Below are 57671 nucleotides of genomic sequence, written 5' to 3'. Positions count from 1 at the left end.
GGCTACTACGGTGGCCTCCAGTTCTCGCAGTCCAGCTGGGCCGCCGCCGGCGGTACGAAGTACGCCCCCCGCGCCGACCTGGCCACCAAGGAGCAGCAGATCGCCACCGCCGAGGTGCTGCTCGACATGCAGGGTCCGAGCGCCTGGTCCTGCGCCGGCGCCGGCGGCCTCACCAACGACGGTGTGGACCCGGGCGTCGACACGGGCTCCTCCTCCGCGAGCACCGACACCTCCGCGAGCACCGGCTCCACCTCGACCGGCGGCAGCGCCTCCACGTCGACGCCGGACCGTTCCACCGACTCGCAGACCGCCTCCCGCAGCGAGGACCGCCCCGCCGCCGAGAAGTCCGAGACCGTCACCACGCCGACCGGCGACAAGGTCGAGAAGGGCGACGGCGAGTACAAGGTCGTCGCCGGCGACACCCTCAGCACCATCGCCGAGAAGCAGGGCGTCAAGGGCGGCTGGCAGAAGCTGTTCAAGCTGAACCACGACATCGTCGACGACGCCGACCTCATCTTCCCGGGTCAGCAGCTCCACCTGAAGTAGTCACGAACCTCTCCTCCCCGGAACGGGGGTGTCCGGCGGCACCCCTTTCCCACTCCCTGGCCCGGCGCGCACTCCCCCCGCACGCCGGGCCAGGGCCTTTTCCCGGAGCGTCCGGCCGTGGGCCGGGTCCGGGGGAGGGGAAGAAGAAGCATCCTTTCCCGGGCGTACGGCAGGCCGCCGTACGCCGTATCGCCACACGTTATGTTCCGTACGGAAACAATGTGTAGGCTCGCCGTGTCACTGGACGGACGGTCGGCTGGCCGATGTCCTGTGTCCGGTTAGGCTCTAGTCGCAAGGCTCAAGAGCCCCGCACAGTCAGCGTCACATCCCAGAAGGAGATGCTCGTGCCGTCCATCGACGTCGTCGTAGCCCGGGAAATCCTCGACTCGAGGGGTAACCCCACGGTCGAGGTCGAAGTTGGTCTCGACGACGGCAGCACGGGCCGTGCTGCCGTTCCGTCCGGCGCATCCACCGGCGCGTTCGAGGCCGTCGAGCTTCGCGACGGTGACCCCAAGCGTTACCTGGGCAAGGGTGTCGAGAAGGCCGTCCTCGCCGTCATCGAGCAGATCGGCCCGGAGCTCGTCGGCTACGACGCCACCGAGCAGCGCCTGATCGACCAGGCGATGTGCGACCTGGACGCCACGGAGAACAAGGGCTCGCTCGGCGCCAACGCCATCCTCGGCGTCTCGCTGGCCGTCGCCCACGCCGCCTCCGAGGCTGCCGACCTCCCGCTCTTCCGCTACCTCGGCGGCCCGAACGCGCACCTGCTGCCCGTTCCGATGATGAACATCCTGAACGGTGGGTCGCACGCCGACTCCAACGTCGACATCCAGGAGTTCATGATCGCCCCGATCGGCGCGGAGTCCTTCTCCGAGGCCCTTCGCTGGGGTGCCGAGACGTACCACACGCTGAAGAAGGTCCTGAAGACCAAGGGCCTCTCCACCGGTCTCGGCGACGAGGGCGGCTTCGCCCCGAACCTCGAGTCCAACCGCGCCGCCCTCGACCTCATCGTCGAGGCCATCAAGGAGGCCGGCTTCGTCCCCGGCCGCGACATCGCGCTCGCGCTCGACGTCGCCGCGTCCGAGTTCTACAAGGACGGCAAGTACGAGTTCGAGGGCAAGTCCCGCTCGGCCGCCGAGATGACCGAGTACTACGAGGAGCTCGTCTCCGCGTACCCGCTGGTCTCCATCGAGGACCCGCTGTACGAGGACGACTGGGCCGGCTGGAAGGTCATCACCGACAAGCTCGGCACCAAGGTGCAGATCGTCGGCGACGACCTCTTCGTGACCAACCCCGAGCGCCTCGCCCGCGGCATCGAGGAGGGCTCGGCCAACGCCCTGCTCGTCAAGGTCAACCAGATCGGTTCGCTGACCGAGACCCTGGACGCCGTCGAGCTCGCCCAGCGCAACGGCTTCAAGTGCATGATGTCCCACCGTTCCGGTGAGACCGAGGACGTCACCATCGCCGACCTCGCCGTCGCCGTGAACTGCGGCCAGATCAAGACCGGCGCCCCGGCCCGCTCGGACCGCGTCGCCAAGTACAACCAGCTGCTGCGCATCGAGGAGATCCTCGACGACGCCGCGGTGTACGCCGGCCGCTCGGCGTTCCCCCGCTTCAAGGGCTGATCCACTGCCCGTGAGGGCACCAGCCTCCGTCCGTCCCCGCACTCGGTCCCGTACCGTGTGCGGGGACGGACGTGCGTGACGGGGAGGCATGAACATGGCCGTGAAGGACCGCGACCGGTTCTCCACCGCGACCAGGCTGCGGCTGCTCGGTGAGCAGACGGCGGCCCGCGTCTACCGCTCCCAGAACCGCCGCCAGGCCCACCGCTCCCGGCTCACCGGCCGCGCCGCGTTCCTGGCGCTCATCGTCTGCACCCTGATCGTGGCGCTGGCGTATCCCATGCGGCAGTACGTCTCCCAGCGCGAGGAGATCGCCGACCAGGAGCGGACGCTCCAGGACGCCGGGAAGCGCGCCGAGGAGCTGCGGGACGAGAAGGCCCGCCTCCAGGACGACGCGTACATCCGCCGCCTCGCCCGCGAACACCTCCACTACGTCCTCCCCGGCGAGACCGGCTACACCGTCGTCGACCCGGACGCGGCGGGCGACGATCGGGGCGAACCCGGCGCCGGCGGCCGGCCCTGGCACTCCAACCTCTGGGACGGCGTGGACAGCGCGGACGGCTCCGGAAGCGACTCCGACGATTCCTCCGACAGCTCCTCCCACGGCGGCTGAGCCACGCCCCGCCCGGCCGGGCACACCGGTCCGCCAGGCACACTGGTCCGAGCAAGAACCGCGCCTTCCGGCGTACCCCGCGGCGCACCGCACCCCACAGCAGCACCTCCGAGCAGAACCAAGGCAGGCATGGACACGCCCCCTCCGCAGACCGAATCCACTCCGCCCACCGACGCGGACATCGCCGCGTTCGAGCAGCAGCTCGGACGGCCGCCGCGCGGGCTGCGCGCCATCGCGCACCGCTGCCCCTGCGGCAACCCGGACGTGGTGGAGACCCAGCCCCGTCTTGAGGACGGCACGCCGTTCCCGACGACGTACTACCTGACGTGCCCGCGCGCCGCCTCCGCGATCGGCACGCTGGAGGCGAACGGCGTCATGAAGGAGATGACCGAGCGCCTGGGCACCGACCCGGAGCTGGCCGCCTCCTACCGTGCCGCGCACGAGGACTACATCGCCCGCCGCGACGCCATCGAGGTCCTGGAGGGCTTCCCCAGCGCCGGCGGCATGCCGGACCGGGTGAAGTGCCTGCACGTCCTCGTCGGCCACTCGCTGGCCGCCGGACCCGGCGTGAACCCGCTCGGCGACGAGGCCATCGCCATGCTCCCCGAGTGGTGGGCCAAGGGCCCCTGTGTGACGCCGTGCACGCCCGACCAGCCGGCCGAGGAGTCCGCGTGACCACCACCCGGGTCGCGGCCGTCGACTGCGGCACCAACTCCATCCGGCTGCTCGTCGCCGACATCGACCCGGCCACCGGCGGCTTCACCGAGCTGGATCGCCGGATGCGGATCGTCCGCCTCGGCCAGGACGTCGACCGCACCGGCCGCCTCGCCCCCGAGGCCCTGGAACGTACGTTCGCCGCCTGCCGCGAGTACGCCGGGGCCATCGAGGAGCTGGGTGCCGAGAAGATCCGCTTCGTCGCCACCTCCGCCTCCCGCGACGCCGAGAACAGCGCCGACTTCGTCCGGGGCGTCCACGAGATCCTCGGCGTCGAGCCCGAGGTGATCACCGGCGACCAGGAGGCCCAGCTCTCCTTCGACGGCGCCACCAAGGAACTCCACGGCAACAGCGGCCACGGCTTCGCCTCCCCGTACCTCGTGGTGGACATCGGCGGCGGCTCCACCGAGTTCGTCCTCGGCGACGACACCGTCCGCGCGGCCCGCTCGGTCGACATCGGCTGCGTCCGGATGACCGAGCGCCACCTCGTCCAGGACGGCGCGAAGATCGACCCGCCGACCGAGGCCCGGATCGCCGCGATCCGCGCCGACATCGACGCGGCCCTCGACCTCGCCGCCGAGACCGTCCCGCTCACCGAGGCCACCACCCTCGTCGGCCTCGCCGGCACGGTCACCACGATCGCCGCCATCGCGCTGGACCTCAAGGAGTACGACTCCGAGGCCATCCACCACTCCCGGATCTCCCTCGCCCGCGTGGAGGAGATCACCACCCGCCTGCTCGCCTCCACCCACGCCGAACGCGCCGCGATCCCCGCGATGCACCCCGGCCGGGTCGACGTCATCGCCTCCGGCGCCCTGATCCTCCAGGCCCTGATGCGCCGCACGGGGGCCCAGGAAATCGTGGTCAGCGAGCACGACATCCTGGACGGTATTGCTCTTGGAGTGGCACTCGACAGTTAGTGCAGGTCGGAGCAGGTAAAACGCGAAAGCGGGCCACCCCGGGAACGTTCCAGGGGTGGCCCGCTCGTGCTGTCGGGCGCTACGTCGGCGGTGTGTGGCACGGGCAGGCGCACCCCAGCCGCTCGCACATGGTGTAAGCCGGCCGCGCCTTCAGCAGGTCCGCGCCGCGACAGAGGGCGCTCGTGGGCGGAGCCGAACGAACTGGGATGAAGCCCGGTACCCCACGGTGACGCTGCATCTGCTGGGGGCCGCAGTACAAGGTGTCCACCTGCAAGATCACGGGCAGGGTGTTGGGGGTGGTGCTGGTCTGTGGTGCCGCTACTCGGTGGGGAGCGGGCGGGCGCGTGCGTAGCCACGAATCCACGCCCCGGCGAGCAGTGACGTACGCGGGTACGGGCAGGCGGTCGGCGGGTCACCGCGGCGCCCGGCCGCGGCTCCCTCGCCAACCGCTCGCGTGATGTCTTCGCGTGTGCCCACTGCCTCACCTCTTGTTCTGGTGCGCGCCCTCATTGATCCGGGCGCCTTCCGCCCACCGTTGCGCGGTGCCGGTCGCCTGCTCGATGAACTCAGCTTGCGTCAACCTGCCGTGCTGCGCCCACCATTCGCGTAGCTCGTCGCTGGCGCGGGCGCGGAGAACAACGTCATGGGGTCGATGCCGTCAATCTGCGCCTTCTTGTTCAGCAGGTACCCGCGGCAGGCGTCCTCGGCGGCGAGGTACTGGCGGTAGACGTACTCGGTGTACATCTCGCGCGCGGCGGCGCGGGTGACCTTCTCGACCGGCGCGGTACCGGCCCGCGCTTCGGCGGCCTTGACGGCTGCGGCCAACTCGTCGGCGAACTTGGCGTCATGGGCGAGGGCTCCCCACTCTTCCACAGGCGGAAGCGGGTCAAGGGCTTCGTCCAGCGCGGCGCGGTCGGCCAACAGGTTGGCCACGGCGTCCCCGGTCGCGGCGACGGCCGGCAGGGGATCGGGGGGATACCGGCGGTCCAGTTCGGCCGCGATCCAGGCGTGGTCAGCGTCATCGAGCGAGGCGGCCCGCATCGCGGTGCCCATCTCGTCCTCGGTCATCTCGCGCATCGTGCCGGCGTCGCCGGACCGGACCCGGGCAGCCTGTACGTACGGACTGCTCGGCGCGGCCTGCTGCGTGGGGAGGTTGGACGCTCCGGGCTGCTCGAGGGCACGGAGCCTGCGGAGATCCGGGTTCGCGGCAAGGTGGTCGCGCATGGCGGTCTGCCACTGCCGGACCTTTGCGTTCGCGGCGGTTCGGGCCTCCGACGTCGTCGCCGCGGCAGCGCGGTTCTTGAACTGCCTGATCTTCCGCTCGATCGCCCGTTGCCGTTGCCCGGCTTCGTAACCCTCGGGGTCGGAGCCGCCATGCGCGGGCGGGCGGGTGATGCCCGGCGTGTAAGCGGCCACGCTGTGCCGGCAGTTGGGGTGCTGGAGTCCCGCGCGGCGCGCCTCGTCCAGCGACCCGGCAACGCGCACGGGGACCTGCTCGCCGTCGCGGGTCGCGTGCTCGACCTCGATGGTTCGCGCTCCATCCGGACCGCTGATCGTCAGAACCTTGGATTCCCACGGCCGGCACTTCGGACACTCGCGCGGCGCGGTACTGACGGTCACCAGCTGCACGCCGGCGGTTTGCAGGGTGCGCATGTGGCCTTCCGCCGCGGCGCGCGCCACGCCCGTACGGACGGCCATCTCTGCGTACGAGGTGAGCTTCCACCGGCGGCCGGCGCGGTCCACGAACGAGGTGATCCCCTCGTCCGCCCATCGCTGCATGGCTGCCTGCGTGGCCTGGCGACGGGTGGCCGTGCCGAGGATCGGAAGCGCGGCCACCTGCGAGACGATCGCCCGGAAGCGGTCCACGATCGTGCGCAGAATGCTGCGGTGGGTGTCGGTGACGCGCTCTACGGTCTGCTCGGCGAGACGGTCAACAGCCTGCGCCTGCGGGGTGATCTCGTCCACGAGCCGCCGCGCATCGTCGTCCAGCGCGCCCAGCTCGGCGACGCCGGCGCGGTGCCCGATGTTGTACGCCTCCGCCGTCACCTCGATCACTTCGAGCGTCACGGCCTGCCCAAGCTGGTCCACCACACCTTGCGCGCCCCGGCGGAGCGCGGAGACGGCGGAGAGTTTCCGCTCGGCCCACTGGGGCGAGTCGTACCCGCCCTCCAGCTGCCGGGCGATGACGCCGAGTAGGCGCTCCTCGGCGGCGGCGTGTAGGTCCCGCGTGCCGGCGGCGAGGTCTTCGACCATGCCGGGATGGATGGCCACCCGTAGACACCCCCTACGTTGCCGATCGCACTGGGAATTCACCCCGCTGGGTGATGACCGGATCGCGCCCACGCGCCTAACCTGAAAAGGCATCAATGTCATTGGTGGCGTCGATCGCTCCTCAGGAGGGGTGGTCGCCGCGCACGAGGGCCATCCAAGAGGTGGTTCTCCTGTGCGGCGTCCGCCGTTCAGTATCTGAGGAGTAGAAATGGGAATTCGAGATACATGGTCGCGGCTAACAGGTCGCCGATGTTGTTCTGAAAGTGATGCGAGTTCGGGAGGTGTGTCTCATGCGCGGGAAGGAACCCTAGCTGGGCATTCCAGTTCCACATTTGGTAGAAGGGCGAGAACGGCAATCGTTGGTGCCACTCTTATTTTTGGCCTCGTAAGAGGTGGTGGCGGTGCTTTGATTGTGCTTCAAGATTTGCACGATCGAGGCGGAATTTGCGCTTTTTCAATCGCCCGTGAATTCAACTACATCGATGAAATTTGTGTAAAGGCCGATAAAAAGATGGACGCCTCGGCCTTGCAATAGGTAAATGGTTCGTGCTCTGGCCTGATCAACCAGGCCACGGACGGCAGGCGGCCCAGTCTGATCAACTGGGCCGCCTTTCCTATGTTGCGAGCGGGTACGTGTCGCCCGGATCGGGCGCGCCCGCGCCGGTCTCCGCAAGGATGGCAGCTACCTCGGCCTGAACGGCGTCGTCGTCCCAGCTGGGGTTGAGAATCTTGACCCTCGTTGCGGTGCTGACGGCCCCGGCGCGCGCGAGGAGTTCGAGCGTCGTTGCTTGCTGCTGCTCGCTCTCTGCGACCCCGGTTCCGAAGTCCACGCGGGGCCGGTCCGGGGTGATCTTCGCCCCGAACAGGTGATGGTCAAGCAGCAGTCCCACGTGCAGCTGCTCGGCCAACGGGTGCTTCCAGTGCCCGGCCTTCTGCTTACGGGTGACGGTCGAGCGCGCGTCCCGGGAGTCGGACTCGGTGGCGGTGATCGGTTGCCCGTTGCCGTCCAGGCCGAAGCTCTGCGCCGAGTATCCCGCGCTCTGTGCGGCCTGCCGGGTGATCGCCTCGGTGGTGCGCTGGTGCTCCTCAACCCTGATCAGAAACTGGTTCAGGGTGATGCCGTTGCCGGTCTCGTTCGGCGGCATGTTGAGCTGGGACCACACCTCGCGGTCGTCGTCGAAGGTGGCGCCGCGCCCGGGGCCGTCGTCGCGGAGGTAGCCGGACGGCACGATGAGCCGCGCGCGGGCAAGGCGGATGTCACGCATCCAACTGGTCCACGTCTCATCGAGTGCGCCGAACATGTCGTAAATGGGGTCCGCAAAGTCGCTTCGGCCGACCGGCGAGGAGCGGTGGAGCCGGTGAGGCAGCAGGTTCGGCACGTACGACGCGGTGAGGCGAGGTATGCCGGTGGTGATGGTCTGACCGTCGCCGTCACGGTCGAGCGAGGCGGCGAGGTCTGCCGTATCAGGGGCTCGGTGAGCGGGACCGGCCGGCCGACGTTCTGCGGGGTGCCCTCGTACAGGGCGTGGCGGATGTAGCCGACCTCGTGGCGCTCGAAGTGCCGGTGAACGATCTGGTCACCGAGACTGGTCAGCTCGCGCCAGAACGTGACCGCGCGCAGGCGGCTGTAGCGTCCTGGAGGCGAGCAGCCCTGGGTGCGGTTCTTCTCTCGGGCACGGCTCGATTCGATGACCGTAGCCACATATGCGCGGCTCAGGCATCCCGACCTTGCCATGGTGAGCGCCGGTGCTCTCGCTGCGCTCACACCGGACGACTTGAAGGTCCGCGCCGTGATTCTGGGCGATGTGGCGACGGCGTACGTCGTGCAGGGAGAATTCGAGCGTGGTGCGGAGGTCGCGAGAGAGGCACTTACGGTGACTCGGCAGGCCGAGGCGACACTGGGGCGTCAGCGACTCCATTCTCTCGTCGCGCAGTTGCCCGCGCACAATGGTGTCGCTGAGCAACTGCGCGGCGAGTTGGCCGTGGCGCTCGCCTGAATTGCCATGTTCGGCGTCGTGTGCCCAACTGCGGGCGGCCTCAGCCGGTCGTTTCCGCGCTCAGCCACGCGAGGTAGGCGTCGCTTCCCGCAGTGATGGGTGTGGCGATGATCTCCGGAGTGTCGTAGTCGTGAACCGCCTTGATCAGCGTGGCGAGTTCGTCGAAACGGGCGGCTGTCGTCTTGTAGAGCACTCGCCACTCGGCATCGATTTCAATCTTTCCCTCCCAGCGGTAGACGCTCTTGATCGGTCCGTCGATCTGGGCGCATGCGGCGAGACGCATCTCCACCGCCTTCGTAGCGAGGTGCTGGGCCTTGTCCTCGGTGTCGGTCGTGGTGAGTACGGCGAGGTAGTCGGCCACGGTTCCCCCTCTGGGCTCGGGTGTGTGGCGACCGTATCGCAAGGAGAAGAGCCCACGACGTGCGATCGGCGCCGGATGTGCGGGACGGCTCGCTCGATGAGTGTTCTTGTGCTCCTAGCTCCGGGTCGGCAGAGGGCTTTCGACCCCGTGCCTTCAGAGGTGGTGTGGACATCCGACCATGCCGTCGGCGGCTTGGGCTCCAGCCGGTGGAGGCTGCCGACTGGGCCTCGAACTCCGTCAGTGCCGCCCGGCCTGTACGCGGCGCGTCATGAGCCCAAGTCGCGGCGCGGGGCATCCGGATTAAATCGGCGACCCCTTGACGTAGATCATCGCGGTTTCCATGCTGGATTCATGCCGTCCGAGGTCGGTCCGCAGGCTCGTCGCGAGCGGGTCGCGGCACGCAGATCGTGCGTGCCGCGCCGTGGCCGGGCCAACTGTCCTGGTTCGCGCTGACATTTCAAAGTCCTTAGCGACAGCGGGCGTTGAGCGCGTGTGCCGACGCTCCGTCAGTCGTGGCTGCCGTGCGCACGTGACGTGCGGAGGCGGTCGTTCCTGCCTCCGTGCCCGACCGGGCGCTGTGCCGCCATGCGGGCCCGCGCTCCCGCGCATGACACTCGTACGCCGAAGGAGAGCTGACCGATGACCAGCCACGAGAACCGACCGCCCGTCGGCCGCCGGGCCCTGCTGGCCGGTGCCGCCGGACTGGGTGCGGCGGTGACCCTGCCCGTACAGGCGGCGCACGCCGCGCCCGCCACGCAAGCCGCGCCCGCTGCCCGTCCCGCCGCGTCCGCGAAGCCCGCGCCGGAGGCGTCCGGTGTCCGGCCGCGCGGGCGGTACCCCGCGAACTGGCCCGACCCCACCGCCTACGGCACCGCCGACACCCGTGAGGACCTCTGGCCGAGGGAGGACAACTCCTTCGTGCTGCCACTGGAGTTGCGCCCGCGCGACGAGGAGCTCGGGCGGGTCTGGATGCGCGACGCGTACGTCAACTGCTTCGAGGTCGACGGCCGCCCGCTCTACGTCGCCACAGGCACCACGCGGGTGCCGGGGCTCGACATCGCCGGGCCGTGGAACGACGGCATCTTCGTGTGGACGGCGCGCGACCTCAAGGGGCCCTGGAAGCTGGCGGACACGACCGGTGTCCGGCCCGGCGCGGAGAAGGGCAAGGTGTGGTCGCCCGAGTTCGTGGACGAGAACCGGCCCGGCCGCACGGTCGTCGCCCCCTGGCAGGAGTACTGGTACGACAGCCAGTTCGGCAAGCGCGGCGAGGCGTGGGCGCCCGAGGTGCACCGCTTCCGGGGCAAGTGGTACATCGTCGCGTGCATGGGCGACCACTCCAAGAAGGTCGGCTCGTTCCTGCTCGTCAGCGAGGGCGGCGTCGAGGGCCCGTACCGGCTGATCGAGGGAAACCTCGACAAGCCGTTCGGGGACTCCTTCATCGGCGGCCCCGCGTTCATCGCGCCCGGCGCGTACCACCACATCGACGGCAGCCTGTACTCCGAGGGCGACGACGCCTGGCTGGTGCTGCACAACAACCTGTACGCCAAGTTCCGCGACGACATGGAGGACATCGTCCCCGCGACGGGCCTCCCGGCGTTCCGCCAGACGCCCTACACGCCCGAGCCGTACCTCGAAGGCGCGTACGTGTTCAAGTACGGCGGGAAGTACTACCTCCTCCAGGCGGCCTGGGACCGGACCTCGGTCAACGCCGACGGCACCACCCGCCAGGGCTACGACACCGCCGCGGCCGGACGGGTCCAGTACCAGTACGACGCCGTCGCCGCCGTCTCCGACACCTTCGAGGGTCCGTACTCGCAGCGCTGGACCGTCGGCGTCGGGGCCGGTCACAACAACTTCTTCGAGGACCACCGCGGGCAGCTGTGGGCGACCTTCTTCCGCAACCCGAACGTCGGCTACTGGTCCAACGCCTCCCGCCTCGCCGACGCCGCCGTACCCGGGGTCGTCCAGGTGGAGTGGACCGGCCCGAAGGGCAACCGGCTGTACGTCCGGCGCCGCGACTGAGGAGGGCGCGGGCGGGGAGGGTGCGGCCGAGGAGGGAGCGCGGTCCGTAAGCCGGAGACACCCCGCCTGCGGACGGAAGACCCGTGAAAGGCACCCGTGGGCCGGAGCCTGCGGGGTCCTCGCGTCGGTGAGCTCCGGCTTGACGGCCTATTCCCGGTAGTCCCAGGGGTTGAGGAGACGCGCGCCTGATCGAGCCGGTCGCTCCGAGGCGGGCATCCGCTCGATGCCTGCCTCGATCTCCGCGATGGTGATGACGCTGAGCTGGAGGGACGGGGAGGGAACCGAGCGGGCCCAGGCGACAACGGCTGGTGCGGGTCTCGGCCGGGTGGTGAGCTCGGCGACGACATTGGTGTCGAGCAGGTGGATCACTCGCTGCCCGCCGCATCGTCGTACGACCGCTGTCCGAACTCCAGGCCTTCGAACGGGGTTGTCGTGAGCCGGTCGAGAAAGCTGTCGCGGCCCAGGGTCGCCCACCGGTGAAGTATGCCGGGCAAGGCATCGATGTCGGTGTCGGCCAGCTCGGCATCGAAATGGACGAGCTGATGTTCGGGCAGAGACTCCCGGATCTCTCGGATCGTCCGCAGAGGATGGGGCTCCTCAGGTCCGCGCGGCGGGAGAGGCAGATTCGGGGCAGTGCTCATGATCGGCTCCTCCACGTTGCGGTTCACGGACGCGTGCCTCGTCACACCCTAGAGGGGACCGCTCAGGCCGTCCGAGAATGATGTGAATCGCACTCTTACGGACCCTCTGTGCGTGAACACGGACTGCCGCACTCAGCGCTTCCCGTCCCCGTCCTTGTCTCCGCCGTCCTCGCCCTCGTCGCCCTCCTCCGCCGCCCCCGAGTGGTCCCCGAGCACGTCCGTCAGCAGCTCGGCCACGGTAGTGGTGGGGTCGACCCCGGACAGCACCGCCTCCATGTCGAGGACATCGGCCGCCTCCTCCAGGGCCTCGAAGTCCGCGATCGGCACCACGGCGGCCACCGGGGTGCCGTCGCGCGTGATCACCGTGGGTTCGCCCTGTTCGGCGTGGTCGATGGGGGCGGCGGGGTCCGCGCAGGCCTCCCGGACCGTCACGGTTCTCCTTCTGGTCATATGTCCAGTGTGTGCGCACCTGGGCCGGGTCCGCGCGTCCGGCTGCCGGCCCGCCTCGCGGCCGGGCCGGTGACCTCGTCCGGGACCCTCCCGGCGCGCAACCTCACCTCCCGGGATTCGTGTGCTCACATGCGGCCCGGCCTGCACTTCTGATGCTTCACTGGGGTGTCCCGGCGGGTGGCGAGGGGGCTCGCGGGGGGTGTTCGGGAGGGCGTCGCGGCCAAGTTCGTGAAGTTCTTCACAAGGAATTCGGTCCGCACGGGCCAAGTTCTTCGCCCGCAGGGGTTCGAATGGGCCTGTGCGTACGTTTTGTGCGCTACGCGCGGGTGTCCCCCGCGTGGCGCGCGCGGGTTGGACGGAGGGGGCGAAAAGGGGCGCCGGGGGCGGTCGTCCCAGGGTCAAGGGCCAGCTCACAGGCGGTGAACAACGTTCGCCGCGAGGCTGTGGTTCCCCTTGTTGACCATGACCTGGGTCACGCGGGCCGCGCAGTGTAGCAGAGGGGGCACCCAACCTTGTGAAGGGGCTCACGAGGTACCCCCCGGGGTGGGGTGGATACTCGATTGCATGAGCACCACGGAGCGTCCCAGGATCCTCGTTGTAGGCGGTGGGTACGTAGGCCTGTACGCAGCTCGACGCATTCTCAAGAAGATGCGCTACGGAGAGGCGACCGTCACGGTCGTCGACCCGCGCTCGTACATGACGTACCAGCCCTTCCTCCCCGAAGCTGCCGCAGGCAGCATCTCGCCTCGGCATGTCGTCGTCCCCTTGCGACGCGTGCTGCCCAAGGCTGAGGTTCTCACCGGTCGTGTGACGACCATCGACCAGGAGCGCAAGGTCGCTACGGTCGCGCCGATCGTCGGCGAGGCCTACGAGCTGCCCTTCGACTACCTCGTCATCGCGATGGGCGCGGTCTCCCGTACCTTCCCGATCCCCGGCCTCGCCGAGCAGGGCATCGGTATGAAGGGCATCGAGGAGGCCATCGGCCTGCGCAACCACGTCCTGGAGCAGCTGGACAAGGCTGACTCCACGACCGACGAGGAGATCCGCCGCAAGGCGCTGACCTTCGTCTTCGTCGGCGGTGGCTTCGCCGGTGCGGAGACCGTCGGTGAGGTCGAGGACATGGCCCGGGACGCGGCCAAGTACTACACGAACGTCAAGCGCGAGGACATGCGCTTCGTTCTCGTCGACGCCGCCGACAAGATCCTTCCCGAGGTGGGCCCGAAGCTGGGCGCCTACGGCAAGGAGCACCTGGAGAGCCGTGGCGTGGAGATCTACCTCTCCACCTCCATGGACAGCTGCGTCGACGGTCACGTCGTGCTGAAGAACGGCCTCGAGGTCGACTCCAGCACCATCGTGTGGACCGCCGGTGTGAAGCCGAACCCGGCGCTCTCCCGCTTCGGTCTGCCGCTCGGCCCGCGTGGCCACGTGGACACCAGCGAGAAGCTCCAGGTCCAGGGCACCGACTACATCTGGGCCGCCGGCGACAACGCCCAGGTCCCGGACATGGTCGGCCGCCGCGCCGGCAACCCGAACGCCTGGTGCCCGCCGAACGCCCAGCACGCGCTGCGCCAGGCCAAGGTCCTCGGCGACAACGTGGTCTCCGGCATGCGGGGCTTCCCGCAGAAGGAGTACAGCCACGCCAACAAGGGTGCGGTCGCCGGTCTCGGCCTGCACAAGGGCGTCGCGATGATCGTCATGGGCAAGGTGAAGATCAAGCTCAAGGGCCGTCTCGCCTGGTACATGCACCGTGGCTACCACGGCATGGCGATGCCGACGTTCAACCGCAAGATCCGCGTCTTCGCCGACTGGACCCTCGCGATGTTCCTCAAGCGTGAGGTCGTCTCCCTGGGTGCCATGGAGACGCCGCGCGAGGAGTTCTACGAGGCGGCCAAGCCGGCTCCGGCTCCCGCCGCCGCGAAGCCCGAGGGCGAGAAGGCCAAGGCCTCCTGACCCCGGCGGCGCTCCCGCGAGGGTGCGCCGGCTCCTTCCGCCGAGGAGCCTCCGGCACGTGCGCGACCCGCACGACCCGCGTGACCCTGTACGACCTGTAGTACCTGTACGACCCGAAGGGGCCGTCCGCCATCCGTGGTGCGGACGGTCCCTTCGGCGTACCCGGGCGGGCGTCCGGTCGCGTACGGCCCTGAGGGGGGAAGGGTGTCGCCCCGACAGATACTTGGTGGCTACATGCATTTTGCCCAAGCATTGCCCAGTAGCGGGATGACGGGTGCTGCGGCCAGAGTTGACGCATGTGTTACCTCGGCGTGGCGCTGGAGCGCACGGGCGAGGCGATGATGCATGTGTACGCATATGGGCATTTTGGGAAACACCACCACGGAGGTGTGCGCCATGGCAGACGCCGCGTCGCGGCTGACCGCTCTTCTCACGGATCTGCTCGGAGAACGTCTTCCGGTCCGTATCCGGGCCTGGGACGGCAGTGAGGCCGGACCGCCGGGTGCCCCCACTCTCGTCATCCGTCACCGCCGCGCACTGCGCCGACTGCTGTGGAAGCCGGGCGAGCTGGGGCTGGCCCGCGGCTGGGTGGCGGGCGAGATCGACGTCGAGGGCAATCTGTACGAGGCGCTCGACAGCATCGCCGGCCTGCTCTGGGACCGGGGCATCGACGCCAAGGAAGCCGTCCACCCGCTGCGCGACCCGAAGGTCCGGGCCTTCGCGAAGGGCCTCGCCCAGCTCGCGGGCCCCTACCCGCCGCCCGCCCCGCCCGCCGAGGAGATGCACCGCCGCCGCACCGGCCCGCTGCACACCCGGCGCAGGGACAAGGAGGCCATCAGCCACCACTACGACGTGGGCAACGACTTCTACGAGATGGTCCTCGGCCCGTCCATGGTCTACTCCTGCGCCTACTGGGAGGACGGCGGGACCCTGGAGGACGCCCAGCGCGACAAGCTCGACCTGGTCTGCCGCAAGCTCGCCCTCAAGGAGGGCGACCGGCTGCTGGACGTCGGGTGCGGCTGGGGCTCCATGGCCATCCACGCGGCCCGCGAGTACGGCGCCGTCGTCACCGGCGTGACCCTCTCCGTCGAACAGGCCGCCTACGCCCGCAAGCGGGTCGCCGAGGAGGGGCTGACGGACCGCGTCGAGATCCGGGTGCAGGACTACCGGGACGTGCGTGACGGGCCCTACGACGCGATCTCCTCCATCGGCATGGCCGAACACGTCGGCTCGGTCCGCTACCGCGAATACGCCGACGATCTCTTCGCCCTCCTCAAGACCGGCGGCCGGCTGCTCAACCACCAGATCGCCCGGCGTCCCGAGAAGGACGAAGAGGCTTACCGCATCGACGAGTTCATCGACGCCTATGTCTTCCCCGACGGCGAACTCGCCCCCGTGGGGCGGACGCTCGCAATTCTGGAGGAGGCCGGGTTCGAGGCCCGGGACGTCGAAGCGCTGCGCGAGCACTACGCGTTGACGCTGCGTCAGTGGGTCGCGAACCTGGAGGACAACTGGAGCGCCGCGGTCGCGGCCACCTCGCCCGGGCGGGCCCGGGTCTGGCGGCTGTACATGGCGGCGTCCGCCCTCTCCTTCGAGCACAACAAGATCGGCGTCAACCAGATCCTCGCCGTCAGGCCCACGGACGCCGGACACTCCCGCATGCCCGCCCGTTCCCGCCGGTGGACGGCCTCCGCCACCGACTGACCGGCCCCGCGACACGCACCAGGGGCCGGAGACCGCTCGCAGAACGGCGGTCTCCGGCCCCTGGTCCGTAACGACGGCCCCGTCACTCCGTCTTGATCGCCGTCAGCATGTTCAGCCGCGCGGCACTGCGGGCCGGCCAGAGCGAGGCGAGGACGCCGACCAGCGCGGCCAGCAGCAGGAAGATCCCGATGCGGCCCCACGGAACGACGAGCTCGTAACCGGGCAGCGCGGCGGCGATCGTACGGCCGATCGCCCACCCCAGGAACGTCCCGAGCAGGATGCCGACCACCGCGCCGAAGAGCGAGATCACCACGGCCTCCAGCCGGATCATCCGCTTGACGCGGGCCCGGTCCAGACCGATCGCCCGCAGCATCCCGATCTCCTGCTTACGCTCGAACACCGACATCGCCAGGGTGTTGACCACCCCGAGCACCGCGATGAGCAGCGCCATCGCCAGCAGGCCGTACATGATGTTCAGCGCCAGGTTCACGAAGCCGCCGAACATGTCGCGCATGTCCTGCCGGTCCATCACGTTCATCGCCGGGTTGTCGCCCAGCGCGTCCACGACGGCCTGCTCGTTCGCGGCCGAGGCGCCGCCGTCCATCTTCAGCCAGATCTGCTGGATCTCGGCGGTCCGGGTGTGGGCGTTCGCGAGGTCCTCCGAGAGCAGGACGGGGGAGAGGAACTGGTTGGCCTCGTAGACCGCGCCGATCGTCACCTCACCCTTCTTCTCGTCCTCGAAGGTCACCGGCAGGGTGTCACCGGTCTTCCAGTGGTTGTTCCGGGCGGTGTCGTCGTCGACCGCGATCCGGCCCTCGGCGAGCGAGTCCAGCGAACCGGTGACCGTCTTGAGCGGGAAGAGCTTCCGCACGTCGCCCGGGGCGACACCGGACGCCGCGTGGTGCTTGCCGCCGACCGTCAGCCAGTTCGCCTGCTGCGGGGAGACGGCGGTGACGCCGTCGGCCTTCCGCAGCGCGGCGAGGGCGGACGAATCCAACGAGTCGCCGCTCGCCATCGAGACCAGGTAGTCGGCCTTGATGTTGTCCGTCGTCATCCGGTCGACCGCCTGGCCGAGGGTGACGCCCAGCACCGAGATACCAGTGACCAGGGTCAGCCCGATCGCCAGGGCCGAGGCGGTGGCGCCGGTGCGGCGCGGGTTGCGCACCGCGTTCTGCGCGGCCAGCTTCCCGGACACCCCGAACACCCGGGTCAGCAGCGGGCGTACGAGCGCGATCGCCGGCCGCGACAGCAGCGGGATCAGCACGATGATCCCGATCAGCGCCAGGAAGGCGCCGGCCGCGATCAGCTTCCGGCCGTTGGTGTCCGCCGCGGCGGCGCCGCCGACGATGCCGGCCGCGCCCAGCAGGGTGATGGCGCCGCCGATCGAGTTCCGCACGACCAGCGAACGGGTGCTCGCCACCGCGTGCACACTGCTCATCGCGGCCACCGGGGCGATCTTCGCAGCCCGGCGGGCGGGCAGCCAGGCGGCGAACACCGTGATCAGGACGCCCACCGCGAACGCGGCGAGCACCGTGCCCGGGGCGATCACCAGCGGACCGGCCGGGATCTTCCCGCCGATCAGGCCCATCGCCGACCGCAGCGCGGCGGCCAGACCGGTCCCCACCGCGAAGCCCACCGCCGAGGCGGCGAGGCCCACCACGGCCGCCTCCATCAGCACCGACCACTTCACCTGCCGGCGGGAGGCGCCGACGGCACGCATCAGCGCCAGCTCCCGGGTGCGCTGGGCGATCAGCATGCTGAAGGTGTTGGCGATCAGGAAGACACCGACGAAGAGCGCGATACCGGCGAAGACCAGCAGGATCGTGTCGAGATTGCCCAGCCCGTCCTCGATCTGCTTCGCCTGCTCGTCGGCGAGCGCCTGCCCGGTACGGGCTTCGGCGCCGCGGGGCAGCAGGGACTTCACCTCGGCCAGCAGCGCGGTGTCGGAGGCGCCGGGGGCCGCGGCGACCGTGGCCTCCTGGAACTCACCGGCCCGCAGGAACAGCTTCTGCGCGGTCGTCTCCTGGAAGAGGACCAGGCTGCCGCCCGCGTTGACCGCGCCGTCCTCGGTGGTGAAGACACCGGCGAGGACGTACTCCTTCACCGGCCCGTTGGTCGCCACGCGGACCGTGTCGCCGACGTGGTAGCCGCCCTTGTCGGCGGAGGCCCGGTCCAGGGCGATCTGGCCGTCCTTCACCGGTCCGTCGCCGGAGGTGAAGGTGTACGCGGGGTCCTTGCCGTCCTTGCCGGGGGCGAAGTTGCCGCCGCTGGTGGACCAGCCGCTGCCGATGAGCTTGCCGTCGCGGTCGGCGGCCCCGGCGAAGCCGGAGACCCGCCCGGTGACCCGGGCGACGCCGTCCAGCGCCCGGATCTTGTCCAGGGTCGCTTCGTCGACTCCGGTGGTGGTGGCGCTGTCGCGGTGGCCCTTCGAGGTCGAGATGGCGACGGCCACGTCGTCGTAACTCTTGGCGGACTGGTTGCGGAAGGCGTTGCCGAGGGTGTCGGTGAAGATCAGCGTGCCGGAGACGAAGGCGACGCCGAGCATGACCGCGAGCACGGTCATCAACAGCCTGGCCTTGTGCGCGAGCACATTGCGCAGGGCGGTACGGAACATGTGTGTGTCCTGGGATGAGGTCCGGGAAGGACCGGGGGAGGGCGCGGCACGCCCGGGGGACGGGGGCGGTACGGAGACGCGGCGGTACGGAGACGGGGCGGGGCCGGGGCCGGTACGGCTCAAGGGCCGGTACGGCGTGAGCGCCGGCGGCCCGCCCGGGGTCAGCTGGTGCGGCCCTTGGCGTCGAACGCCTTCATCCGGTCCAGCACGCCGTCCGCCGTGGGCCGCGCCATCTCGTCGACGACCGCGCCGTCCGCGAGGAAGATCACCCGGTCCGCGTAGGAAGCGGCGACGGCGTCGTGGGTCACCATCACGACGGTCTGGCCCAGCTCGCGCACGGAGTTGCGCAGGAAGCCCAGGACCTCCGCGCCGGACCGGGAGTCGAGGTTTCCGGTCGGCTCGTCGCCGAAGATGATCTCGGGCTGCGAGGCCAGCGCGCGGGCCACCGCGACACGCTGCTGCTGGCCGCCGGAGAGCTGGGTCGGCCGGTGCTTCAGCCGGTCCGAGAGACCGACCATGTCGATGACCTGCTGGAGCCACGCGGCGTCGGGCTTGCGGCCCGCGATGTCCATCGGGAGCGTGATGTTCTCCAGCGCGGTCAGCGTCGGCAGCAGGTTGAACGCCTGGAAGATGAACCCGATCTTGTCCCGGCGGAGCTGGGTGAGCTGCTTGTCCTTGAGCGAACCCAGCTCGGTGTCGCCGATGCGCACCGACCCGGAGCTGAACGTGTCGAGCCCGGCCACGCAGTGCATCAGCGTGGACTTGCCGGAGCCGGACGGACCCATGATCGCGGTGAACTCGCCCTGCGGGAAGTCCACCGAGACCCGGTCCAGTGCGACCACCTGGGTCTCGCCCTGGCCGTAGACCTTCGACAGCTCCGTGGCGCGCGCGGCGACGCCGGTGGCACGGGGGACGGGGGGTGCGGTGGTCACAGGGACGCTCCTGAGGGGACGGGGGTGGAGTGCGACGGCCCCGGGACGGGTCCGGGACAGGACCGGCGGTACCTTCGGGGCCCTCCCATCCTCCCCGTACCCGCCGCCCCGGTCGTCAGCCCCCGTACCCGTTCCGGAGGCACTCTCTGGTCGCACCGCAGGCGGGTGCGCCTCCTCCTCCGGTATGACACAGGGGCCGACGGCGGAGTACCCGCAGGTCAGCGCGGCGCCCCGGCGGCACACCCGCAGGTCGGTACGGCGGACCGGCGGCGCACCCGCAGGTCAGCGCGGCGGGGCCGTCGAGCCGCGCGGGACGAGGCGGGCGGCGGCGTCCTCGCTCCCCCCGGCCGCGCCCTCGGCGACCAGGGTCAGCAGGGTGCGCGCCGCCAGCGCACCGTACGCCGGGATGTCGCGGCTCAGCGCGGTCAGCGGCGGCCGGACCACCTGCGAGAGCTGCGAGTCGTCCCAGGCGACCAGCGAGAGGTCGGCGGGCACGTCGAGACCCATCTCCTGGGCGACCGAGAGCCCCGCGACGGCCATGATGTCGTTGTCGTAGATGATCGCGGTCGGCCGGTCCGGTGCGCTGACGAGCCGGCGGGTCGCGTGCGCGCCCTCGTCCCCGGAGTAGTCGGTGTGCACCACCACCGGCGCTCCCAGGCCGAGTTCGGCGCACGTCCGGTGCTGCTCCCGGTCGCGGAGCCGGGTGTGCGTCAGCTCCGCGAGCCCGGCGACACGGGCCACCCGGCGGTGGCCGAGCGCGTGGAGGTACGCCAGGGTGTCGCGGAGCGCCGCCGCGTCGTCGGACCAGACCGGCACCAGCGGACCGGCCGCCGACGGGTGGCCGATCGCGACGGCCGGCAGGCCGAGCGCGGCGACGCCCGTGACGCGCGGGTCCGGTTCGCCCGGTCGCGGCTCGCGCAGATCGGCGAGGAACACCCCGTCCACCCGCCCCTCGCCCCACCAGCGCCGGTACACCTCCAGCTCCTGCGTCGGACCGCTCACCATCTGGAGCAGCAACGCGCAGCCCCCGGCGGAGAGTTCGCTCTCGATACCGCTGATCAGCTCCATGAAGAACGGCTCCACCCCGAGCATCCGGGCGGGGCGGGAGAGGGCCAGGCCGACCGTGTCCGCGCGGGCGCGGGTGAGCGCGCGGGCCGCGCTGTTGGGCCGCCAGCCGATCTCCTCGGCGATGGCCTTGATGGCGGCGCGCGTGGCGGGGGAGACTCCCGGACGGTCGTTGAGCGCGTAGGACACCGCGACCTTGGAGACCCCGGCGCGCAGCGCGATGTCGGCGATCGTCGGGCGGTTCTTGGGCAATGGGACCTCGCTTAACCGGTTCATGTCCACCGGCATCGTAACCCCTGGCCACCCCCCGTGTGGTGTGCTCCCGACCGTCTCGCGACGTCCTCGAATTCTCCTCCGCTCGGCTCGAACGTACCGTCAAATGCCGTACCTGGAAAGGGTGGGAGCGCTCCCGCAAACCCTTGACATGCCCTCGGAGCCCCCATACCTTCACGGCACTTACCCGGTTCAGTGACTCCGCTCGCAGGGACGGCGGGGAGAGGAAGGGCTATGGGTACGGGTATCCGGGTGCGGATCGCCTCGGCACTCGCCGTGATCGCGCTCACCGCCACCGCGTGCACCGGAGGGAGCCCGGCGACGGGCAAGGGGCCGGGCGGCGCGCAGGGCGGGTCGTTACCGCGCGACGAGACGCTCTACACCACCGGTACGCAGTGGGGGCCGCCGGCCAACTACAACCCGCTGCGCGACTGGGACCACGCCACCGGCACCAAGGGGCTGGTCTACGAGACGCTGTTCCACTTCGACCCGAACGCCGGGAAGCTGACCCCCTGGCTCGCCGAGTCCGGTGCCTGGAAGGACGCGAAGACGTACGAGGTGAAGCTGCGGCCCGGGATCACCTGGTCCGACGGCGAGCCGCTCACCGCCAAGGACGTCGCGTACTCCTACGGCCTCGGCAAGATCGAGGCGTCCTCCTTCCACTCCCTGTGGAGCTGGCTCTCCGCCGCCGAGGCGGTCGACGACACGACCGTCCGCTTCACCTTCACGTCCGCCCACTACCAGGAGTGGGACTTCACCCTCTACGGCCGGCCGATCGTCCCCGAACACGTGTGGAGCGGCCGCTCCGAGGAGGAGATCCTCAACGGGGTCAACGACAAGCCGGTCGGCACCGGGGCCTACACCCTCAAGAGCAAGTCCCAGGACCGGGTGGTCTGGCAGCGCCGCGACACCTGGTGGGGCACGAAGGCGCTCGGCATGACGCCCGCGCCGCGCTACATCGTGGACGTCTCCAACCCGAGCAACGAGGTCGTCATCGGCCAGCTCGGCCAGGGCCAGCTCGACCTGAGCAACAACTTCCTGCCCGGCGCCTCCTCGCTGGTCAAGGCCAAGAAGGTCGTCTCCTACTACGACCAGCCGCCCTACATGCTCTCCGCCAACACCGCCTGGCTGGTGCCCAACACCACCCGCAAGCCGCTGGACGACGCCGCCTTCCGCAAGGCGCTCGCCGCCTCCGTGGACATCGACAAGATCGTGAAGGGCGTCTACGGCGACCTGGTCAAGAAGGCCGACCCGACCGGGCTGCTCCCGCAGTGGGACCAGTACATCGACAAGGGCGTGGTGGCCTCGGACGGGTTCTCGTACGACACCGCGGGCGCGAAGAAGATCCTCGCGGACGCCGGATACCGGGACACCAACGGCGACGGACTCGTGGAGAACAAGGACGGGTCGGAGATCTCCCTCAAGCTGGCCGTGCCCACCGGCTGGACCGACTGGATGGAGGCCGCCAAGGTCATCGCCGCCGGGGCCAAGGCCGCGGGCATCTCCGTGACGACGGAGTTCCCCGACCAGAACGCGCTCAACGAGCAGCGCGCCAAGGGGGACTTCGACCTCGTCCTCAACAACGACCGCCAGCTGTCCAACACTCCGTGGACGTACTACGAGTACATGTTCCAACTCCCCGTCCAGAAGCAGCAGAACACGGTGAACTTCGGACGGTACGAGAACCAGGAGGCGTGGAAGCTGGTCCAGCAGCTCGGCCAGGTGCCGACCGACGACGCCGCCGGGATGAAGGCGGTGACGAGCAAGCTCCAGAAGATCCAGCTGGACGAGATGCCGCTCATCCCCCTCTGGTACAACGGCCTCTGGTCGCAGTCCACCACCGGCACCTGGACCAACTGGCCCTCGGACAAGGCGGGAGCGCCCACCTACGCCCCGGCGCTCTGGCGCAACTGGCTGGAGATGGGCGGCTTCGAGATGCTCACCCAGCTCAAGCCGGCGAAGTAGCCGCAGGCCGGGCCGGTACGGGCGGACCCACCGCCGCCCGTACCGGCCCGGTGGCCCGCCCCCATCCGCGTACCCCCTCCGTGCCGCGCCGGCCGGTGGCCCGCCCCCATCCTCGCGCCCCCTGCCGCCCCGGCCCTCTGAACGCCCCGCCCCGCCGCGCGCCGCCCCACGGCGCACGCGCCCCGGCGGGGCACCTCGACGGGAGCTCCCTTGCGCCGCTACTTCGCCCGAAAACTCCTGGTCTACGCGCTGACCTTCGTCGTCGCCGTCACCGTCAACTGGATGATCCCGCGCTTCATGCCGGGCGACCCGGTGGCCGCCATGGTCTCCCGCGCCCGCGTCTCCCAGCCGGAGGCGGCCGAGGCGATGCGCGCCTACTACAACAACCTCTTCGGCTTCGACCAGCCCGTCTGGCAGCAGTACCTGCACTTCTGGGGCGCCCTGTTCCAGGGCGACTTCGGGATCTCCGTCTGGGTGTTCCCGACCCCCGTCTCCGACGTGCTGCTCGACGCCCTCCCGTACACCCTGGGCCTGATGATCCCGGCGGTGCTGCTCAGCTGGATCGTCGGCAACTGGGCCGGTGCGCTCGCCGCCCGCCGCAAGGTGCTCGACAACACCGTGCTCCCGGCGGGCTACCTGCTCACCGCGATGCCGTACATGTGGATCGCCGTCATCCTCGCCTGGGCCCTCGGCTCGAAGGCCGGATGGTTCCCGATCTCCGGCGGCTACAGCCTGGACATCCAGCCCAGCTGGACCCTCGACTTCGTCCTGGACCTGGCGCACCACTGGGTGCTGCCGTTCCTCTCGCTCTTCCTCGTCGCGCTCGGCGGCTGGGCCATCGGCATGCGCAACATGATCATCTACGAGCTGGAGTCCGACTACTCCTCGTACCTCTCCGCCCTCGGCGCACCCCAGCGGCTCATCCGGCGCTACGCCTTCCGCAACGCCGTGCTGCCCCAAGTCACCGGACTCGCGCTGCAATTGGGCGTACTGGTCGCCGGGGCGCTGGTCACCGAGATCGTCTTCGCCTACCCGGGCCTCGGCTCGCTCATCCTCGCCGCCATCCAGAACCAGGACTTCTTCCTGCTCCAGGGGGCGTTCCTCTTCATCGTCATCGGCGTACTGATCGCCAACTTCGTCATCGACGTCGTGTACGTCCTCGTGGATCCCCGGACCCGTACCGGCATGGCAGGAGGCCAGTCATGAGCGCACCGCCCGGACCGGCCGGGTCCACCCCGGATGCCGTCGGGTCCACCCCCGGGGCCATCGGGTCCACCCCGGGACCCGTCGGGACCGCCCCGGAGGCGAAGGCCGTCGGACCCGCCCGGGAGACCCTCCACTACGCCGTCCGCAACCCGAAGCTGCTCATCGGCTTCACCGTCGTCCTGGTCCTGCTCGCCCTCGGGCTGTTCGGCCCGCCCCTGCTCGACACCACCGACCCGAACGCCTACGGCGGCCCGCAGGCCGCGCCGCCCGACTCCACGTACTGGATGGGCACCACCACCTTCGGCCAAGACGTGTACGCCCAGTTCGTGCACGGGCTGCGCGCCACCTTCCTGGTCGGCGCGGTCGGCGGGGCCATCGCCGCCGTCGTCGCGATGCTCGTCGGCTTCTTCGCCGGCTACCGGGGCGGGGTCCTCGACGAACTCCTCACCATGGTCACCAACGTGGTGCTGGTCATCCCGGCGCTCGCCGTGCTGCTCATCATCAACGCGTACCTGGGCGTGCGCTCCGTACCCGTGCAGGGGGTGTTCATCGGCCTCACCTCCTGGCCCTGGGCGGCCCGCGCCATCCGCGCGCAGACGTTCACCCTGCGCACCCGGGAGTTCGTGGACCTGGCCAGGCTCAGCGGCAACGGCACCTGGCGGATCGTGTTCCGCGAGATCGCGCCCAACATGAGCTCCTACCTCTTCATGATGTTCATCCTGCTCTTCGGCGGGTCCGTCCTCATCGCCTCCTCGCTCGACTTCATCGGCCTCGGGCCGACCGGCGGCGTCTCGCTCGGCCTGATGCTCCAGAGCGCCCAGCAGTGGAGCGCGCTCCAACTCGGCATGTGGTGGTGGTTCGTGCCCCCGGGTGCCGGGATCACCGCCATCGTCGGCGCGCTGTACGTCGCCAACGTCGGCCTCGACGAGGTCTTCAACCCGAAGCTGAGGGAGTCCTGAGCACATGACGCTGACCGTCACCGACCTGCGGGTCCACTACCGCACCCTGCGCGGCGAGGTCCGGGCGCTGGACGGCGTCGGCTTCGACGTGGCCGACGGCGAGATCCTGGGCCTCGCGGGCGAGTCCGGCTGCGGCAAGACCACCCTCGGCAAGTCCCTGATCCGGCTGGACGGCCGGATGCGGCACGCCGGAGGCACCGTCACCCTCGACGGCGAGGACGTCCCCATCGCCGACGACCGGGCGATGAACGCCTTCCGCTTCCACCGGATCTCGCTCGTACCGCAGTACTCGATGAGCGCCCTCAACCCGACCCGGCGCATCGGCCGCATGATCCGCGAACTCCTCGCCTCGCGCGGGGTGAGCGTGGACACCGCCGAACTCCACCGGCGGCTCGACCTGGTGGGACTCGACCGGGACGTCCTCGACCGCTACCCGATCGAGCTGTCCGGCGGCATGAAGCAGCGCACCGTCATGGTGATCTCCACCCTGCTCGACCCCGCCGTCCTCATCGCCGACGAGGTCACCTCCGCCCTCGACGTCTCCACCCAGAAGGCGGTCGTCACCGCGCTCACCGGACTGCGCGACGCGGGCCTCGTCACCAGCATGCTCTTCATCACCCACGACCTGGCGCTGACCTCGCACATCGCCGACTCGATCATGGTGATGTACGCGGGGAAGCTCGCCGAGAAGGCGCCGACCCGGGTCCTCACCGCCGAACCCCGTCACCCGTACACCCGGATGCTCCTCGGCTCGCTCCCCGAGGTCGGCGTCCGCCACCGCGACCGGCCGCTCAGCGGCATCGCCGGCTCCCCTCCCTCGCTCCTCGACCCGCCGGCCGGCTGCCGCTTCCGCGACCGCTGCCCGCTCGCCGACGCCGGATGCGCCGAGGAACCGCCGGTCGTGGAGATCGCCCCCCGTCACTCCGTCGCGTGCTGGAAGGCATGATGCTGACCCTGGACCGAGTCACCAAGACCTACCGCGCGGGCGCCTTCGGCGGCGGCTCCGTCACCGCCGTCGACCGGGTCTCCTTCGACGCGGCGCCCGGCGAAGTCGTCTCCCTCATCGGTGAGAGCGGCAGCGGCAAGTCCACCATCGGCCGCATGATCCTCGGCCTCACCCAGATCTCCGGCGGCAGCCTCACCCTGGACGGCGCCCCCGTCCGCCCGGGCAAGGACTTCTACCGCCGCGTCCAGGGCGTCTTCCAGGACCCGTTCTCCTGCTACAACCCCGTCTTCAAGGCCGACCGCGTCTTCGCCATGATCCGCCGCGCCTACCACCCCGGCGTCGGCGACCGGGAGTGGGCGGAGCGCGTCGAGAAGGCGGTACGCGACGTACGCCTCGACCCCGGCCAAGTACTCGGCCGCTACCCGCACCAGCTCAGCGGCGGCCAGCTGCAGCGCCTCCTCATCGCCCGCGCCCTCCTGCTCGACCTGAGCTTCCTGGTCGCCGACGAGATCACCAGCATGCTCGACGCCTCCACCCGCATCGACGTGCTCAACCTGCTCGCCGGGCTGAAGGAACGCGGCCTCGGCGTCCTCTACATCACCCACGACCTCTCCCTCGGCACCTACCTCGCCGAACGGACCGTGGTACTCCGCCGGGGCCGGGTCGTCGAACGCGGCGACACCCAGAAGGTGTTCGGCAACCCCCTGCACCCGTACACCCGGACCCTGCTGGCCGCCGTGCCCCGGCTCAACACCCCCTGGGACCCGCCGGAACCGGTGGAGCGGTGCGCGTACCACGCGGGGGCGGCGGAACCGGACGGCTCCGGCGGGCTGTACCAGGCGGAACCCGATCACTACGTGGCCTGTGCCGCGCTCCCCGACTGCGGAAGGATCACCGCGTGACTCTCCACCGACTGCCCCTCGCCGACGGCTGGACGCTGCACCCGGACGGGCCGGTCCCGGTGACCCTCCCGGCCGGCGGCGTACCCGCCACCGTCCCCGGCTGCGTCCACACCGACCTCCTCGCGGCGGGGCTCATCGACGACCCGTACCTGGACGACAACGAGAACCGGCTCGGCTGGATCGGCCGCACCGACTGGACGTACCGCACCACGTTCCACCGCTCCGCCGCGGAAGCCTCCTCCGCGGACCTCCGCGCGGACCTCTGTTTCGACGGCCTCGACACCGTCGCCACCGTCACCCTGAACGGCACCGAGCTCGGCCGCACCGCCAACCAGCACCGCTCCTACCGCTTCCCGGCCGAGCACCTGCTGCGCGAGGGCGCCAACACCCTGGAGATCCGCTTCACCGCCCCGTACGCCTACGCGGAAGCACTCCGCGAACGCCTCGGCGACCGCCCCGGCGCCTACGCGGAGCCGTATGCCTTCATCCGCAAGATGGCCTGCAACTTCGGCTGGGACTGGGGCCCGACCCTCGTCACCTCCGGCATCTGGCGCCCCGCCGCGCTGGAGACCTGGACCGGCCCCCGGATCGCCGGGGTGAAGCTCCTCGGCGACGTGGACCCGGAGGGCGTGCCGCGCCTGACCGCCACGCTGACGGTGGACCGCCGGGGCGAGCGCGGCGACCGCGCGAAGGCGCTTACCGCGTACGTCGAAGTCGCGGGCGAGCAGCGTTCGTTGACCGTCCCCGCCGACGGGACGACCGCGACCCTCGTGGTGCCCGTACCGGGGGCCGAACGCTGGTGGCCGCACAGCCACGGCGAGCAGCCGCTCTACGCCGTCGAGGTCCGGCTCGGCGACCACGTCTGGCAGGGCAGGACCGGCTTCCGCACGGTCGCCCTGGAGCGCGAGGCGTTCCGCATCGCCGTCAACGACGAACCGGTGTTCGTCCGGGGCGTGAACTGGATCCCCGACGACTGCTTCCCGTCCCGGATCACCCGGCAGCACCTCTCCGACCGGCTCGACGAAGCCGTCGCCGCCGGGGTCAACCTCGTACGCGTCTGGGGCGGCGGCCTCTACGAGAGCGACGACTTCTACCAACTCGCCGACGAAAAGGGCCTGTTGGTCTGGCAGGACTTCCCCTTCGCCTGCGCCGCCTACCCGGAGGAGCAGCCGCTGTGGGACGAGGTCGCGGCCGAGGCCCGGGAGAACGTCGCCCGCCTCGCCCCGCACCCCTCCCTCGTCCTGTGGTGCGGCAACAACGAGAACCTGGAGGGCCACGCCGACTGGGGCTGGGTCAAGGAGCTGGGTGACCGCACCTGGGGGTACGGCTACTACCACGAGCTGCTCCCCGCGATCTGTGCCGAACTCGACCCCACCCGCCCGTACTGGCCCGGCTCGCCCTACTCCGGCTCGCCCGAACTCCCGCCCAACGCACCGGAGTCGGGAACGGTCCACCTCTGGGACGTGTGGAACCGGGTGGACTACCACCACTACGCCGACCACGCGCACCGCTTCGTCGCCGAGTTCGGCTTCCAGGGCCCGCCCGCGTACGCCACCCTCCGGCGCGCGGTCAGCGGCCCGCTCGCGCCCGACGCCCCGTACGTACGCCACCACCAGAAGGCCGAGGACGGCGACGCCAAGCTGCTCCGGGGCCTCGGCGACCACCTCCCGCGGCCCGGCGGCACCGGCGCCGCCTCCTTCGACGACTGGCACTGGCTCACCCAGCTCAACCAGGCCCGCGCCGTCGCCTTCGGCATCCGCCACTTCCGCAGCCACACCCCGTACTGCATGGGTTCCGTCGTCTGGCAGCTCAACGACTGCTGGCCGGTCGTCTCCTGGTCCGCCCTCGACGGCGACGGCCGCCGCAAACCCCTCTGGTACGCCCTGCGTTCGGTGTACGCCGACCGCCTCGCCGTCCTCCGCGACGCCACCCTCCACCTGGTCAACGACTCCGCCGAACCCTGGGACGGCACCCTCCACCTGACCCGGCACGCGCTCGACGGCACCGTGCTCGCCGAGGAGCGGCTGCCCGTCACCACGGGCGCCCGGGACGTCACCCGCGTACCCCTCCCGCCGTCCGTCGCCACCCCGGCCGACCCGGCGCGCGAACTGCTGACGGTACGGCTCGGGGAACTGCGGACCGTGGAGTTCTACGCGGAGGACCCCGCCGTGGACCTCCCCCCGGCCCGCTGGACGGCGACCGTCACCCCCGACGGTCCCGCCGCCTACGAGGTACGGGTGACCGCCCACACCCTCCTGCGCGACCTCGCGCTCTTCCCCGACCGCCTGGACCCGGCGGCCCGGGTGGACGACATGCTCGCGACCCTGCTGCCCGGCGAAACCGCCCTCTTCCGCGTCACCGGAGCCCCCCTCGCCGACCCGGACGCCCTCACCCGGAAGCCGGTGCTGCGGTGCGTGAACGACACCTCCGCGGACGCGGCCGACTGACCGGGGAAGGGGCCGGGCGAGGACAGGGGTGGCGAGGCCCTGGCGAGGGGTGGTGGAGGTCCGGCGGATTCGTCCGTAAGAGTGCGGCGACTTTCCGTCAATCCCGTGCGCCGGGGAGAGGGACCATGATCGGGTCCGGGCCGTGGTCATGACCTCCGAGCATGGGCTGACGCACCATCAAGCGATCAATAAAATAAGACAACATCGCGCTACTGCTCCGCTGGTGGGGGACACCCCCGGATAGGGTCAAGTCCCGACGCGGAGCCGCGCGCCAGCCCGGGTGGTGGAACGCAGACACGGCGAGCTTAAACCTCGCTGCCCCTCGGGGGCGTGCCGGTTCGAGTCCGGCTCCGGGCACCCATTCTCATCGCGGCTCCGCCCCCCCCACGGGGGAGGCGGCGTGACGAGAAGACTGGACCAGCGGTGGCATCCGGATGTCATGGCCACGCGCGGCATGTTCTCCACCGCCGATCCGCCGCCACTGCCGGCTGAACGCGGCATCGATCCGACGGCCGGGCAGGTGTGCCCGCGGGGGGGCGAGCGGCCGGAACGGCTGAGCCGCGCCCCGCCGATGGCGGCTGAGCCGCGCCCCCGCCGATGGTGCTGTTCGGCATCCTCCAGGGCCGGATCGAGGCGTGATCGAGTCGGTGGCAGCCGGCCCTCGGGGAGGCGGGTGGCCCGGCTGCCGACGCACGCGACGCCCGGGCGGGCGGCCATGGATGCCGGCGGCCGTGCGCGTGCGGATCCGGGTGCGTGCGGATCCGGGTGTCCGGGGGTGCCCGGAACTCTCTGGAGAAGATTTCGAACACGTGGTAAGTATGTGCCGCCGGTAGTCCCGTGCGGCCGCGTCTCCGGTCCGGCCCAGGGGGCGCCGCGCTCGCAGCGGGCGCCACCCGGGCGCCGTCGACGAAGGGACCTGGTGTGGAGAGCATCACGAAGAACAGGCAGCCCGCCGAGGTGCTGCGCGCCATGATCGAGCGCGCCTACGGGGCCGATCGGGTCCCGGTCGGAGACGGCTGGGCGAGCGAGCTGGGGCACGGCTGGTTCAACGTCGCCTACCGCATCCGGCTGCGTGACGGTGCCGAGGTCGTACTGAAGATCGCCCCGCCCCCCGCGGTGGAGGTGATGACCTATGAGCGCGGCGCCATGTCCATCGAACTGCACACGCTGGAGCTTCTGCGCACCCGGACCACCGTGCCGGTCCCGGCGGTCGATTTCGCGGATCAGAGCCGGGACCTGTGCGACGCCGACTACTTCTTCATGCCGTACATCGACGCGGACAACCTGGGCATCGTCGGCGAGACGCTTCCGGCCGCCGAACGCGACGCCCTCATGGGGCAGCTCGGCTCCGTCAACCGGGAGATCAACTCCGTCCGCGGCGGACACTTCGGGCCGCTGGCCGGGCCCGGCCATGCCGACTGGCGGCAGGCGTTCACCGCCCTGATCGAGGACGTCCTCGCCGACGGAGAGCGTCGCGGAGTCGACATCGGCTGGGACTACGACAGTGTCCGGGCGGTCGTGGCGGAGCACGCCGACAGCCTCGACGAGGTCACCGAACCCCGCCTGGTCGAGTGGGACCTGTGGGACAGCAACACCATGGTCCGCGACGGCAGGATCGCCTGCATCATCGACCACGAACGAGCCTTCTACGGCGACCCGTTGATCGAGGCCGGTTTCGCCGGAATCGGCATATCCGCCTTCGGCGACCCGGCACCCTTCATGCGCGGCTACGGGCACGGCGAGCTGACCGACACCGAACGGACGCGCCGCCACCTGTACTGCCTGCACCTGATGCTGGTCATGGTCATCGAGACCGTGTACCGCGGCCACGCCGACACCAAGCAGTACGACTGGGCGCGCCCCCACCTCGACGAGGTCATGGCCCTGCTCGGCCGCACCCGACGGTGACTTCCGCACGAACGACCGACGCCACGGACCACACCACCAGACTCGGCACCGACCCGGTCGGAGGGCTGCTGTGGCGCACCTGCACCCAGACCACCGCGGCCGTCGGCGTGTACGGCGTCTACGCCCTGACCAACGCCTGGTTCGTCGGCCGCGGTGTGGGCGACACCGCGATGGCCGCGGTCAACCTGGTCGCCCCGCTGCTGCTGTTGCTGGGCGCGGCGTCCACCACCGTCGGGGCGGGCGGCGCCTCCCTGGTCTCCCGTGCCCTGGGCGCGGGAGACCAGCGGGCCGCCGCCCGCGCGGCGGGCAACTCCTTCGTCCTGTTCTGGGCCTGCGCCACCGCCACCACCGTGCTCGGCCTGGCCTTCCTCGACCCGCTGCTCACCCTGCTCGGCGCCACCGGCGAACTGGGCACGACCGCCCGTCCCTACGCCGTGGTGCTGCTGGGCGGGGCCCTGGTGTCCACCGGCTTCTCCAGCCTGGTGCGAGCCGAAGGCCGCATGGGATTCTCAACCCTGCTGTGGCTCCTGCCCGTCGCCGTACAGATCACCCTCGACCCACTGCTGATCCTCGGATGCGACATGGGAGTACGGGGTGCCGCGCTCGGCACCGTCGGCGGCCAGGCCGTCTCCGCGGCGATGAGCCTGTGGTTCTTCTTCGCGCAGAGGCGGCGCCCCTACCGCATCGGTCCCCGGGACCTGCTGCCCCACGGTCCGACCCTGCGAGAGCTGCTGGGCGTCGGCCTGCCCTCGTTCCTGGCCGGAGCCGGCGTCACGCTCCTGGCCGTCCTCGTCAATGCCACTCTCGCGGCCACCGGCTCGGCCACCGCACTCGCCGCCTACGCCGTCTGCGCCCGCCTGCAGACCTTCGTGCTGATGCCGCACACCGGCATCAGCCAAGGACTGCAGCCCATAGTCGGCTACAACGCGGGCCGCGGCCTGACCGGCCGGGCGCACAAAGCCCGTGACTACGCGCTGTCCGCCTCCCTCCTGTACGGGCTGCTCACCGCCGCGGCCCTCGCGGTGCTCGCCGGGCCCCTGGCCGGTCTCTTCCTGAACGACGCCGACACCGTCACCGCCGCCGGACAGGCGCTGACGGTCATCGCGATCGGGATGACCGTCGCCGGGATCGGCCCGCTCGTCGCGGCCTACGCCCAGTCACTGGGCCGCCCCGCACCCGCGTACCTCCTCTCCCTCGGCACCCTGCTCCTGATCAAGGTCCCGCTGGTCGCCGTCCTGGGCCGGCTGGGCACGACCGGCGTGTGGACCGCGCTGGCCGCGGGCGAAGTGGCCACCGCGGCCGTCGCGCTCCTGCTGCTGCGACGCCTGCACATCACTGCGCCGAAGACTCCCTGAGGAGCTGCTCCACGTAGGAACTCAGCACCCCGGGCATGTCCACCGAACTCGGATTCGTCAGCCACTGCACCTGCAACCCGTCCATCAACGCCACGAACCCGGCCGCGGCCACCTGCGGATCCACCCCGTCCCGCAGCGCCCCCTGCTCCGCCAGCTCCCGCAGCGCCCGGCACACGTACTCCCGCGTCGCCCCGTAGTGCTCCCTGAAGTACTGGTGGGCGGGATGATCTTCGGTGATCGCCTCCGCCGCGAGACGCACGTACAGCTCCACCATGCCCGGATGCCGGGCATTGTGATCGGCCAGATCGAGCAGATGCCGCACCACCGCCCTGGGGGTGAACACCTTCGGCGCGAGCCGCGCGGAGTCCTCCTCGTCCCGGCGCTCCAGTACGGCCGCCAACAGCGCCTCACGGCTGGGGAAGTAGTAGTGGAGACCCACGTGGCTGATCCCTGCCCGCTTCGCGATCTCCCGCAACGAGGCGCCGTGAAACCCCTTGTCCGCGTACACCTCGACAGCCGTCGTCACGATCTGCTCGCGGCGCGCCCGCCCCTTCGCATACCCGTCCGAGGAGGTGGGCACCTTGGCTTCATCCGACATGCCTCCATCCTCGCAGCGGCGAGGACGCGGGTGCGCAGCGCCCGCCGTGCCGCCGTCGCCCGAGCGAGGTCCTCCGGAACTCCGTCCCAGCGCCCCGACCGGCAACCGTCGGACGGTTTCGGCCATCTCGTCCCGACCCTCATCCGGGCGCCCTCCGCCACCCGAATCCCTACGTGACGACACAACGAGAGGGACCTCGCGCGGCGGAGCCCGATGCCGCATACCGTGCGTATCTGAGGCATACCATCCAGTGCCCGACCTGCCGTGCGGGTGAACGCTGCGCGTCCGCGTCGCGTCTGGCCGAGGAATGGCGGAGGTTCCGTTGATCTGTGTGGACTGCGATCAGGCCATTCTCGGACCGGCCGTGCTGGTGTCGGAGGCGGACAGCATGTCCGGGGCGCGGGCCGATGCCTACGCCCACCCGCCCAACTCCCCGGAGTGCGTGCCCCGTACGCCCGGCAAGGCGAAGCTGCGACGCCTCATCGACGGCGGGGTGGGACCGGGGCGCGCGGGGGCGGGGTGACCGGCGTTCCCGGCAGCGCCTTCCACGGCCGTCCCGCCGGCTCCTCCGTGCCGCCCAAATTCCGGTGCGCGAAGGCGCGTTGACCGGGAGGATGGGGCGATGCGGAAGATTCCCACGCTGTTCCTGCGCGACTTCACGACCCGCCCGGCGGGCGTACTCCCCGAGGTGACGCCCGGTTGCGACTGGGTGCTCGCCGGAGAGGGCGTGGCCACCCGCAAGTACGACGGCACATGCGTACGGGTGGACGGGGCGGGGGACTGGTGGGCGCGGCGCGAGGTGCGGGCCGGGCGGGCGGCGCCCCCGGGGTTCGTGCCGCTGTCCACGGACCCGGCCACGGGGAAGACGGTCGGCTGGGAGCCGGTCGCGCTGTCGTCCTTCGCGAAGTTCCACGCGGAGGCCCTGGCCGCCGGCGGTGTACGGGAGTGGCCCCCGGGGACGTACGAGCTGATCGGGCCGAGGATCAACGGGAACCCCGAGCGCAGTGGTGAGCATCGGCTCGTCGAGCACGCCACCGCCGAGCGGCTCGACGTGGCGGTCCTGACGTTCGAGGGAGTCCGCGCACGCGTGCTCGCGCTGGCGTCGGCCGACGGGTGCGAGGGCATCGTCTGGCACCACCCCGACGGCCGGATGGCGAAGATCAAGGCCAGGGACTTCCCGGACGCCGGTGGGCGGACGGCCCGAGGCGGCGGGTGAGCCATCGCGCCGGTCCCGGTCCCGGTCCCGGTCCCGAGGTGACCGCCGAGTCGCGCCGCCGGGTTCGGGGCGGGGGAGGGGTGGTGGGCCGCCCCGCACGGCTCAGGGCCGGGGCCACGGCCGTCCGCCGAGGCGTTCGAGGTCCGAGTTGAACCGGCGGAGGTAGCCGGCGAAGGCGGCGACGTCCTCGCGCGGCCAGTCGACCATGACCCGGCCCAGGGACTCGACCGTCCCCTCGCGTTCCTCGTCGAGGATCCGGCTGCCCTCGGCGGTGATGCGGAACTTGCGGGCCATCCCGCCCGCCGGGTCGGGGATGCGCTGGACGAGTCCGGCGCGCATCGCCGCCGTGGTCTGACGGTTGAGCGTCGAGGTGTCGAGGTCGAACGCCTCGCTCAACTCCCCGATGGACATCGGGCCTTGAATGCGGATGCGGCTGAGCAGGATGTACGCGCTGCGCTCCAGGACGCCGTCCTCACGGCGGCCCTTGCGGTGGTTCAGGAGCCCGTGGCGGCTGAGCAGCATCTGCTCGTACTCGACGTCCTTGACGGCCCTGTCCATGGGTGGGATGCCTCCAGCTTCCTGCCGGGCCGGTGCGTCGGGGTCCCGGGTGGCCCGGCTCCATCCTGGCACAGGATGTGCATCGAGCACACGACATGCATAATGCAATGGGAGTGCACGATGCCCGCCCGTGTTCCGCCCTGCTCCAGCCCGCCCGATTTTCGTCCCGGACCTCCCGTCCCGACCCACATCGAGGAATCGCGTTATGGACGCCCCCCAGCCCACGGCCCGCACAGGTGGCGTGATCACCACGCTGGCCCTCGCCGGCACCGCCGCCGCGATCATGCAGACCCTGGTCACCCCGCTGATCGCCGAGCTCCCGCAGATCCTGCACACCTCCTCCTCGAACACGGCCTGGGTGATCACGGTCACGCTGCTCGTCGCGGGCGTCTGCGTGCCGGTCACCGGCCGCCTCGGCGACCTCCTCGGCAAGCGCCGGATGCTCCTGGCCTGCGCCGTCCCGCTGATCGTCGGCTCCGTGGTCTGCGCGCTGTCCTCCTCCATCGTGCCGATGATCATCGGCCGGGGTCTCCAGGGCATGGGCATGGGCATGGTGCCGCTCGGCATCGCGCTCCTCCGTGACGTGGTCCCCGCCGAGAAGCTCAGCAGCTCGATCGCCCTGGTCAGCGCCTCCATGGGCATCGGTGGCGCGCTCGGCCTGCCGATCTCCGCCGCCGTCGCCGAGTACACCAGCTGGCGGGTCCTGTTCTGGGGCTCCGCGGTGCTCGCGCTGATCGTCGCCGTACTGATCCACACCTTCGTCCCCGACGTCCCCGCCGGGGCCAAGGGCCAGCGCTTCGACGCACCCGGAGCGGTCGGGCTCGCCATCGGCCTGGTCTCCCTGCTGCTCGCCATCTCCAAGGGCGCCGACTGGGGCTGGGCCTCCGGCACCACGCTCGGCCTGTTCGCCGTGGCCGTCGTCGCCCTGGGCGTCTGGGGCTTCTACGAGCTCCGCACCCGCGACCCGCTGGTCGACCTGCGGACCACCGCCCGCCCCCGCGTCCTCATGACCAACATCTCCTCGATCCTGGTCGGCGTCGGCATGTACTCCTTCATGCTGATCGCCCCGCAGCTCCTCCAGTTCCCCGAGGCCACCGGCTACGGCCTGGGCCAGTCGATGCTCGCGTGCGGCCTCTGGATGGCCCCCGGCGGCGTGATGATGATGATCGTCTCCCCGCTCGGCGGGAAGCTGATCAACGCCCGCGGCCCGAAGATCGCCCTCGTCCTCGGCGCGCTCGTCATCTCCGCCGGCTACGGCCTCTCCCTCGTCCTCATGGGCTCCGCCTGGGGCCTGATGATCGTCGGAATCGTCATCAACAGCGGCGTCGGCCTCGCCTACGGCGCGATGCCCGCCCTGATCATGAGCTCGGTCCCGATCTCCGAGACCGCCGCCGCCAACGGGTTCAACACCCTGATGCGCTCGCTCGGTACGACCATCGGCTCGGCCGTCATCGGTGTGGTCCTCGCCCAGATGACCATCAACCTCGGCGGCCACACCCTCGCCTCCGAGGACGGCTTCCGCGTCGGCCTGACGGTCGGCTGCGGCGTCGCCCTGGTCGCCGCCGCCGTCGCCGCGTTCATCCCGGGCCTCGTCCGCCCGGCCGCCGACAAGGACGAGGCCGGCGAGGCCCCGGCCGCGAAGGCCGCCGTCGAAGCCGCCTGACGCGTCGTCCGAAGCGCTACGAGGAGGAGGGCCCCGCACACCTCGGTGTGCGGGGCCCTCCTCCTCGTGCGGGAGCCGGCGGTGTCACCGCCTGCGGTCGGGGCTCCATACGTAGGCTCCCGGGGACGTCTCGACGACCTCCCGGGGCCAGGCCCGCCGGACCTGCTCCAGACGCTCCCGGTGCTCAGCGATCCAGCCCCTGTCCGGCCGGGTCCCCCAGAGCGCCGTCAGGCGGTCCGGGTCGTCGACCTCGATCGACAGCCAACCGCAGTCCTCGTGCAGGTGGATGTCGAGACTCAGGGCGTCCTCATCGCCGAGGCGCGCCGTACCGCCCGGCGCCAGACCGGCGAGCTCCCGCTCCCAGGAGTCCAGGTCCTCCGGCATGAGGTGGAAGTCGAGCCGGGCGTCGACGAAGCCCGTGGAGGCGAGCACCTCGGCGCACAGAATGTCGTGGCCGGTCAGCACCCCCGGCTGGGACCGCCCCGTGACGCGTACGACGCAGCGGTTCCCGTCCGGATCGGCGAGGTGGACCAGGTCCACCGGAGCGGGTTCGGTCATGGGCGTGCTCGTCTCTCCCTCGGGGCGCTTCCTCTCTCGTGACGCGCTTCAGACCCCCTGCTTCGCCACGTACTCCCGCGCCGCCGCCAGCAGCTCCGTGTGCAGCGCCTCGCCCGCCGGGAGCACGCTCGGCAGCAGCGTGCGGTCGGTGAACGAGCGGAACGCGAGGGACGCGGTCACCGCGTGGTCCGGGCGGTGGACGATCTCGATCGGGTCCCCGGCGCTGATGGAGCCGGGGGTGATGACCCGCAGGTACGCACCGGTCACCGCCTCCTGGCTGAAGCGCTTCACCCAGCGCTCCTCCTGTACGTGGCCCGCGAACGTACGGCACGGGATGCGGCCGTCGGTCACCTCCAGGACCAGCTCCTCACCGATCCGCCACCGCTCGCCGACCAGCGCCTCGCTGACCTCCAGGCCCAGGGTCGTGAGGTTCTCGCCGAAGATCCCGTTCGCCAGCGGCCTGCCCAGCTTCCGCTCCCAGGCGTCGAGCTCCTCGCGGGCGTACGCGTACACCGCCTGGTCGCTCCCGCCGTGGTGGCGCAGGTCGCAGACGGTGTCCCCGGCCAGACCGCTGCCGCCGACGCCCTTCGGCCCCGGGTCGGTCACCCGCACCGGGCCCTCCACCGGGCGCTTGTCGATGCCGGTGAGGCCGTCGCGGGCGCTGGTGTGCTCGGAGTGACGGGCGATCCCGACGTTCACGGTCAGCAGATGCATGGAGCAAGGTTAGAACGCCGGACATCAAAGCCGCACGGCAATTTTTCGCGATCATCAGAAGTGACGCTTATGGTGGAGAAGTGATCGAAGCCCGTCATCTCCGCGTCCTGCGCGCCGTCGCCACCACCGGCTCGTTCTCCGCCGCCGCCCGCGAGCTGGGCTTCACCCAGCCGGCCATCAGCCAGCAGATGAAGGCACTGGAATCGTCGGTCGGGACACCGCTCCTGATCCGTACGGGCCGGGAGATGCGGCTCACCCAGGCCGGCGAGGCCCTGGTCCGGCACGCCTCCGGCATCCTCGCCGGGCTCACCGCCGCCGAGGAGGAGGTCGCCGCCATCGCGGGGCTGCGGGCGGGCCGGGTCCGGCTCGTCTCCTTCCCCAGCGGCAGCTCCACCCTGGTCCCCGGCGCCCTCGCCGCGCTGCGCGCCGAGCACCCCGGCACCCAGGTCTCGCTGGTGGAGGCCGAACCGCCCCGGTCCGTGGAGATGCTCCGCGACGGGGACTGCGACATCGCGCTGGCCTTCCGGTACGGGAACTCCGGCGGCGGTGACGGCGCGGAGAGCGGCGACGGCGACTGGAACGACCTGGTGGTACGGCCGCTGCTCGCGGACCGACTGATCGGGCTGCTGCCCGAGGACCACCGGCTGGCCGGGACGGACGCCATCGACATCGGCGAACTCGCCGGGGACCCGTGGATCGCCGGCTGCCCGCGCTGCCGCCGGCAGCTCGTGGAGGTCTGCGAGGAGTCCGGCTTCACCCCCCGTATCGACTTCGCCACCGACGACTACCCCGCCGTGATCGGACTGGTCGGCGCCGGGCTCGGAGTGGCGGTACTGCCCGCGCTGGCGATCGAGTCGGTACGGCCCAAGGGGGCCTTGACCGTGACGGTGGAGCCCGCCGTGGTGCGCGAGATCGTGGCGCTGACCCTGCCCGACCTGGCGCGGGTCCCCGCCGTTGCGGCCACCCTGGACCAGCTGTCGCTGGCGGCGGCGCGCTGATCACCCGGTTCCCCCGGTTCCGCCGGTTCCGCCGGTCCTGCCGGTCCTGCCGGTCCTGCCGACCCGGTCGGCCGGGCCGGTCCCGCTGATCGCGCGGTGACTGCGGAAGCGGTTGCGGAAACGAGTGCAGAAACGTTCCTGCGGTACGGGACGGCGCGCGCCCCTCAGTCGTGCTGCGCGCTGTCGCCCGTACCGGAGTGGGCCGCCGTGATCAGGCGGTTGCGGGCGCGGCCCATCAGTTCCTCGCGTTCGTCCTCGGTCAGGCCGCCCCACACCCCGTAGGGCTCGCGGACCGCCAGCGCGTGGGCGGCGCACTCGGCGCGTACCGGGCAGCGCATGCACACCTCTTTCGCCGAGGTCTCGCGGGCGCTGCGGGCGGCTCCGCGTTCGCCCTCGGGATGGAAGAACAGTGAACTGTCGACCCCTCGGCAGGCCGCGAGCAGCTGCCAGTCCCACAGGTCCGCGTTGGGTCCGGGAAGGCGGGAGAAATCTGCCATTGCTTGTCCCCTCGAAACCATGCTCTGCCGGAGACGTCGTCCCGGCAGTCGCAGTCCGTCGTCGTCCGTCGGTGGGCCGATCCTCAGTTCCCCGGTCCCTCGGTGCCTCGGGTTCTCGGGGGCTGAGGCGTGACCGTACATCTATGGTCGTAGTAGATGTAAATATGACTGATTGCGAATCTAGTCACAGACACCAGCAAAAGGGAAGAAAACCCGCCAAATAGGGCACGTCAACCGGTGAAGTTTCGGTTGAAGGGTGAAGCGCCCGCGTCGATCCGCTCCGTGTGTGCGACCTCACGTAGAGTGCCGAACCCTACGGTCCGACCCGTAACTCTTTCGAGTGACCATCGTTGAGAGTGCGGAGGCGGTTGGCGACTAACCGGCTCGGGCACATGTCCGAGGGGGTCAACCGCACAGGTGACGACTTGTATCAGCCTGGAGGCTCAAGGTGACGCGCATCAGCTGCGGAGGACGGTCATGACATCCGTCCTCGTCTGCGACGACTCCCCGCTCGCCCGAGAGGCGCTCCGTCGCGCGGTTGCGACCGTGCCCGGCGTCGAGCGTGTGACGACGGCGGCCAACGGCGAGGAAGTACTCCGCCGCTGGGGAGCCGACCGTTCGGATTTGATTCTGATGGACGTCCGCATGCCCGGCCTGGGAGGTGTGGAGACCGTCCGACGGCTGCTCTCAGCCGACCCCGGCGCCCGGATCATCATGCTGACGGTCGCCGAGGACCTGGACGGTGTCGCGCTCGCGGTCGCCGCCGGTGCCCGCGGCTATCTGCACAAGGACGCCTCGCGCGCCGAGCTGCGGGCCACCGTGACCCAGGCGCTGGCCGACCCGACGTGGCGGCTCGCCCCGCGCCGGCTGCGGTCCGCGGAGATGGGCGCGGCCCCCACGCTCACCGCACGTGAGATCCAGGTGCTCGAAGGCATGAGCCACGGCCGGTCCAACGCGGAGATCGGGCGCGAGCTCTTCCTCTCCGAGGACACGGTCAAGACCCACGCCCGCAGGCTCTTCAAGAAGCTCGGCGCCTCGGACCGTGCCCACGCCGTGGCGCTCGGATTCCGCTGGGGCCTGGTGCGCTGAGCCGTGCCGTCCCCGACGTGCCGGAATCGTCCCCGTCCGCGGACCCGCGGACGGGGCGACGGAGATCACCGGCGGGGCGGCCCGCCCACGGCGAGCCGGGTCGCGGCGGCGGTGGGTGACGCTTCCCGGCCGATGACGCATCCTTGAGCTGTGGAGTTCCTCAGGAACGACGATTCGGACCAGCGGATCCAGCGGAAGGGGAGGGCGCAGGACATGACATCCGGCGCACCCGCTCGTAACGCTTCGGTGCACAACTCGGAACGCGATGGCGCGGACCGGTCGGCACCGAGGCACCATGGTCCGATGCGTGACGACGAGACGACGGTGATCGCTGCCCTGGTGCATCGGGCCGCGGACGGCGACGCGCAGGCGACCCACGACCTGCTGGCCCACGTACACCCCCTCGCCCTGCGGTACTGCCGGTCCCGGCTGAACCGGCTGCCCGGCGACGCTCGTCACTTCGTCGAGGACCTGGCGCAGGAAGTCTGCGTCGCCGTACTGATGGCGCTGCCCCGCTACCGCGACACCGGCCGCCCCTTCGAGGCGTTCGTCTTCGCCATCGCCGGACACAAGGTCGCCGACCTCCAGCGCGCCGCGATGCGCCACCCCGGATCCACGGCCGTCCCGTCCGACGAGATGCCCGAGCGCCCCGACGACTCCCTCGGCCCGGAGGAACGCGCCCTGCTCAGCAGTGACGCGGCCTGGGCCAAGAAGCTCCTCGCCAACCTCCCGGAGAACCAGCGCGAGCTGCTCGTCCTGCGGGTCGCGGTCGGCCTGACCGCCGAGGAGACCGGACAGATGCTCGGTATGTCCCCGGGTGCCGTACGCGTCGCCCAGCACCGGGCGCTCAGCCGGCTGCGGGCCCTGGCCGAGCAGTGACTTCGGACGCACCCGCGTCGGCGTCTCCCGCCCGGACCCCCCGGTTTCCCGGGCGTCCCGGGCTTCTGTAGGAATCTACGGAGGCGCTCGACGATCTTGGTCGTGGAATGAGACACCCCCGAAGGCCGTTAGCATGGACATCCGCACCGATCAAGACCATTTGGGGAAGGTGTCATGACTGCAAACGTCGACGGAGTGCCTGAGAAGTTCGCGACGCTCGGGCTGACATACGACGACGTGCTGTTGCTGCCGGGCGCGTCGGAGGTCCTGCCCAACGCGGTCGACACCTCGACCCTCATCTCCCGCAACGTACGCGTGAACATCCCCCTGCTCTCGGCCGCCATGGACAAGGTGACCGAGTCGCGGATGGCGATCGCGATGGCCCGTCAGGGCGGCGTCGGTGTGCTGCACCGCAACCTCTCGATCGAGGACCAGGTGAACCAGGTCGACCTGGTCAAGCGGTCCGAGTCCGGGATGGTCACCGACCCGATCACCGTGCACCCCGACGCCACCCTCGGCGAGGCGGACGCGCTCTGCGCGAAGTTCCGCATCAGCGGCGTGCCGGTCACCGACCCCGCGGGCAAGCTCCTGGGCATCGTGACCAACCGTGACATGGCCTTCGAGTCCGACCGTTCGCGCCAGGTGCGCGAGGTCATGACGCCGATGCCGCTCGTCACCGGAAAGGTCGGCATCTCCGGCGTGGAGGCGATGGAGCTGCTCCGCCGCCACAAGATCGAGAAGCTGCCGCTGGTCGACGAGGCGGGCACCCTCAAGGGGCTCATCACGGTCAAGGACTTCAAGAAGGCCGAGCAGTACCCCAACGCCGCCAAGGACGCCGAAGGCCGTCTGCTGGTCGGCGCGGCCGTCGGCGCCAGCCCCGAGGCGCTGGACCGCGCCCAGGCGCTCGCCTCCGCCGGGGTCGACTTCCTCATCGTCGACACCTCGCACGGCCACAACAGCAACGCCCTCAACTGGATGGCGAAGATCAAGTCGAGCGTCGGCATAGACGTCATCGGCGGCAACGTCGCCACCCGCGACGGCGCCCAGGCGCTGATCGACGCCGGCGTCGACGGCGTGAAGGTCGGCGTCGGACCCGGCTCGATCTGCACCACCCGTGTGGTCGCCGGCATCGGCGTCCCGCAGGTCACCGCGATCTACGAAGCCGCTCTCGCCGCCCGCGCGGCGGGTGTGCCGGTCATCGGCGACGGTGGCCTGCAGTACTCCGGCGACATCGGCAAGGCGCTCGCCGCGGGCGCGGACAGCGTGATGCTGGGCAGCCTCCTCGCGGGCTGCGAGGAGTCGCCGGGTGAGCTGATGTTCATCAACGGCAAGCAGTTCAAGTCGTACCGGGGCATGGGTTCGCTGGGCGCCATGCAGTCCCGCGGCCAGGGCCGTTCGTACTCCAAGGACCGGTACTTCCAGGCCGAGGTGTCCTCGGACGACAAGCTCGTGCCCGAGGGCATCGAGGGCCAGGTGCCCTACCGCGGCCCGCTGGCGAACGTCCTCCACCAGCTCGTCGGCGGCCTGCGTCAGACCATGGGTTACGTGGGCGCCGAGACCATCGACCAGATGGAGAGCAAGGGCCGCTTCGTACGCATCACGTCGGCGGGTCTCAAGGAGAGCCACCCGCACGACATCCAGATGACGGTCGAGGCACCGAACTACAGCAGGAAGTAGCACCGGGCACGGTGCGGGAGGGGCGGACCGGGGTTCCCCGGGCCGCCCCTCCCGCGTGTGTCGGGGATACTGGTCAGCGCAGACGTAGAGGGAAAGGCCACACATCGTGACTGAGATCGAGATCGGGCGCGGCAAGCGCGGCCGCCGGGCATACGCATTCGACGACATCGCTGTCGTACCGAGCCGCAGGACCCGGGACCCGAAGGAGGTCTCGATCGCCTGGCAGATCGACGCCTACCGCTTCGAGCTGCCGTTCCTGGCCGCTCCCATGGACTCCGTGGTCTCCCCGCAGCACGCCATCCGCATCGGCGAGCTCGGCGGACTCGGCGTGCTCAACCTGGAGGGTCTGTGGACCCGCCACGAGGACCCGCAGCCGCTGCTCGACGAGATCGCCGAGATGCCGGTCGAGACCGCGACCCGGCGCCTCCAGGAGATCTACTCCGCGCCGATCCAGGAGGAGCTGATCGGGCAGCGCATCAAGGAGGTGCGCGACTCCGGTGTCGTCACCGCCGCCGCGCTCTCCCCGCAGCGCACCGCCCAGTTCTCCAAGGCCGTCGTCGACGCCGGGGTGGACATCTTCGTCATCCGCGGTACGACCGTCTCGGCCGAGCACGTCTCCGGTGCCGCCGAGCCGCTCAACCTCAAGCAGTTCATCTACGAGCTGGACGTCCCGGTGATCGTCGGCGGCTGCGCCACGTACACCGCGGCCCTGCACCTGATGCGCACCGGCGCGGCGGGTGTCCTGGTCGGCTTCGGCGGCGGCGCCGCGCACACCACCCGCAACGTCTTCGGCATCCAGGTGCCGATGGCGACCGCCGTGGCGGACGTGGCGGGTGCCCGCCGCGACTACATGGACGAGTCCGGCGGCCGGTACGTGCACGTCATCGCGGACGGCGGCGTCGGCTGGTCCGGCGACCTGCCGAAGGCCATCGCCTGCGGCGCGGACGCCGTGATGATGGGCTCCCCGCTGGCCCGCGCCACCGACGCCCCGGGCCGTGGCCGCCACTGGGGCATGGAGGCCGTCCACGAGGACGTGCCGCGCGGCAAGCTGGTGGACCTCGGCTCGGTCGGTACGACCGAGGAGGTGCTGACCGGCCCGTCGCACACCCCGGACGGCTCGATGAACATCTTCGGCGCCCTGCGCCGCGCGATGGCCACGACCGGCTACAGCGACCTCAAGGAGTTCCAGCGCGTCGAGGTGACGGTGGCGGACTCGCAGCACCGCCGCTGACCGCGTTCCGCGCGGTTCCGCGCGGTTCCGCGCATACGGAGAGGGCCCCGACCACATGGGTGGTCGGGGCCCTCTCCGCATGCCGGGCGGTCGGCCGGTCAGTCGGAGATCTTCTTGGCGGCGGAGAACGACGCGAACGCGGCGATCGCGAAGAAGACGACGCTGAGGAAGTCGGCGTCCGCCTTCCACGCCTCCTGGAGCACGCCGAAGTGCTCGAAGAACATCTGCGAGACGGAGACCGGGAGGTGCTTGGAGGCGATGATCGCCTCGCCGAGCAGCTGGCCGAAGTAGACCGAGGCGAGGGAGAACAGGGCGGCGGCGAACGGCAGCACGGGGTTGCGGCCGCCGGCCTTGCCGGCCGCCCAGCCGGTGACGAGGCCGACGACGACCGCCGCGTAACCGAACTCGCGCTCGGTGGCCCCGATGATGGCGCCGTAGATCGCCCCGATCACGGCGGCGGTGCCGAGCGACGCGAGCAGGCCGAGGGCCAGGTTGTTGCGGACCGGACCGGCGATCGGCGCGAACGGCACCCCGGGGTACTGGCCGGGCTGCCCCGGCTGCGCGGGCCAGGGGGTGCCGGGCTGACCGGGCTGCGCGCCCGCGAAGGGGTTGCCGGTGGGCGCGCCCGGCGCGGGGACGACCGGCGCTCCCACCGGCGGACCGGCCTGTGCCACGGGTGCCCCGACGGGCGGTGCCACGGGGGCCCCGGTGGGCGGGGGCACGGGCGCTCCGGCCGGGGGCGCGACGGGCGGGGCCGCCGGAGCCGGTGCCTTGGGCGCCTCGGCCGCGTACGGGTTGTCCGCGACGGGCCGGCCGTCCTCGGGCTGCTGGGGCCGGCTGGGCGGCGGCACGGACTGGCTCATGGTGGAAATCCCCCTGGGACGGATGCGCGCACGACGGTGCGACGGATACGCACGGTTGTGCGAAGGTGACGCCAGAGGCTAGCAGCCGCCTGTGACAGCGCCCACCGGGATTCCGGGACCGCCCCGCGCCCGGGCACGGTCCCGCCCGTCACAGCCGGTGCGCGGCCCCCGCCGGAGTGGCCCCCCGGGTGTCGAGCAGCAGCTGCGCCTTCACCGCGAGGCCCTGGAGGTCGTACGTGCGGTGGTGCTGGAGGAGCAGCGTCAGGTCGGCGGCGGCCGCCGCCTCGTACAGCGAGTCGGCGCGGGGCACCGGGACGTCGCGGACACGCCAGTCCAGGACGTGCGGGTCGTGGTAGCCGATCTGGGCGCCCAGGTCCATCAGCCGGCTCGCGATGTCCCGGGCCGGGGCCGCCTCCTGGTCGGCGCTGTCCGGCTTGTAGGTGACGCCGAGGAGGAGGATGCGGGCGCCGCGCACCGACTTTCCGTGCTCGTTCAGCAGGGTGGCGCTGCGCCGGATCACATAGCTCGGCATGCGGTCGTTGATCTCCTGCGCCATGGAGACCAGGCGCAGCGGCGGGCCGGGAGCGTGGCCGGCGTACGGGGCGCTGCCCGGGTCCAGGGCGACGCCGTGGCCGCCGACCCCGGGGCCGGGGCGGAACGGCTGGAAGCCGAAGGGCTTGGTCTCCGCGCACCGGATGACGTCCCAGAGGTCCACGCCGAGCTCGTGGCAGAGCACCGCCATCTCGTTGACGAGGGCGATGTTCACGTGCCGGAAGTTGGTCTCCAGCACCTTCGTCATCTCGGCCTCGCGCGGGCCCCTGGCGCGTACCACCTTGTCCGTGAGCCGGCCGTAGAACGCGGCGGCGGACTCGGTGCAGGCGGGGGTGAGGCCGCCGATGACCTTCGGGGTGTTGGCGTAGGTGTGGGTGCGGTTGCCCGGGTCCAGGCGGCCGGGGGAGCAGGCGAGGTGGAAGTCGCGGCCCGCGCGCAGCCCGGACCCCTCTTCGAGCAGCCCGCGCAGGAAGTTCTCGGTGGTGCCCGGGGGTACGGGCGATTCCAGCAGCACCGTGGTGTGCGGGCGGAGCCGGGCGGCCAGGGCCCGGGCGGCGTCGCCGAGGGCGGTGAGGTCGACGGTGCGGTCGGGCCCGAGGGGGGTGGGGGAGCAGATCACCGCGGTGCGCACCCGGCCGAGTTCGGTGGCGTTGGTGGTGGGGCGGAAGCCGCGGGAGAGCATCCTGCGGACCTCGGACGCGGTGAGCGAGCCCTCGACCGGGGTGCGCCCCGCGCCGAGATCCGCGTACGGGCGCGGATCGGTGTCGTAGCCGATGGTGTCGATACCGGCGGCGACCGCTGCCTGCGCGAGGGGCAGGCCGAGGTGACCGAGGCCGATGACCGCGAGGTCTGCGGGCATGCGAGGGCCGTCCTTCCCATAGGACCATGAGGACCGAAAGCGCAACTGCTGTGGACCGCGCGATGTCAGACTAGGCGTAAATATGACCTGTATGTCGCATTTATGTCGCACAGAATGATGGCTGTCATCCGTGGCGACCGGGAGCGTTGTCCACAGGCGGTGGCTGAAGTCGCCGTGCGCGGACAGAATCGGGAACGTGGGCACGGCCGCTCCGGCCGGACGGAACCCGGACACGTCGTCCGGGCGCCCGCCCACCCCGATCCACCGGGAGGCAGAGTTGAGGACATCGACACTGGGACCCGCCGAGCGCTCCGAGGCGCTCGCCGCGATGGCCGAACGCGAACTGGACGTACTGGTCGTCGGCGCGGGCGTGGTCGGCGCGGGGACGGCGCTGGACGCCGCCACCAGAGGGCTCTCCACCGGACTCGTGGAGGCGCGCGACTGGGCCTCCGGCACCTCCAGCCGGTCCAGCAAGCTCATCCACGGCGGCCTGCGCTATCTGGAGATGCTCGACTTCGCCCTGGTCCGCGAGGCGCTCAAGGAACGCGGCCTGCTGCTGGAACGCCTCGCCCCCCACCTGGTGAAGCCGGTGCCGTTCCTCTACCCCTTGCAGCACAAGGGCTGGGAGCGGCTGTACGCGGGCTCCGGCGTCGCCCTCTACGACGCGATGTCCCTCTCCTCCGGACACGGCCGGGGACTCCCCGTCCACCGCCACCTCTCCCGCCGCCGCGCCCTGCGCGTGGCCCCCGCGCTCCGCAAGGACGCCCTGGTCGGAGCCCTCCAGTACTACGACGCCCAGATGGACGACGCCCGCTACACCGCCACCCTGGTGCGTACCGCCGTGAGCTACGGCGCGCACGCGGCGAACCGCGCGCGGGTCTCCGGATTCCTCCGGGAGGGCGAACGCGTCGTCGGCGCCCTGGTCGAGGACGTCGAGACCGGCGGCCGGTACGAGGTCAGGGCCAAGCAGGTCGTCAACGCGACCGGCGTGTGGACCGACGACACCCAGGCGCTGATCGCCGAACGCGGACAGTTCCACGTCCGCGCCTCCAAGGGCATCCACCTCGTCGTGCCCAAGGACCGCATCCACTCCTCGACCGGGCTGATCCTGCGGACCGAGAAATCCGTCCTCTTCGTCATCCCGTGGGGCCGCCACTGGATCGTCGGCACCACCGACACCGACTGGAGCCTCGACAAGGCCCACCCGGCCGCCTCCAGCGCTGACATCGACTACCTCCTCGAACACGTCAACACCGTGCTCGCCACCCCACTGACCAGGGACGACGTCGAAGGCGTCTACGCCGGGCTGCGCCCGCTGCTGGCCGGCGAGTCGGACGCGACCAGCAAGCTCTCCCGCGAGCACACCGTCGCGCACCCGGTGCCCGGCCTCGTGGTGGTCGCGGGCGGCAAGTACACGACGTACCGCGTGATGGCGAAGGACGCCGTGGACGAGGCCGCGCACGGCCTCGACCAGCGGGTCGCCGAGTGCGTCACGGAGGACGTACCGCTGCTCGGCGCCGAGGGGTACCGCGCCCTGTGGAACGCCCGCGCCCGGATCGCCGCCGCCACCGGCCTGCACGTCGTCCGGGTGGAGCACCTACTCAACCGGTACGGCTCCCTCGCCGAGGAGCTCCTCGCGCTGATCGCGGAGAACCCCGCGCTGGGCGAGCCGCTGCCCGCCGCCGACGACTACCTCGCCGCCGAGATCGTCTACGCCGCCTCGCACGAGGGCGCCCGCCACCTCGACGACGTCCTCACCCGGCGGACCCGGATCTCCATCGAGACCTTCGACCGGGGCACCCTCAGCGCCCGCGTCTGCGCGGAGCTGATGGCCCCGGTGCTGGACTGGGACGCGGACCGGGTCGACCGCGAGGTGGAGCACTACGAGAAGCGGGTCCAGGCCGAACGGGAGTCGCAGCGCCAGCCCGACGACCTCACGGCCGACGCGGCCCGGCTCGGCGCACCGGACATCGTGCCGATCTGACGGCCAGGGCCGGCGGTCCGGTTCGGTCCGGGCCGGTCGTGCCGATCCGGCTGTCCGGACCGTGCGGACCGGCCGTCCGGTCCGGCCGTACCGAACTGACGGGGTGTCGCGAGGCCCCGGCGGCCGGGGCATGGGAGGGCGAGGAGGGGGCACCCGACCGTAGGCGGCGGGGGTGCCCGGCGCCGGGGCGGGGGAGCCGCGCCCCACGCCCGGTAAGCCCTTTCCCCGGCCCCGTCGAGGCCGACCGCGGACCCGGAACCAGAACCGGTCCCGGGGTGAGGGACAATGGACGCTCTGCCAGGGCGGGTTGATCGCAGAGGGGACGCATGTCGGAGGCGGAGCAGGCAAACGGGCCCCAACGGGACACCGAGGGACGTCTTCTCGCGGGACGGTACCGGCTGGGGAAGGTGCTCGGCCGGGGCGGTATGGGTACCGTCTGGCGCGCCGAGGACGAGACCCTGGGCCGTACGGTCGCGGTGAAGGAACTCCGGTTCCCCTCGGCCATCGACGACGACGAGAAGCGCCGGCTGATCACGCGCACCCTGCGTGAGGCCAAGGCGATCGCGCGCATCCGCAACACCAGCGCCGTCACCGTGTTCGACGTCGTCGACGAGGACGACCGGCCGTGGATCGTCATGGAGCTCGTCGAGGGCAAGTCCCTCGCCGAAGTGATCCGCGAGGACGGCACACTGACGCCCCGACGGGCGGCCGAGGTCGGCCTCGCCATCCTCGACGTGCTGCGCTCCGCGCACCGCGAGGGCATCCTGCACCGGGACGTGAAGCCGTCCAACGTGCTGATATCCCAGGAAGGCCGGGTCGTCCTCACTGACTTCGGCATCGCCCAGGTCGAGGGCGACCCGTCGGTGACCTCCACCGGCATGCTGGTCGGCGCCCCCTCGTACATCTCGCCGGAGCGCGCCCGCGGCCACAAGCCCGGACCGCCCGCCGACCTCTGGTCGCTCGGCGGCCTGCTCTACGCGAGCGTGGAAGGCAGCCCGCCCTACGACAAGGGCTCGGCCATCGCGACGCTGACGGCCGTGATGACCGAACCGCTCGACCCGCCGAAGAACGCGGGCCCGCTGACCGACGTCATCTACGGCCTCCTCACCCGCGACCCCGAGCAGCGGCTCGACGACGCCGGTGCGCGCGCCCTGCTCACCGCGATCGTCAACGCCCCGGAGAAGCCGCCCGCCGACGCCACCCAGGTGATGGCCGTACCCACCGGGGTGGGCCCGGCCCCCTCGGACGGCAGGACCGGACCCGGTCCCGACGCGCGGACCCCCGTCTCCTCGCCGACCGGCGAGGGAACCAGGGACCGGCTGCGCGGCGCCCTGCGCTCCGTACGGAACTCGAAGGCCGCCGGTGTGGCCGGAGCGGCTGGTGCGGCCGGGGCGGCCGGTGCTCCGAGCGCCTCCGCCGCGACCCCGGCGGGCGCGTCCACCGGTGGTGCTGCCGCCGGCGGTTCCGCCGGTGGTTCCGCCGCCACCCGCCCCGCCGCTGCCGCCGGTACGGCCGGAAAGGCCGGAAAGGCCGGCGCCCCGGGCGCCGTCACGGCCTCGGCCTCCGGCGGAGTGCCGCCGCGCACCCCCGGCGCGTCCACCCGCGCCTCGCTCACCGACGTGGTGCCGCGCCGGACCCTCGCGATCATCGCGGGAGTCGTGGTGCTCGCCGTCGTCGGTACCGTGCTCGCGCTCAGCCTCGGCGGCGGGGACGACCAGGACGGCAAGGGCACGGCCACCCAGGGCACCGCGGCGGGGTCCACCGGCGGGGCCGACGCCTCCGGCAAGGGCGACGACCGTACGGACGGGCAGGGCGGGTCCGGCGACTCCGCGGCTCCGTCCACGGCCGGCACCGCCTCGGCCTCCGCCTCCTCGTCCGGCAAGGACGGCGGGGACGGCAAGGACGGCGACGGTGGCAAGGACGGCAAGGACGACAAGGGCGGCAAGGACGACGACGCGCTGCCGGCCGGGTACAAGACGGTCAGCGACAGCCGTTTCCACTTCACCATGGCGATGCCCGCCGCCTACCGGCTCACCGCCATCGCGGGGTCCAACTCGGGCGGCATCTACAACGCGTCGAAGGGCAGCTTCCCGCGCGTCCAGGTCGACTACAACAGCTCGCCCGGCAAGGACGCCGCCGCGGCCTGGTCGGCGGCGGTCGCGGGGGTGAGCGCCGCGAGCAACAACTACAAGCACATCGGCATCAAGAGGGTCGAGTACAACGGCTACCCGACCGTCGCGGACTGGGAGTTCGAGCGCACCCAGAACGGCGAGCGGGTGCACGTCCTCAACCGCGGCTTCCGCGCCGACTCGACGCACGGCTACTCGATCATGGTGAGCTGCCCGGCCGCGAAGTGGAGCGAGGACGAGTGCCGCACCCTGCGGGAGACGGCGTTCGCCACCTTCGCGCCGAAGGACTGACGCAGGGACCGACGAAGGACCGACGCCGGACCGACGAAGTACCGAGGCTGTCCGGTGACCGCCCTCCGGGGCGGTCACCCCACTGCTCCCGGCGGTCCGGTCCACCCGGGTTGGGGCGACCCGGACACGCCGCCGCGTCCCGCCACGTATCGTAAGAGTCCGAGAACCGTTCGCAGCTGTGATGGCGTGTCATATGTACGGCAAAGTCCGTGATGTGACGGCTCGTCCGGATCTCGTGACCGGGGATCGTGCGCTCTGGGGAGGCGTCGTGGACGACTATGCGGGTCGGGTGCTCGCCGACCGCTACCGCCTTCCGCTGCCGCCGTCCGACGCCTACGAACTGGTCGAGACGCGCGCCTTCGACACCTACAGCGGCCAGGAGGTCCTGGTCCGGCAGGTGCCGCTCCCCGAGGTCGTCGACGCCGAGGTGCTCGACGGCGACGGCCGGCCGTCGCCCGTGCGCCGGACCACCGGCCGGGCGGTCCGCCGCTCCTCGGACCCGGCGGTGCGCCGGGCGATAGAGGCCGCGCAGGCCGCCGCCCAGGTCCCGGACCATCCGCGTCTCGACCAGGTCTTCGACGTGTTCGCCGAGGCGGGCTCGCTCTGGATCGTCAGCGAACTGGTCCCCGCCCGCCCGCTCGCCGCACTGCTGGCCGAGCGCCCCCTCAACCCCTACCGTGCCGCCGAGATCGGCTCCGACGTGCTCACCGCCCTGCGGGTGCTGCACGCGCACGGCTGGACCCACCGCAACATCACCGTGCGGACGGTACTGGTCTGCGACGACGGCCGGGTCATGCTGACCGGCCTCGCGGCGGGCGCCGCCGAGGAGGCGCTCTGCGGGTACGTCACCGTGCCCCGCCCCGACCTGGACGAACCCGACGCCCCGCCCCGGCTCCACGACGAGCCGGAGAGCGACCCCGCGCAGGAGCACGCGTACGAGCACGGGGACGGCCCCGACGGCGGCCACGGCGACGGTGGCGGCTACGACGAGCGGCACACCGGGTACGCCCCCGAGCTGCCCGCCGCGCTCCCCCCGGCGCTGCCCCCCGTCCCCGCCCCGCCGCACACCCCGTGGGGCGAGCCCCGCGACCCGTACGCGGACCGGGAGCCGTACCCGGGCCACTCCGACCGGGACGCCGCCGCGGTGCCGCTCCCGGCCGTTCCCGCCGCACCCCCGGTCCCGGCCGTTCCCGCCGTCCCGCAGCACCGGCCGCCGGTCCCGGACGTTCCCGCCGTCCCGCAGCACCGGCCGCCGGTCCCGGAGGCGCCCCCGGGCGCGGCCCTGCCGCCCGCCGATCCCGGCGCGGCGACCGCCGCCCAGCTGCGGGCCGCCCGTGCCGGAGCGATAGCCGCCTACCGTGCGGGTGCCCTCGCGGCCTCGGCCCGCGTCACCGAAGAGCAGCAGCGCGCCGAGGAACAGCGCCTCGCCGAGGAGCAGCGCCGGGCCGAGGAGCGGCAGCGCGCGGACGAACAGCACCGCGCGGACGAACAGCGCCGGGCGGACGAACAGCGCCGCGCCGAGGAGCAGCAGCGTGCCGAGGCCGCCGACGGGCCGGGGCTGCTGCCGCCGCCGCGCCCCGCGGCGGGGGCGCTGCCGCCGCTGCCCAGCGGCTGGGGCCGTTCCTCCGCCGATCTCTACCCCGACCTCTACGACGAGGAGGACGACGAGGAGGACGACGACCCGGAGGACCCGGGTCCGGCCGCTCCCGGCCGCCGCGTCCACCTCGCCGGCTCCTGGGAGGACGGCCACTCCGGGCGTCCCGTGCCCGCCGGGGGCTCCGGCGCCGACGCCCTGCGGGCCGACTCCCGCCGCGAGATGCTGCCCGCCGCCCGTTCCGGTGCGGCCGTCGAACGCGTGCCCGCCGGCAGCTGGGACGCCGTCGTGGCCGCCGGCGACCAGGGCCCGGCCTACCGGGGGCCCGCCACCCCCCTCGCCGCCGAACGTGCCCGGCAGGCCCGTATCGCCGTCGTCGGGGCCGTCACCGAGCGGTGGGCGCCCGAACAGGCCGGTCCGGTCCACGAGAACTGGCAGCTCGCCCCGCCCATCGGCCCCGCCACCGACCTCTGGGCGCTGGGCGCGCTGCTCTACCGCGCGGTCCAGGGGCACGCCCCCTACCCGGAGGAGAACGCCGCAGAGCTCGTCCAGATGGTGTGCGGGGAGCCGCCCGCCTTCGCCGAGGAGTGCGGTCCGCTGCGGCCCGTCGTGGAGTCACTGCTGCGCCAGGACCCCGCCGAGCGGCCCGACTTCGAGGAGCTGCGCGGCTGGCTGCGCTCCCTGATCCGGTCCGCGCCGGAGCCGGAGGCGGGTACGGACGTCGTGCCGCTCCCCGCCGACGACGCCGCCAAGCTGCCCATCGTCCGTCGCAAGGGCGAACTCGTCCGCAGGCGACGCCGGTTCCGTTCCGCCTCGCAGGGCCGGCACCGCCAGGGCACCGGCGGCGGCCAGGTGGGCCGGGACGGTCAGGAGACGGCGGGCCTTGAGGCCCTGGGGCTGAGCGGCTACCCGGAGGCCGACGAGCGGGAGTACCAGGAGCCCGCGCAGTCGTACGCGTACGAGCCCCGGGCCACGCAGGAGCGCAGGCCGCCCCGCGGTCCGCGCGAGCCCAAGGTGCTGCGGGACAACGGCAGTCGGCCGCCGCGCCGCCTCGGCCGGCTGCTCCTGCTGCTCGTCCTGCTGGTGCTGGCCGGTGCGGTGGTCTACGCCCTGGTGTTCATGCCGAAGAACGACGCCGGTACGCGTACGGGCGCGGCCGCCACCCCGGCGGCCACCGACTCCGCCGCACCCGCCGGCTCCGAGCCGCCCGCCGAGAAGCCCTCCCCGTCCGCCTCCGGCAAGCCCTCGTCGGCGCCCGGGACCCAGGACCCGCAGACGAGCCGGTCCGCCGTGGCGCTCCCGCCGGGGTACACGCTCCGCAAGGACCCGGAGGGTTTCGAGGTGGGCGTGTTGAAGGACTGGCAGCGCAGCCCCGCCAACGCGGACCGCCAGATCCGTTACGGCAGCGACGGGTTCAGCCTGCTGATCGTGCCGGGCCGGGACACCGTGCAGTCCAACGGGTCCGATCCGATGGCCTATCAGCGCGACAAGGAACCCGAGTTGCAGCCGTTCCGCGACTCCTCCTGGTCCACGGCGACCGAGCTCCGCCGGGTCGACGTCGGCCGGCAGGCCATGGCCGAGGGGCAGTACACCTGGCAGGACGTCAACGGCCGTGAGGTGTACGTCCGCAACCTCGCGATGATCGTCGACGGCCGTTACCACATCATCCAGGTCAGCGGCCCGGTCAACGAGCGCGATCAGGTCTCCAGCATCTACCAGCAGGTCATCTCCTCGTACAAGGTGACGTCCTGACGGTCCGGAATGTTCGGGTACGTCTCCGCCCCCGGTCATCACAGTGCGGTCTCATGGGCGGTGCGAGGTTCCCCGCCTCCGAGCCCCTCCGTAATCTGGCACCCGAGCAACGGGGCGGGGACGACACGTGGATCACTCATCGAACAGCGGCAGGCGCACCGACAAGGCCGCCGGTACGGCGCCGGGACTGGTACTCGCGGGCCGGTACCGGCTGGTGGACGTGCTGGGCCGGGGCGGCATGGGCAAGGTGTGGCGGGCCGAGGACGAGGTGCTCCACCGTACGGTCGCCGTCAAGGAGCTGACCGCCGGCCTGTACGTCGCCGAGGCCGACCGGGTCGTGCTGCACGCCCGTACCCGCAAGGAGGCGCGGGCCGCCGCCCGGATCAGCCACCCCGGTGTCGTCACGGTCCACGACGTGCTCGACCACGACGACCGCCCGTGGATCGTCATGCAGTACGTCGACGGGCCGTCGCTCGCCGACTCCGCCAAGGAGAACGGCGAGGTCACCCCGCACGAGGCGGCCCGCATCGGGCTCGGGGTCCTCGGCGCGCTGCGCGCGGCGCACGCGGCGGGGGTGCTGCACCGGGACGTCAAGCCGGGCAACGTCCTGCTCGCCCGCGACGGGCAGATCCTCCTCACCGACTTCGGCATCGCCGCCATCGAGGGCGACTCGACCATCACCCGGACCGGCGAACTCATCGGCTCCATCGACTACTTGGCGCCCGAGCGGGTGCAGGGCCAGGATCCCGGACCGGCCTCCGACCTCTGGTCGCTCGGCGCCACGCTCTACGCGGCGATCGACGGCCGGTCGCCGTTCCGGCGTTCCTCGCCCATCGCGACCATGCAGGCGGTCGTCACGGAAGAACCGACGATCCCGCCGGGTGCCGGCACCCTCGGCCCGGTGATCGCCGCCCTGCTCTGCAAGGACCCGGCGGGCCGGCCCTCGACCGCCGAGACCGAGCGGATGCTGCGGTCCGTGCTGACCGGCCGCGAACCGCGCACCGCGCAGGTGTACGTGGACACGCGCCACTACGCGGGCGAGACCCGGAACGAGACGGCCGCACCGCCGTACGGGCAGGAGGCGCAGGCGTACGGGCAGGCGGCACCGGCGGACCGGGCGGGAGCGACCGGCCCCACCGTCGCCCGGCCGACGGCCCCGGCGCCCGGACCGGCTTCAGCCCCGCCGGGGTACGGCACCCAGGGCGGGCAGGGCTCCGCCCCGTCGGGGTACGGCACCCAGGGCGGGCAGGGCTCTCCCGCGTCCGGGTTCGGCGCCCCCACGCCTCCGGTCGGGTTCCCGTACGGAACCCCGCCCGGACCGTCCGGCCACACCACCGCCGCGACCTCCGCCACCCCCGCGACCTCCGCGTCCCCCGCGAGCCCGGGGGCGAAGTCCGGGTCGCGGCGGCGCAACACCGTGGTGGCCGTGGTGGTCGCGGCGGTGCTGGGCACCGGGGCCGGACTGGGCGCGATGCACTACGCGGGCAGCGGGTCGGACGACGCGAACGGGCGCCCCTCGCCCACGGACACCGCGCAGCGGCCCACCGGCACCTCGGAGCCCTCGCCCGGTGCCGCGGGCGGCACCTCGGACACCGGCGCCACCGCCGGACCCTCGGACGCCGCCGCCTCCCCGTCCGCCGGTTCGATCGACTCCTCGATACCGGCCGGCTGGAAGCGGGTGGAGGACCCGGCGGGCTTCAGCCTCGCCGTACCGGAGGGATGGGAGCGCCGGACGGAGGGCACCCAGATCGACTACACGCCGGACGATGGCGGGCACCGCCTCCGCATCAGTGTCGACGACGCGCCCGACTTCGACACCGCGTACGCCCACATGCAGTCCATGGAGGAGAACCTCATGGACCGGCTTCCGGGCTACTCGCGCATCTCGCTGGAGGAGAACACCTTCCGCGACCACTCCGGCTCGCTCTGGGAGTTCACCTGGACGGAGACCCAGGACCATCCGGGGGAGCGGCGCGGCATCGACCAGATGTACTTCGGCGGCACCGGCGGGCCGGAGTACGCGCTCTATCTGACCGCCCCGGTGGACGACTGGGAGAACACCCGGGAGCTGTTCGACACGATGCTCAGGAGCTGGCGCCCGCCCGCCCGTACGGAGTGAGCCCGGCACGGGGGCGGAGCCCGGGGCCACCGCCCCGAATTCCCGCTGCCGCACCGGGAACCGCCCTGATCAGCGGTTATTCCGCCAGTGATCACTGGCTGGGTGTGGGGAGTGTGAAAAGGGTGTTACCCGCGGGTACCCAAAGTCGGCCGGTGGACTTACCCTCGCCCTCATGACGGACTCGCAGGCAGCGGACTCGACGGCAGCGGACTCGACGGCATCGACCCCCGGGGTGGCGGGCGCCGTGGCATCGGCCCCCGAGGCGGCGGACCCGCAGGCCCCCGGCGCGCGGGCGGCGACGGCCGGCCCGGGCACCAACCCGGTGGCGGCGGCCCCCGCGGGCGTACGCACGGCGGCCGACGTGGTCACCCCCGACCTGGTCGCCCGGCTGGTCCGCGGAGTCGTCGGCTCCGGGCGTACCGCCAACCACACCCCGATCACCGGCGAGAAACTGGCCGACCTGCCGGAGTCCACCCCCGAGGACGTGGCCACCGCCTTCGAACGGGCCCGCGCCGCCCAGCCCGCCTGGGCCGCCACCCCCGTACGCACCCGGGCCGCCGTACTGCTCCGCTTCCACGACCTCGTCCTCCAGCGCCAGGCCGAGGTCCTCGACCTCATCCAGCTGGAGACCGGCAAGGCCCGGCTGCACGCCCACGAGGAGGTGCAGGCGGTCGCCGTCGCCTCCCGCCACTACGGCCGCAAGGCCCCCGCCTACCTGCGCCCGAAGCGGCACACCGGAGTCGTACCGACCCTCACCAAGGTCACCGAGCTGCGCCAGCCGCGCGGGGTCGTCGGCCAGATCGCCCCCTGGAACTACCCGCTGGAACTCTCCGTCGGCGACGCGCTGCCCGCCTTCGTCTCCGGCAACGCCGTCGTGATGAAGCCCGACACCGAGACCGCGCTGACCGCGCTCTGGGCCCGCGACCTGCTGATCGAGGCCGGACTGCCCGCCGAGGTCTTCCAGGTGGTGCTCGGCGAGGGCCCGGTCGTCGGCCCCGAGGTCGTCCAGCGCGCGGACTACGTCTCCTTCACCGGCTCCACCCGCACCGGCCGCGAGGTCGCCCAGGGCGCGGCGGCCCGGCTCGTCGGCGTCTCGCTGGAGCTCGGCGGCAAGAACGCCATGCTGGTGCTCGCCGACGCCGACGTGGAGAAGGCCGCCGCCGGAGCCGTCCGCGCCTGCTTCTCCTCCGCCGGCCAGCTCTGCATCTCCATCGAGCGGCTGTACGTCCACGAGTCCGTCGCCGACGACTTCGTGGCCCGCTTCGCCGCCCGCACCAGGGCGATGCGGCTCGGCGGCTCCCTCGCGTACGGCGCCGACATGGGCTCGCTCGCCGGGGAACGCCAGCTGGAGGCCGTCGTCCGGCACGTGGACGAGGCCGTCGCGAAGGGCGCCACCCTCGTCGCGGGCGGCACCGCGCGCCCCGACATCGGCCCGCTCTTCTACGAGCCGACCATCCTCGAAGGCGT

Annotated in this window: 47 protein-coding genes and 1 tRNA gene (2 of these 48 cut by a window edge); 31 read left to right on the top strand and 17 right to left on the bottom strand. The window is 71.6% G+C overall.

Annotated elements, in window-relative coordinates; all coding sequences use genetic code 11:
- From ACWCWD_RS17825 to ACWCWD_RS17805, 5 genes are all read left to right on the top strand, one after another.
- Nucleotides 1-546, top strand: the 3' portion of a protein-coding gene (locus ACWCWD_RS17825; protein WP_450773747.1) for a transglycosylase family protein. 195 nt of this gene lie to the left of the window's left edge; only the last 546 of its 741 coding nucleotides appear in the window; the start codon falls outside the window, past its left edge; the stop codon is at nt 544-546.
- 338 nt (nt 547-884) lie between these two features.
- Nucleotides 885-2171 (top strand): phosphopyruvate hydratase, encoded by a 1287-nt coding sequence (gene eno / locus ACWCWD_RS17820; protein ID WP_266708104.1) that lies wholly within the window; start codon nt 885-887, stop codon nt 2169-2171.
- Between the two features lie 94 nt (nt 2172-2265).
- The gene (locus ACWCWD_RS17815; RefSeq protein ID WP_450773831.1) at nt 2266-2781 is read left to right on the top strand and encodes an FtsB family cell division protein; all 516 of its coding nucleotides are present in this window, start codon (nt 2266-2268) and stop codon (nt 2779-2781) included.
- 129 nt (nt 2782-2910) lie between these two features.
- Complete coding sequence (locus ACWCWD_RS17810; protein WP_450773746.1) at nt 2911-3456, top strand: DUF501 domain-containing protein; 546 nt, start codon at nt 2911-2913, stop codon at nt 3454-3456.
- Nucleotides 3453-4415 (top strand): Ppx/GppA phosphatase family protein, encoded by a 963-nt coding sequence (locus ACWCWD_RS17805; protein ID WP_450773745.1) that lies wholly within the window; start codon nt 3453-3455, stop codon nt 4413-4415. Before ACWCWD_RS17810 ends, ACWCWD_RS17805 begins: the two co-directional genes overlap by 4 nt.
- 318 nt (nt 4416-4733) lie before the next feature.
- On the opposite strand, the gene ACWCWD_RS17800 is transcribed toward ACWCWD_RS17805, so the two are convergent.
- From ACWCWD_RS17800 to ACWCWD_RS17790, 3 genes are all read right to left on the bottom strand, one after another.
- On the bottom strand, nt 4734-4925 hold the full coding sequence (locus ACWCWD_RS17800; RefSeq protein ID WP_450773744.1) for an Rmf/CrpP fold protein: 192 nt from the start codon (nt 4923-4925) through the stop codon (nt 4734-4736).
- A 66-nt stretch (nt 4926-4991) separates the two neighbouring features.
- The gene (locus ACWCWD_RS17795) at nt 4992-6758 is read right to left on the bottom strand and encodes a phage minor capsid protein (RefSeq protein ID WP_450773743.1); all 1767 of its coding nucleotides are present in this window, start codon (nt 6756-6758) and stop codon (nt 4992-4994) included.
- Between the two features lie 542 nt (nt 6759-7300).
- Entirely contained in the window at nt 7301-8065 is a 765-nt protein-coding gene (locus ACWCWD_RS17790) for a hypothetical protein (RefSeq protein WP_450773742.1), read from the bottom strand.
- Nucleotides 8066-8374: 309 nt separating this feature from the next.
- Here ACWCWD_RS17790 and ACWCWD_RS17785 point away from each other — a divergent pair, with 309 nt between their 5' ends.
- On the top strand, nt 8375-8683 hold the full coding sequence (locus ACWCWD_RS17785; protein WP_450773741.1) for a hypothetical protein: 309 nt from the start codon (nt 8375-8377) through the stop codon (nt 8681-8683).
- 40 nt (nt 8684-8723) lie between these two features.
- Here ACWCWD_RS17785 and cutA read toward each other — a convergent pair whose 3' ends face one another.
- Complete coding sequence (gene cutA / locus ACWCWD_RS17780) at nt 8724-9044, bottom strand: divalent-cation tolerance protein CutA (protein WP_450773740.1); 321 nt, start codon at nt 9042-9044, stop codon at nt 8724-8726.
- Nucleotides 9045-9683: 639 nt separating this feature from the next.
- Between cutA and ACWCWD_RS17775 the strand changes: the two genes are divergently transcribed.
- A complete protein-coding gene (locus tag ACWCWD_RS17775) occupies nt 9684-11066 on the top strand; it encodes a family 43 glycosylhydrolase (RefSeq protein WP_450773739.1) in 1383 nt (460 codons plus the stop codon).
- 147 nt (nt 11067-11213) lie between these two features.
- Here ACWCWD_RS17775 and ACWCWD_RS17770 read toward each other — a convergent pair whose 3' ends face one another.
- From ACWCWD_RS17770 to ACWCWD_RS17760, 3 genes are all read right to left on the bottom strand, one after another.
- Nucleotides 11214-11435: a hypothetical protein gene (locus ACWCWD_RS17770; protein WP_450773738.1), complete on the bottom strand. Its 222-nt coding sequence runs from the start codon at nt 11433-11435 to the stop codon at nt 11214-11216.
- Nucleotides 11432-11707 carry a hypothetical protein gene (locus ACWCWD_RS17765; RefSeq protein ID WP_450773737.1) on the bottom strand — a complete coding sequence of 92 codons (276 nt, stop codon included), beginning with the start codon at nt 11705-11707 and terminating at the stop codon, nt 11432-11434. The genes ACWCWD_RS17770 and ACWCWD_RS17765 overlap by 4 nt, the downstream gene beginning before the upstream one ends.
- A 132-nt stretch (nt 11708-11839) precedes the next feature.
- Nucleotides 11840-12157 (bottom strand): type II toxin-antitoxin system Phd/YefM family antitoxin, encoded by a 318-nt coding sequence (locus ACWCWD_RS17760; protein ID WP_450773736.1) that lies wholly within the window; start codon nt 12155-12157, stop codon nt 11840-11842.
- A 564-nt stretch (nt 12158-12721) separates the two neighbouring features.
- Between ACWCWD_RS17760 and ACWCWD_RS17755 the strand changes: the two genes are divergently transcribed.
- On the top strand, nt 12722-14107 hold the full coding sequence (locus ACWCWD_RS17755; RefSeq protein ID WP_266708118.1) for an NAD(P)/FAD-dependent oxidoreductase: 1386 nt from the start codon (nt 12722-12724) through the stop codon (nt 14105-14107).
- 396 nt (nt 14108-14503) lie between these two features.
- The gene (locus ACWCWD_RS17750; protein ID WP_450773735.1) at nt 14504-15811 is read left to right on the top strand and encodes a class I SAM-dependent methyltransferase; all 1308 of its coding nucleotides are present in this window, start codon (nt 14504-14506) and stop codon (nt 15809-15811) included.
- 82 nt (nt 15812-15893) lie between these two features.
- On the opposite strand, the gene ACWCWD_RS17745 is transcribed toward ACWCWD_RS17750, so the two are convergent.
- The 3 genes from ACWCWD_RS17745 to ACWCWD_RS17735 all read right to left on the bottom strand — a co-directional run bounded on the left by ACWCWD_RS17745 (nt 15894) and on the right by ACWCWD_RS17735 (nt 20674).
- A complete protein-coding gene (locus tag ACWCWD_RS17745) occupies nt 15894-18425 on the bottom strand; it encodes an ABC transporter permease (RefSeq protein ID WP_450773734.1) in 2532 nt (843 codons plus the stop codon).
- A gap of 161 nt (nt 18426-18586) precedes the next feature.
- A complete protein-coding gene (locus ACWCWD_RS17740) occupies nt 18587-19357 on the bottom strand; it encodes an ABC transporter ATP-binding protein (RefSeq protein ID WP_327177514.1) in 771 nt (256 codons plus the stop codon).
- A 282-nt stretch (nt 19358-19639) separates the two neighbouring features.
- Nucleotides 19640-20674 carry a LacI family DNA-binding transcriptional regulator gene (locus ACWCWD_RS17735; RefSeq protein ID WP_450773830.1) on the bottom strand — a complete coding sequence of 345 codons (1035 nt, stop codon included), beginning with the start codon at nt 20672-20674 and terminating at the stop codon, nt 19640-19642.
- A 255-nt stretch (nt 20675-20929) separates the two neighbouring features.
- Between ACWCWD_RS17735 and ACWCWD_RS17730 the strand changes: the two genes are divergently transcribed.
- The 9 genes from ACWCWD_RS17730 to ACWCWD_RS17690 all read left to right on the top strand — a co-directional run bounded on the left by ACWCWD_RS17730 (nt 20930) and on the right by ACWCWD_RS17690 (nt 32383).
- Nucleotides 20930-22660, top strand: coding sequence for an ABC transporter substrate-binding protein (locus tag ACWCWD_RS17730; RefSeq protein ID WP_450773733.1), 1731 nt, complete (start codon nt 20930-20932; stop codon nt 22658-22660).
- Between the two features lie 210 nt (nt 22661-22870).
- A complete protein-coding gene (locus ACWCWD_RS17725) occupies nt 22871-23866 on the top strand; it encodes an ABC transporter permease (protein ID WP_327177516.1) in 996 nt (331 codons plus the stop codon).
- The gene (locus ACWCWD_RS17720) at nt 23863-24825 is read left to right on the top strand and encodes an ABC transporter permease (protein WP_450773732.1); all 963 of its coding nucleotides are present in this window, start codon (nt 23863-23865) and stop codon (nt 24823-24825) included. The genes ACWCWD_RS17725 and ACWCWD_RS17720 overlap by 4 nt, the downstream gene beginning before the upstream one ends.
- 4 nt (nt 24826-24829) lie before the next feature.
- Nucleotides 24830-25771: an ABC transporter ATP-binding protein gene (locus ACWCWD_RS17715; RefSeq protein WP_390960276.1), complete on the top strand. Its 942-nt coding sequence runs from the start codon at nt 24830-24832 to the stop codon at nt 25769-25771.
- Nucleotides 25756-26673: an ATP-binding cassette domain-containing protein gene (locus ACWCWD_RS17710; RefSeq protein WP_450773731.1), complete on the top strand. Its 918-nt coding sequence runs from the start codon at nt 25756-25758 to the stop codon at nt 26671-26673. Before ACWCWD_RS17715 ends, ACWCWD_RS17710 begins: the two co-directional genes overlap by 16 nt.
- A complete protein-coding gene (locus ACWCWD_RS17705; RefSeq protein ID WP_450773730.1) occupies nt 26670-29120 on the top strand; it encodes a glycosyl hydrolase 2 galactose-binding domain-containing protein in 2451 nt (816 codons plus the stop codon). Before ACWCWD_RS17710 ends, ACWCWD_RS17705 begins: the two co-directional genes overlap by 4 nt.
- A 274-nt stretch (nt 29121-29394) precedes the next feature.
- Nucleotides 29395-29477 (top strand) — tRNA-Leu (locus tag ACWCWD_RS17700).
- Between the two features lie 564 nt (nt 29478-30041).
- Nucleotides 30042-31028: a phosphotransferase family protein gene (locus tag ACWCWD_RS17695; RefSeq protein WP_450773729.1), complete on the top strand. Its 987-nt coding sequence runs from the start codon at nt 30042-30044 to the stop codon at nt 31026-31028.
- The gene (locus ACWCWD_RS17690; RefSeq protein WP_450773728.1) at nt 31025-32383 is read left to right on the top strand and encodes an MATE family efflux transporter; all 1359 of its coding nucleotides are present in this window, start codon (nt 31025-31027) and stop codon (nt 32381-32383) included. Before ACWCWD_RS17695 ends, ACWCWD_RS17690 begins: the two co-directional genes overlap by 4 nt.
- Here the strand turns inward: ACWCWD_RS17690 and ACWCWD_RS17685 are convergent.
- Nucleotides 32361-32981 carry a TetR/AcrR family transcriptional regulator gene (locus tag ACWCWD_RS17685; RefSeq protein ID WP_450773727.1) on the bottom strand — a complete coding sequence of 207 codons (621 nt, stop codon included), beginning with the start codon at nt 32979-32981 and terminating at the stop codon, nt 32361-32363. The genes ACWCWD_RS17690 and ACWCWD_RS17685 overlap by 23 nt on opposite strands.
- Nucleotides 32982-33312: 331 nt before the next feature.
- On the opposite strand from ACWCWD_RS17685, the gene ACWCWD_RS17680 reads away from it, so the two are divergent.
- Both ACWCWD_RS17680 and ACWCWD_RS17675 read left to right on the top strand, forming a co-directional pair.
- Entirely contained in the window at nt 33313-33504 is a 192-nt protein-coding gene (locus ACWCWD_RS17680) for a hypothetical protein (RefSeq protein WP_450773726.1), read from the top strand.
- A gap of 99 nt (nt 33505-33603) precedes the next feature.
- A complete protein-coding gene (locus tag ACWCWD_RS17675; protein ID WP_450773725.1) occupies nt 33604-34197 on the top strand; it encodes a hypothetical protein in 594 nt (197 codons plus the stop codon).
- 102 nt (nt 34198-34299) lie between these two features.
- Here ACWCWD_RS17675 and ACWCWD_RS17670 read toward each other — a convergent pair whose 3' ends face one another.
- Nucleotides 34300-34755: a MarR family winged helix-turn-helix transcriptional regulator gene (locus ACWCWD_RS17670; RefSeq protein WP_450773724.1), complete on the bottom strand. Its 456-nt coding sequence runs from the start codon at nt 34753-34755 to the stop codon at nt 34300-34302.
- 205 nt (nt 34756-34960) lie between these two features.
- On the opposite strand from ACWCWD_RS17670, the gene ACWCWD_RS17665 reads away from it, so the two are divergent.
- Entirely contained in the window at nt 34961-36418 is a 1458-nt protein-coding gene (locus tag ACWCWD_RS17665; RefSeq protein ID WP_450773723.1) for an MFS transporter, read from the top strand.
- Between the two features lie 84 nt (nt 36419-36502).
- Here the strand turns inward: ACWCWD_RS17665 and ACWCWD_RS17660 are convergent, their stop codons facing one another.
- Both ACWCWD_RS17660 and ACWCWD_RS17655 read right to left on the bottom strand, forming a co-directional pair.
- Nucleotides 36503-36976, bottom strand: a complete 474-nt coding sequence (locus ACWCWD_RS17660) for a DUF5959 family protein (protein ID WP_450773722.1) — start codon at nt 36974-36976, stop codon at nt 36503-36505.
- 48 nt (nt 36977-37024) lie between these two features.
- Entirely contained in the window at nt 37025-37690 is a 666-nt protein-coding gene (locus ACWCWD_RS17655) for an MOSC domain-containing protein (RefSeq protein WP_450773721.1), read from the bottom strand.
- A gap of 80 nt (nt 37691-37770) precedes the next feature.
- Between ACWCWD_RS17655 and ACWCWD_RS17650 the strand changes: the two genes are divergently transcribed.
- Nucleotides 37771-38688, top strand: coding sequence for a LysR substrate-binding domain-containing protein (locus ACWCWD_RS17650; RefSeq protein ID WP_450773720.1), 918 nt, complete (start codon nt 37771-37773; stop codon nt 38686-38688).
- 164 nt (nt 38689-38852) lie between these two features.
- Here ACWCWD_RS17650 and ACWCWD_RS17645 read toward each other — a convergent pair whose 3' ends face one another.
- Complete coding sequence (locus tag ACWCWD_RS17645) at nt 38853-39185, bottom strand: WhiB family transcriptional regulator (protein ID WP_450773719.1); 333 nt, start codon at nt 39183-39185, stop codon at nt 38853-38855.
- A 477-nt stretch (nt 39186-39662) separates the two neighbouring features.
- Between ACWCWD_RS17645 and ACWCWD_RS17640 the strand changes: the two genes are divergently transcribed.
- The 4 genes from ACWCWD_RS17640 to ACWCWD_RS17625 all read left to right on the top strand — a co-directional run bounded on the left by ACWCWD_RS17640 (nt 39663) and on the right by ACWCWD_RS17625 (nt 44061).
- A complete protein-coding gene (locus tag ACWCWD_RS17640) occupies nt 39663-40274 on the top strand; it encodes a response regulator transcription factor (RefSeq protein ID WP_003948568.1) in 612 nt (203 codons plus the stop codon).
- A 303-nt stretch (nt 40275-40577) separates the two neighbouring features.
- Entirely contained in the window at nt 40578-41153 is a 576-nt protein-coding gene (locus ACWCWD_RS17635; RefSeq protein ID WP_450773718.1) for a sigma-70 family RNA polymerase sigma factor, read from the top strand.
- Between the two features lie 174 nt (nt 41154-41327).
- Nucleotides 41328-42830 (top strand): IMP dehydrogenase, encoded by a 1503-nt coding sequence (gene guaB, locus ACWCWD_RS17630; RefSeq protein ID WP_450773717.1) that lies wholly within the window; start codon nt 41328-41330, stop codon nt 42828-42830.
- A gap of 106 nt (nt 42831-42936) precedes the next feature.
- Nucleotides 42937-44061: a GuaB3 family IMP dehydrogenase-related protein gene (locus tag ACWCWD_RS17625; RefSeq protein WP_018101158.1), complete on the top strand. Its 1125-nt coding sequence runs from the start codon at nt 42937-42939 to the stop codon at nt 44059-44061.
- Between the two features lie 98 nt (nt 44062-44159).
- Here the strand turns inward: ACWCWD_RS17625 and ACWCWD_RS17620 are convergent, their stop codons facing one another.
- A complete protein-coding gene (locus ACWCWD_RS17620; RefSeq protein ID WP_450773716.1) occupies nt 44160-44924 on the bottom strand; it encodes a hypothetical protein in 765 nt (254 codons plus the stop codon).
- A gap of 148 nt (nt 44925-45072) precedes the next feature.
- Nucleotides 45073-46335: a nucleotide sugar dehydrogenase gene (locus tag ACWCWD_RS17615; protein WP_327177530.1), complete on the bottom strand. Its 1263-nt coding sequence runs from the start codon at nt 46333-46335 to the stop codon at nt 45073-45075.
- Nucleotides 46336-46612: 277 nt separating this feature from the next.
- Between ACWCWD_RS17615 and ACWCWD_RS17610 the strand changes: the two genes are divergently transcribed.
- The 5 genes from ACWCWD_RS17610 to ACWCWD_RS17590 all read left to right on the top strand — a co-directional run.
- The gene (locus ACWCWD_RS17610; protein ID WP_450773715.1) at nt 46613-48319 is read left to right on the top strand and encodes a glycerol-3-phosphate dehydrogenase/oxidase; all 1707 of its coding nucleotides are present in this window, start codon (nt 46613-46615) and stop codon (nt 48317-48319) included.
- 326 nt (nt 48320-48645) lie between these two features.
- Nucleotides 48646-50739: a serine/threonine-protein kinase gene (locus tag ACWCWD_RS17605; protein ID WP_450773714.1), complete on the top strand. Its 2094-nt coding sequence runs from the start codon at nt 48646-48648 to the stop codon at nt 50737-50739.
- A 268-nt stretch (nt 50740-51007) separates the two neighbouring features.
- Entirely contained in the window at nt 51008-54085 is a 3078-nt protein-coding gene (locus ACWCWD_RS17600) for a protein kinase (protein ID WP_450773713.1), read from the top strand.
- Nucleotides 54086-54323: 238 nt separating this feature from the next.
- On the top strand, nt 54324-56204 hold the full coding sequence (locus tag ACWCWD_RS17595; RefSeq protein ID WP_450773829.1) for a protein kinase domain-containing protein: 1881 nt from the start codon (nt 54324-54326) through the stop codon (nt 56202-56204).
- A 172-nt stretch (nt 56205-56376) separates the two neighbouring features.
- On the top strand, nt 56377-57671 hold the 5' portion of the coding sequence (locus ACWCWD_RS17590) for a succinic semialdehyde dehydrogenase (protein WP_450773712.1). It continues 427 nt past the right edge of the window; the window shows 1295 of its 1722 coding nt (coding positions 1-1295); its start codon is at nt 56377-56379; its stop codon lies beyond the right edge, outside the window.

The organism is Streptomyces sp. NPDC001493 (assembly GCF_053597235.1).
Note: the sequence above shows the minus strand (reverse complement) of the source record. Positions and strands in the feature narration are given on the sequence as shown.

Excerpts from the sequence above, each read along its gene's own strand:
- ACWCWD_RS17605 (WP_450773714.1), top strand. The coding sequence starts at position 48,646 with ATGTCGGAGGCGGAGCAGGCAAACGGGCCCCAACGGGACACCGAGGGA.
- ACWCWD_RS17595 (WP_450773829.1), top strand. The coding sequence starts at position 54,324 with ATGGGCAAGGTGTGGCGGGCCGAGGACGAGGTGCTCCACCGTACGGTC.
- ACWCWD_RS17755 (WP_266708118.1), top strand. The coding sequence starts at position 12,722 with ATGAGCACCACGGAGCGTCCCAGGATCCTCGTTGTAGGCGGTGGGTAC.
- ACWCWD_RS17720 (WP_450773732.1), top strand. The coding sequence starts at position 23,863 with ATGAGCGCACCGCCCGGACCGGCCGGGTCCACCCCGGATGCCGTCGGG.
- ACWCWD_RS17655 (WP_450773721.1), bottom strand. The coding sequence starts at position 37,690 with ATGCATCTGCTGACCGTGAACGTCGGGATCGCCCGTCACTCCGAGCAC.
- ACWCWD_RS17815 (WP_450773831.1), top strand. The coding sequence starts at position 2,266 with ATGGCCGTGAAGGACCGCGACCGGTTCTCCACCGCGACCAGGCTGCGG.
- ACWCWD_RS17660 (WP_450773722.1), bottom strand. The coding sequence starts at position 36,976 with ATGACCGAACCCGCTCCGGTGGACCTGGTCCACCTCGCCGATCCGGAC.
- ACWCWD_RS17685 (WP_450773727.1), bottom strand. The coding sequence starts at position 32,981 with ATGTCGGATGAAGCCAAGGTGCCCACCTCCTCGGACGGGTATGCGAAG.
- ACWCWD_RS17615 (WP_327177530.1), bottom strand. The coding sequence starts at position 46,335 with ATGCCCGCAGACCTCGCGGTCATCGGCCTCGGTCACCTCGGCCTGCCC.
- ACWCWD_RS17645 (WP_450773719.1), bottom strand. The coding sequence starts at position 39,185 with ATGGCAGATTTCTCCCGCCTTCCCGGACCCAACGCGGACCTGTGGGAC.
- ACWCWD_RS17715 (WP_390960276.1), top strand. The coding sequence starts at position 24,830 with ATGACGCTGACCGTCACCGACCTGCGGGTCCACTACCGCACCCTGCGC.
- ACWCWD_RS17640 (WP_003948568.1), top strand. The coding sequence starts at position 39,663 with ATGACATCCGTCCTCGTCTGCGACGACTCCCCGCTCGCCCGAGAGGCG.
- ACWCWD_RS17670 (WP_450773724.1), bottom strand. The coding sequence starts at position 34,755 with ATGGACAGGGCCGTCAAGGACGTCGAGTACGAGCAGATGCTGCTCAGC.
- ACWCWD_RS17800 (WP_450773744.1), bottom strand. The coding sequence starts at position 4,925 with ATGAGGGCGCGCACCAGAACAAGAGGTGAGGCAGTGGGCACACGCGAA.
- ACWCWD_RS17635 (WP_450773718.1), top strand. The coding sequence starts at position 40,578 with ATGCGTGACGACGAGACGACGGTGATCGCTGCCCTGGTGCATCGGGCC.
- ACWCWD_RS17620 (WP_450773716.1), bottom strand. The coding sequence starts at position 44,924 with ATGAGCCAGTCCGTGCCGCCGCCCAGCCGGCCCCAGCAGCCCGAGGAC.
- ACWCWD_RS17730 (WP_450773733.1), top strand. The coding sequence starts at position 20,930 with ATGGGTACGGGTATCCGGGTGCGGATCGCCTCGGCACTCGCCGTGATC.
- ACWCWD_RS17675 (WP_450773725.1), top strand. The coding sequence starts at position 33,604 with ATGCGGAAGATTCCCACGCTGTTCCTGCGCGACTTCACGACCCGCCCG.
- ACWCWD_RS17775 (WP_450773739.1), top strand. The coding sequence starts at position 9,684 with ATGACCAGCCACGAGAACCGACCGCCCGTCGGCCGCCGGGCCCTGCTG.
- ACWCWD_RS17765 (WP_450773737.1), bottom strand. The coding sequence starts at position 11,707 with ATGAGCACTGCCCCGAATCTGCCTCTCCCGCCGCGCGGACCTGAGGAG.
- ACWCWD_RS17810 (WP_450773746.1), top strand. The coding sequence starts at position 2,911 with ATGGACACGCCCCCTCCGCAGACCGAATCCACTCCGCCCACCGACGCG.
- ACWCWD_RS17665 (WP_450773723.1), top strand. The coding sequence starts at position 34,961 with ATGGACGCCCCCCAGCCCACGGCCCGCACAGGTGGCGTGATCACCACG.
- ACWCWD_RS17750 (WP_450773735.1), top strand. The coding sequence starts at position 14,504 with ATGGCAGACGCCGCGTCGCGGCTGACCGCTCTTCTCACGGATCTGCTC.
- ACWCWD_RS17760 (WP_450773736.1), bottom strand. The coding sequence starts at position 12,157 with ATGACCAGAAGGAGAACCGTGACGGTCCGGGAGGCCTGCGCGGACCCC.
- ACWCWD_RS17745 (WP_450773734.1), bottom strand. The coding sequence starts at position 18,425 with ATGTTCCGTACCGCCCTGCGCAATGTGCTCGCGCACAAGGCCAGGCTG.
- ACWCWD_RS17785 (WP_450773741.1), top strand. The coding sequence starts at position 8,375 with ATGACCGTAGCCACATATGCGCGGCTCAGGCATCCCGACCTTGCCATG.
- guaB (WP_450773717.1), top strand. The coding sequence starts at position 41,328 with ATGACTGCAAACGTCGACGGAGTGCCTGAGAAGTTCGCGACGCTCGGG.
- eno (WP_266708104.1), top strand. The coding sequence starts at position 885 with ATGCTCGTGCCGTCCATCGACGTCGTCGTAGCCCGGGAAATCCTCGAC.